The sequence below is a fragment of the Pseudoxanthomonas kaohsiungensis genome, from assembly GCF_010211765.1.
Lineage (GTDB): Bacteria > Pseudomonadota > Gammaproteobacteria > Xanthomonadales > Xanthomonadaceae > Pseudoxanthomonas > Pseudoxanthomonas kaohsiungensis.
This window is the reverse complement of record NZ_PDWO01000004.1, coordinates 112,202-167,474: the sequence shown is the minus strand read 5'-3', so window position 1 is coordinate 167,474 and position 55,273 is coordinate 112,202. Positions and strand designations below refer to the sequence as shown.

General features: G+C 68.3%; 59 protein-coding genes (2 of these 59 cut by a window edge). 10 read left to right on the top strand and 49 right to left on the bottom strand.

From position 1 onward, the window contains the following. The 3 genes from CSC66_RS06450 to CSC66_RS06440 all read left to right on the top strand — a co-directional run. Positions 1-1,672, top strand: the 3' portion of a protein-coding gene (locus tag CSC66_RS06450) for an NADPH-dependent 2,4-dienoyl-CoA reductase (protein WP_162376565.1). 377 nt of this gene lie to the left of the window's left edge; 1,672 of the gene's 2,049 nt are visible here — the last part of the coding sequence; its start codon lies off the left edge, out of view; its stop codon occupies positions 1,670-1,672. Between the two features lie 536 nt (positions 1,673-2,208). Continuing rightward, a complete protein-coding gene (locus tag CSC66_RS06445; RefSeq protein ID WP_162376564.1) occupies positions 2,209-2,682 on the top strand; it encodes a cell wall hydrolase in 474 nt (157 codons plus the stop codon). A gap of 112 nt (positions 2,683-2,794) precedes the next feature. Next, positions 2,795-3,406: a glutathione S-transferase family protein gene (locus tag CSC66_RS06440; protein ID WP_162376563.1), complete on the top strand. Its 612-nt coding sequence runs from the start codon at positions 2,795-2,797 to the stop codon at positions 3,404-3,406. Between the two features lie 112 nt (positions 3,407-3,518). Here CSC66_RS06440 and CSC66_RS06435 read toward each other — a convergent pair whose 3' ends face one another. The 4 genes from CSC66_RS06435 to prpB are packed head-to-tail and all read right to left on the bottom strand — an operon-like array spanning position 3,519 to position 6,867. Beyond that, a complete protein-coding gene (locus CSC66_RS06435; protein ID WP_162376562.1) occupies positions 3,519-4,085 on the bottom strand; it encodes a hypothetical protein in 567 nt (188 codons plus the stop codon). A 38-nt stretch (positions 4,086-4,123) separates the two neighbouring features. Then, on the bottom strand, positions 4,124-5,275 hold the full coding sequence (prpC, locus tag CSC66_RS06430; protein WP_162376561.1) for a bifunctional 2-methylcitrate synthase/citrate synthase: 1,152 nt from the start codon (positions 5,273-5,275) through the stop codon (positions 4,124-4,126). A gap of 37 nt (positions 5,276-5,312) precedes the next feature. Beyond that, a complete protein-coding gene (locus CSC66_RS06425; RefSeq protein WP_162376560.1) occupies positions 5,313-5,912 on the bottom strand; it encodes a DUF1003 domain-containing protein in 600 nt (199 codons plus the stop codon). Between the two features lie 40 nt (positions 5,913-5,952). Then, a complete protein-coding gene (prpB, locus tag CSC66_RS06420; protein ID WP_162376559.1) occupies positions 5,953-6,867 on the bottom strand; it encodes a methylisocitrate lyase in 915 nt (304 codons plus the stop codon). Positions 6,868-6,978: 111 nt separating this feature from the next. Between prpB and CSC66_RS06415 the strand changes: the two genes are divergently transcribed. Further along, positions 6,979-8,205, top strand: coding sequence for a citrate synthase family protein (locus CSC66_RS06415; protein ID WP_162376558.1), 1,227 nt, complete (start codon positions 6,979-6,981; stop codon positions 8,203-8,205). Between the two features lie 99 nt (positions 8,206-8,304). On the opposite strand, the gene CSC66_RS06410 is transcribed toward CSC66_RS06415, so the two are convergent. Then, a complete protein-coding gene (locus tag CSC66_RS06410) occupies positions 8,305-11,343 on the bottom strand; it encodes a sensor histidine kinase (protein WP_162376557.1) in 3,039 nt (1,012 codons plus the stop codon). Between the two features lie 135 nt (positions 11,344-11,478). Between CSC66_RS06410 and CSC66_RS06405 the strand changes: the two genes are divergently transcribed. Both CSC66_RS06405 and CSC66_RS06400 read left to right on the top strand, forming a co-directional pair. After that, positions 11,479-11,850: a hypothetical protein gene (locus CSC66_RS06405; protein ID WP_238394307.1), complete on the top strand. Its 372-nt coding sequence runs from the start codon at positions 11,479-11,481 to the stop codon at positions 11,848-11,850. Positions 11,851-12,018: 168 nt separating this feature from the next. Next, positions 12,019-12,297, top strand: a complete 279-nt coding sequence (locus CSC66_RS06400) for a hypothetical protein (RefSeq protein ID WP_162376556.1) — start codon at positions 12,019-12,021, stop codon at positions 12,295-12,297. Positions 12,298-12,454: 157 nt separating this feature from the next. On the opposite strand, the gene CSC66_RS06395 is transcribed toward CSC66_RS06400, so the two are convergent. Then, entirely contained in the window at positions 12,455-12,778 is a 324-nt protein-coding gene (locus CSC66_RS06395) for a hypothetical protein (protein ID WP_162376555.1), read from the bottom strand. A 2-nt stretch (positions 12,779-12,780) separates the two neighbouring features. Further along, positions 12,781-14,229 (bottom strand): amidohydrolase family protein, encoded by a 1,449-nt coding sequence (locus tag CSC66_RS06390; RefSeq protein ID WP_162376554.1) that lies wholly within the window; start codon positions 14,227-14,229, stop codon positions 12,781-12,783. Positions 14,230-14,397: 168 nt separating this feature from the next. Here CSC66_RS06390 and CSC66_RS06385 point away from each other — a divergent pair, with 168 nt between their 5' ends. Further along, on the top strand, positions 14,398-14,889 hold the full coding sequence (locus CSC66_RS06385) for an RNA polymerase sigma factor (protein WP_162376553.1): 492 nt from the start codon (positions 14,398-14,400) through the stop codon (positions 14,887-14,889). Next, entirely contained in the window at positions 14,879-15,442 is a 564-nt protein-coding gene (locus tag CSC66_RS06380) for a hypothetical protein (RefSeq protein ID WP_162376552.1), read from the top strand. The genes CSC66_RS06385 and CSC66_RS06380 overlap by 11 nt, the downstream gene beginning before the upstream one ends. A gap of 33 nt (positions 15,443-15,475) precedes the next feature. Here CSC66_RS06380 and prpE read toward each other — a convergent pair whose 3' ends face one another. From prpE to CSC66_RS06360, 4 genes are all read right to left on the bottom strand, one after another. After that, positions 15,476-17,368 (bottom strand): propionate--CoA ligase, encoded by a 1,893-nt coding sequence (gene prpE / locus CSC66_RS06375; protein WP_162376551.1) that lies wholly within the window; start codon positions 17,366-17,368, stop codon positions 15,476-15,478. 179 nt (positions 17,369-17,547) lie between these two features. After that, positions 17,548-18,534: a malate dehydrogenase gene (locus CSC66_RS06370; protein ID WP_162376550.1), complete on the bottom strand. Its 987-nt coding sequence runs from the start codon at positions 18,532-18,534 to the stop codon at positions 17,548-17,550. 75 nt (positions 18,535-18,609) lie between these two features. Further along, positions 18,610-18,969 carry a glutaredoxin family protein gene (locus CSC66_RS06365; protein ID WP_162376549.1) on the bottom strand — a complete coding sequence of 120 codons (360 nt, stop codon included), beginning with the start codon at positions 18,967-18,969 and terminating at the stop codon, positions 18,610-18,612. A gap of 128 nt (positions 18,970-19,097) precedes the next feature. Continuing rightward, the gene (locus tag CSC66_RS06360; RefSeq protein ID WP_162376548.1) at positions 19,098-19,592 is read right to left on the bottom strand and encodes a peptidylprolyl isomerase; all 495 of its coding nucleotides are present in this window, start codon (positions 19,590-19,592) and stop codon (positions 19,098-19,100) included. Between the two features lie 142 nt (positions 19,593-19,734). On the opposite strand from CSC66_RS06360, the gene typA reads away from it, so the two are divergent. Both typA and CSC66_RS06350 read left to right on the top strand, forming a co-directional pair. Continuing rightward, a complete protein-coding gene (typA, locus tag CSC66_RS06355) occupies positions 19,735-21,564 on the top strand; it encodes a translational GTPase TypA (protein ID WP_162376547.1) in 1,830 nt (609 codons plus the stop codon). 137 nt (positions 21,565-21,701) lie between these two features. Next, positions 21,702-23,327, top strand: coding sequence for an amidase (locus CSC66_RS06350; RefSeq protein ID WP_162376546.1), 1,626 nt, complete (start codon positions 21,702-21,704; stop codon positions 23,325-23,327). A 9-nt stretch (positions 23,328-23,336) separates the two neighbouring features. Here the strand turns inward: CSC66_RS06350 and CSC66_RS06345 are convergent, their stop codons facing one another. The 38 genes from CSC66_RS06345 to rplJ all read right to left on the bottom strand — a co-directional run. Further along, positions 23,337-24,473 (bottom strand): mechanosensitive ion channel family protein, encoded by a 1,137-nt coding sequence (locus CSC66_RS06345; RefSeq protein WP_162376545.1) that lies wholly within the window; start codon positions 24,471-24,473, stop codon positions 23,337-23,339. 259 nt (positions 24,474-24,732) lie between these two features. Next, positions 24,733-26,127, bottom strand: a complete 1,395-nt coding sequence (locus CSC66_RS06340) for a class II 3-deoxy-7-phosphoheptulonate synthase (RefSeq protein ID WP_162376544.1) — start codon at positions 26,125-26,127, stop codon at positions 24,733-24,735. Positions 26,128-26,152: 25 nt separating this feature from the next. Beyond that, positions 26,153-26,671, bottom strand: coding sequence for a disulfide bond formation protein B (locus CSC66_RS06335; protein WP_162376543.1), 519 nt, complete (start codon positions 26,669-26,671; stop codon positions 26,153-26,155). A gap of 160 nt (positions 26,672-26,831) precedes the next feature. Further along, positions 26,832-27,203, bottom strand: coding sequence for a 50S ribosomal protein L17 (rplQ, locus tag CSC66_RS06330; RefSeq protein ID WP_162376542.1), 372 nt, complete (start codon positions 27,201-27,203; stop codon positions 26,832-26,834). Positions 27,204-27,384: 181 nt separating this feature from the next. Beyond that, a complete protein-coding gene (locus tag CSC66_RS06325; RefSeq protein ID WP_162376541.1) occupies positions 27,385-28,383 on the bottom strand; it encodes a DNA-directed RNA polymerase subunit alpha in 999 nt (332 codons plus the stop codon). A gap of 156 nt (positions 28,384-28,539) precedes the next feature. Next, complete coding sequence (rpsD, locus tag CSC66_RS06320; RefSeq protein WP_162376540.1) at positions 28,540-29,169, bottom strand: 30S ribosomal protein S4; 630 nt, start codon at positions 29,167-29,169, stop codon at positions 28,540-28,542. A gap of 14 nt (positions 29,170-29,183) precedes the next feature. Then, a complete protein-coding gene (gene rpsK, locus CSC66_RS06315) occupies positions 29,184-29,576 on the bottom strand; it encodes a 30S ribosomal protein S11 (protein WP_013535974.1) in 393 nt (130 codons plus the stop codon). Positions 29,577-29,588: 12 nt separating this feature from the next. Beyond that, entirely contained in the window at positions 29,589-29,945 is a 357-nt protein-coding gene (gene rpsM, locus CSC66_RS06310; protein WP_162376539.1) for a 30S ribosomal protein S13, read from the bottom strand. Between the two features lie 323 nt (positions 29,946-30,268). Further along, on the bottom strand, positions 30,269-31,624 hold the full coding sequence (gene secY, locus CSC66_RS06305) for a preprotein translocase subunit SecY (protein WP_162376538.1): 1,356 nt from the start codon (positions 31,622-31,624) through the stop codon (positions 30,269-30,271). Positions 31,625-31,631: 7 nt separating this feature from the next. Then, positions 31,632-32,069 (bottom strand): 50S ribosomal protein L15, encoded by a 438-nt coding sequence (gene rplO / locus CSC66_RS06300; protein ID WP_162376537.1) that lies wholly within the window; start codon positions 32,067-32,069, stop codon positions 31,632-31,634. A 10-nt stretch (positions 32,070-32,079) separates the two neighbouring features. Further along, positions 32,080-32,271, bottom strand: coding sequence for a 50S ribosomal protein L30 (rpmD, locus tag CSC66_RS06295; protein ID WP_162311770.1), 192 nt, complete (start codon positions 32,269-32,271; stop codon positions 32,080-32,082). After that, positions 32,264-32,806: a 30S ribosomal protein S5 gene (gene rpsE / locus CSC66_RS06290; RefSeq protein ID WP_162376536.1), complete on the bottom strand. Its 543-nt coding sequence runs from the start codon at positions 32,804-32,806 to the stop codon at positions 32,264-32,266. Before rpsE ends, rpmD begins: the two co-directional genes overlap by 8 nt. A 154-nt stretch (positions 32,807-32,960) precedes the next feature. Next, on the bottom strand, positions 32,961-33,317 hold the full coding sequence (rplR, locus tag CSC66_RS06285) for a 50S ribosomal protein L18 (RefSeq protein WP_162376535.1): 357 nt from the start codon (positions 33,315-33,317) through the stop codon (positions 32,961-32,963). Positions 33,318-33,409: 92 nt separating this feature from the next. Continuing rightward, complete coding sequence (rplF, locus tag CSC66_RS06280; protein WP_162376534.1) at positions 33,410-33,937, bottom strand: 50S ribosomal protein L6; 528 nt, start codon at positions 33,935-33,937, stop codon at positions 33,410-33,412. A gap of 19 nt (positions 33,938-33,956) precedes the next feature. Then, positions 33,957-34,355 carry a 30S ribosomal protein S8 gene (gene rpsH / locus CSC66_RS06275; protein ID WP_162376533.1) on the bottom strand — a complete coding sequence of 133 codons (399 nt, stop codon included), beginning with the start codon at positions 34,353-34,355 and terminating at the stop codon, positions 33,957-33,959. A gap of 186 nt (positions 34,356-34,541) precedes the next feature. Further along, entirely contained in the window at positions 34,542-34,847 is a 306-nt protein-coding gene (gene rpsN / locus CSC66_RS06270; RefSeq protein WP_162376532.1) for a 30S ribosomal protein S14, read from the bottom strand. Between the two features lie 11 nt (positions 34,848-34,858). After that, on the bottom strand, positions 34,859-35,401 hold the full coding sequence (gene rplE / locus CSC66_RS06265) for a 50S ribosomal protein L5 (RefSeq protein WP_162376531.1): 543 nt from the start codon (positions 35,399-35,401) through the stop codon (positions 34,859-34,861). A gap of 11 nt (positions 35,402-35,412) precedes the next feature. Then, positions 35,413-35,730: a 50S ribosomal protein L24 gene (gene rplX / locus CSC66_RS06260; protein ID WP_162376530.1), complete on the bottom strand. Its 318-nt coding sequence runs from the start codon at positions 35,728-35,730 to the stop codon at positions 35,413-35,415. Between the two features lie 15 nt (positions 35,731-35,745). Continuing rightward, positions 35,746-36,114 (bottom strand): 50S ribosomal protein L14, encoded by a 369-nt coding sequence (rplN, locus tag CSC66_RS06255; protein ID WP_052630536.1) that lies wholly within the window; start codon positions 36,112-36,114, stop codon positions 35,746-35,748. 14 nt (positions 36,115-36,128) lie between these two features. Further along, positions 36,129-36,395, bottom strand: coding sequence for a 30S ribosomal protein S17 (rpsQ, locus tag CSC66_RS06250; RefSeq protein WP_162376529.1), 267 nt, complete (start codon positions 36,393-36,395; stop codon positions 36,129-36,131). A gap of 12 nt (positions 36,396-36,407) precedes the next feature. After that, complete coding sequence (gene rpmC, locus CSC66_RS06245; RefSeq protein ID WP_162376528.1) at positions 36,408-36,596, bottom strand: 50S ribosomal protein L29; 189 nt, start codon at positions 36,594-36,596, stop codon at positions 36,408-36,410. Continuing rightward, positions 36,596-37,009 carry a 50S ribosomal protein L16 gene (gene rplP / locus CSC66_RS06240; protein WP_162376527.1) on the bottom strand — a complete coding sequence of 138 codons (414 nt, stop codon included), beginning with the start codon at positions 37,007-37,009 and terminating at the stop codon, positions 36,596-36,598. Before rplP ends, rpmC begins: the two co-directional genes overlap by 1 nt. 5 nt (positions 37,010-37,014) lie before the next feature. Continuing rightward, positions 37,015-37,743, bottom strand: coding sequence for a 30S ribosomal protein S3 (rpsC, locus tag CSC66_RS06235; RefSeq protein ID WP_162376526.1), 729 nt, complete (start codon positions 37,741-37,743; stop codon positions 37,015-37,017). A gap of 1 nt (position 37,744) precedes the next feature. Further along, positions 37,745-38,080, bottom strand: coding sequence for a 50S ribosomal protein L22 (gene rplV / locus CSC66_RS06230; RefSeq protein ID WP_028918209.1), 336 nt, complete (start codon positions 38,078-38,080; stop codon positions 37,745-37,747). Between the two features lie 12 nt (positions 38,081-38,092). Next, positions 38,093-38,359 carry a 30S ribosomal protein S19 gene (gene rpsS / locus CSC66_RS06225; protein WP_052630548.1) on the bottom strand — a complete coding sequence of 89 codons (267 nt, stop codon included), beginning with the start codon at positions 38,357-38,359 and terminating at the stop codon, positions 38,093-38,095. A 6-nt stretch (positions 38,360-38,365) separates the two neighbouring features. Next, positions 38,366-39,193 carry a 50S ribosomal protein L2 gene (gene rplB, locus CSC66_RS06220; protein ID WP_162376525.1) on the bottom strand — a complete coding sequence of 276 codons (828 nt, stop codon included), beginning with the start codon at positions 39,191-39,193 and terminating at the stop codon, positions 38,366-38,368. Positions 39,194-39,203: 10 nt separating this feature from the next. Then, positions 39,204-39,503: a 50S ribosomal protein L23 gene (rplW, locus tag CSC66_RS06215; protein ID WP_162376524.1), complete on the bottom strand. Its 300-nt coding sequence runs from the start codon at positions 39,501-39,503 to the stop codon at positions 39,204-39,206. After that, positions 39,500-40,105 carry a 50S ribosomal protein L4 gene (gene rplD, locus CSC66_RS06210; RefSeq protein ID WP_162376523.1) on the bottom strand — a complete coding sequence of 202 codons (606 nt, stop codon included), beginning with the start codon at positions 40,103-40,105 and terminating at the stop codon, positions 39,500-39,502. The genes rplW and rplD overlap by 4 nt, the downstream gene beginning before the upstream one ends. 11 nt (positions 40,106-40,116) lie before the next feature. Then, positions 40,117-40,767, bottom strand: a complete 651-nt coding sequence (rplC, locus tag CSC66_RS06205) for a 50S ribosomal protein L3 (protein WP_162376522.1) — start codon at positions 40,765-40,767, stop codon at positions 40,117-40,119. 11 nt (positions 40,768-40,778) lie between these two features. Beyond that, the gene (rpsJ, locus tag CSC66_RS06200) at positions 40,779-41,090 is read right to left on the bottom strand and encodes a 30S ribosomal protein S10 (RefSeq protein ID WP_052630556.1); all 312 of its coding nucleotides are present in this window, start codon (positions 41,088-41,090) and stop codon (positions 40,779-40,781) included. A gap of 322 nt (positions 41,091-41,412) precedes the next feature. Next, positions 41,413-42,603: an elongation factor Tu gene (gene tuf, locus CSC66_RS06195; protein WP_162376521.1), complete on the bottom strand. Its 1,191-nt coding sequence runs from the start codon at positions 42,601-42,603 to the stop codon at positions 41,413-41,415. Between the two features lie 89 nt (positions 42,604-42,692). Beyond that, the gene (fusA, locus tag CSC66_RS06190) at positions 42,693-44,822 is read right to left on the bottom strand and encodes an elongation factor G (protein ID WP_162376520.1); all 2,130 of its coding nucleotides are present in this window, start codon (positions 44,820-44,822) and stop codon (positions 42,693-42,695) included. Between the two features lie 131 nt (positions 44,823-44,953). Then, complete coding sequence (gene rpsG / locus CSC66_RS06185; protein ID WP_052630561.1) at positions 44,954-45,421, bottom strand: 30S ribosomal protein S7; 468 nt, start codon at positions 45,419-45,421, stop codon at positions 44,954-44,956. Between the two features lie 16 nt (positions 45,422-45,437). Continuing rightward, positions 45,438-45,812, bottom strand: coding sequence for a 30S ribosomal protein S12 (gene rpsL, locus CSC66_RS06180; protein WP_013536001.1), 375 nt, complete (start codon positions 45,810-45,812; stop codon positions 45,438-45,440). 232 nt (positions 45,813-46,044) lie between these two features. Beyond that, a complete protein-coding gene (rpoC, locus tag CSC66_RS06175; RefSeq protein ID WP_162376519.1) occupies positions 46,045-50,277 on the bottom strand; it encodes a DNA-directed RNA polymerase subunit beta' in 4,233 nt (1,410 codons plus the stop codon). An 86-nt stretch (positions 50,278-50,363) separates the two neighbouring features. Then, entirely contained in the window at positions 50,364-54,554 is a 4,191-nt protein-coding gene (rpoB, locus tag CSC66_RS06170; RefSeq protein WP_162376518.1) for a DNA-directed RNA polymerase subunit beta, read from the bottom strand. Between the two features lie 264 nt (positions 54,555-54,818). Further along, positions 54,819-55,193: a 50S ribosomal protein L7/L12 gene (rplL, locus tag CSC66_RS06165; protein WP_162376517.1), complete on the bottom strand. Its 375-nt coding sequence runs from the start codon at positions 55,191-55,193 to the stop codon at positions 54,819-54,821. Between the two features lie 56 nt (positions 55,194-55,249). After that, a protein-coding gene (rplJ, locus tag CSC66_RS06160) for a 50S ribosomal protein L10 (protein WP_162376516.1) crosses the window boundary here: on the bottom strand, positions 55,250-55,273 show its 3' portion. 510 nt of this gene lie beyond the right edge of the window; 24 of the gene's 534 nt are visible here — the last part of the coding sequence; its start codon lies off the right edge, out of view; its stop codon occupies positions 55,250-55,252.

Genomic DNA, 55,273 nt, shown 5'->3' with positions numbered 1-55,273 from the left:
GCCCTCGAAGCTGAAGGCGCCGATCAATCCCTTCACCCCGCGCGCCCTGTCCGCGCGCGGCGTCGAGCGCCAGGTGGCGGCCTTCGCCAGCGCCGCCGCGCGGGCGCGCGAGGCCGGCTACGACGGCGTGGAGGTGATGGGTTCGGAGGGCTACCTGATCAACCAGTTCACCGCGCCGCGCACCAACCGCCGCGAGGACGCCTGGGGCGGAGACGCGGAGCGGCGCATGCGCTTCGCGGTGGAGATCGTGCGCCGGGTCCGCGAGGCCTGCGGCCCGGACTTCATCCTCGTCTACCGGCTTTCGCTGCTGGACCTGGTCGAGGACGGCAACGCCTGGGACGAGATCGTGGCCCAGGCCCGGGCGGTCGAGGCGGCCGGCGCGACGATCATCAACTCGGGCATCGGCTGGCACGAGGCGCGGGTGCCGACCATCGCCACCTCGGTGCCCCGCGGCGCCTTCGCCGGGATCACCGCGCGCCTGAAGCCGCACGTGTCGCTGCCGCTGGTGGCGGTCAACCGGATCAACATGCCGCAGGTGGCCGAGGACATCCTTGCCGCCGGCCAGACCGACATGGTGTCGCTGGCCCGGCCGTTGCTGGCCGACCCGCAGTGGCCGGAGAAGGCACGCACCGGCCGCGCCCATGCGATCAATACCTGCATCGCCTGCAACCAGGCCTGTCTGGACCACGTGTTCGAGAACAAGGTCGCCAGTTGCCTGGTCAACCCGCGCGCCGGCCACGAGACCGAGCTCAACTACCTGCCGGCCACGCTGAAGAAGCGCATCGCCGTGGTCGGCGCCGGCCCGGCCGGGCTGGCCTGCTCGACCGTGGCCGCCCAGCGCGGCCACGCGGTCACCCTGTTCGACGCGGCCGGCGAGACCGGCGGCCAGTTCAACCTGGCCAAGCGCATCCCGGGCAAGGAAGAGTTCCATGAGACGCTGCGCTACTTCCGCCACCGGCTCGAGGAGACCGGAGTCGACGTCCGCCTCGGCACCCGCGTCGCCGCCGCCGACCTGGCCGGCTTCGACGAGATCGTGCTGGCCACCGGCATCGTCCCGCGCCGGGTGGACTTCCCCGGCGCCGACCATCCGATGGTGGTCAGCTACGTCGACGTGCTCGCCGGCCGGGTGGCGGTCGCCGGCCGGGTGGCGATCATCGGCGCCGGCGGCATCGGCTTCGACGTCGGCGAGTTCCTGGTCCAGGAAGGTCCCTCCCCGAGCCTGGACCCGGCACGCTGGCGGGCCGAATGGGGCGTGGACCTCGACAGCGATGGCCGCGGCGGCCTGACGCGACCGCATCCGGAACCCCCCGCGCGCGAAGTGTGGCTGCTGCAGCGCAGTCCCGGCCGCCCGGGCGCCCGCCTGGGCAAGACCACCGGCTGGATCCATCGCGCCACGCTCAAGGCCAAGGGCGTGAAGATGCTCGGCGGGGTCGAGTACCTGGGCGTGGACGACGAGGGCCTGCATGTCCGCATCGACGGCAGCGAGCAGCTGCTGCCGGTCGGCAACGTGGTGGTCTGCGCCGGCCAGGAGCCGCAGCGCGATCTGCAGACGGCCCTGCAGGCGGCCGGCGTGGCCACGCCGGTGCACCTGATCGGCGGCGCCGACGTGGCTGCCGAACTGGATGCCAAGCGCGCGATCGACCAGGGCAGCCGGCTGGCAGCCCGCCTCTGACGTCGGCGGCGTCGGGAGACCGTGGAGCCGTCGCTGGTGTAGATGGCATAGGGTCGCCGATGAATCGGCTGCTGCAACCGCGGCGGGCCCGGACCCTTGTAGGAGCCCATCCTTATGGGCGACACGGGCGTCGGACCGATGGGAGCGTCGCCTGTGCCGACGGCGTCGGGTCGCCGATGAATCGGCTCCTACAAAGAACGCGCATGCCGCTGTTTCAACCGGTCCGGCGGCAGGAACCATCCGCGCAACCGCCTGAATAGGCGAGTGAAACCGGCCGTCGATCACGCTTTCACACCCCGTGCCAAGCCCGCCTGTCAAGCGGGGCCGTTCAGTTTCGGTTGGCAAACCGCCACCTATCTTGCGCGCCACTTCCCCCAGCCCGCCCTCTTCGGCGAGCCCGCCGGCCTCCAGATTCGCCGGCAACCCGGGCGGCCCGTGGTCACCAAGGCCGCCTCCCCATGACGCCCCGCGGCGCAGCGCCCGTCCGTACCCACGGTCGCGGCACGACCCCGCGCAGACGGAGCAAGGAGAAACAGATGAAACTGGCATGGATCCTCTGGCTGTCGCAGCTGATGCCGCAGCCGGCCGCCGATTCGCTCTGCCTCAGCACCACCGTGTACCTGGAAGCCCGCGACCAGAGCCTGCGCGGCCAGGAGGCGGTCGCCGAGGTGGCCCTGCGCCGGCTGGACAGCGGGCTGTGGGGCGACTCGATGTGCGACGTGGTCACCGCGCGCAAGCAGTTCGCCCCGACCATCGTCTCGCCCAACACCCAGCTGGCCAACATGAAGGCCTGGGACCGCTCGATCGACGTGGCCCTGCGCGCCGAGCGCAACTGGGCCCTGCCGGTGGGCCAGCGCCGGGAGATCGTGCCGGGGGCCAGCCACTTCGCCGCCCACGCCATCACCAGCCCGAGCTGGAGCAACTCCTACCAGGTGGCCACCATCGGCGACCACACCTTCTACCGGGTGCAGAAGCTCAAGCCGCGCGCGCTGGCCGCCACCGGCACCTGACCCGGCAAGCCCGGCTGCCACGACGGTCCGTTGCGGGACCGGCACGCACCAGCAACGGAAGGCCCGCGATAATCGCGGGCCTTTCCTTTTCCGCCGCCCCCAAGGAACCCGCATGAAGCTCTATACCAAGCCCGGCGCCTGCTCCACCGCGGTCCACATCGACCTGGCCTGGACCGGCCAGCCGTTCGAAGTCGAAGTGATGGACGCCGAGTCGATGAAGGCGCCCGCCTTCCGCGCCCTGAACCCGGCCGGCTCGGTGCCGGTGCTGGTGGACGGCGACTTCGTGCTGACCCAGAACGCAGCCATCGTCGGCTACATCGCCGACACCTTCCCGCAGGCCGGCCTGGGTGGCGACGGCAGCGCGCGCCAGCGCGCCGAAGCGACCCGCTGGCTGGCCTTCGTCAATTCCGACCTGCACCCGGCATTCAAGCCGTTGTTCGGCCCGGCCGCCTTCATCGAAGACCCGGCGCAGTTCGATTCGGTCAAGGCCGCCGCGCGGCGGCGCGTGCGCGGGCTGTTCGAGAGCGCCGACCGGCAGTTGACGGGCCGGCAATGGCTGGCCGGCTTCCGCAGCTTCGCCGACCCCTATCTGTACGTGACCCTGCGCTGGGCCGGGCGCTGCGGCATCGACCTGTCCGACCTGCAGGCGCTGGCCGCGTTCCAGGCGCGCATGGAGGCCGATCCGGGCGTGCGGCACGTGCTCAAGGCCGAAGGCCTGGCCTGACACAAGGCCCGGCGCGGCCACAGGACCGCGCCCGGACCTGCAACCGGGTCGCCATGAAGGATGGCGGGCGCGCAGCGTTCCCGGCCGACCGGCCGGGCCCCGCGCATGCCGGTCAGGCCGGCACCTCCAGGGTGCGTTCCCAGTCGCTGGCGAAGCTCTCGCCCTTGGCCTTGGCCACGGCGGCGCGCAGCTCGGGCAGCAGGGCCTGCAGGCTCGCGATGTCGGTGCAACGCTCGACCTTGAGCTGCAGGAAGTAGCCGCGAAGCCCCAGGTGGGCGCGCACGGCCTCGCTCATGCGCTCGTAGAGGTACAGGTAGGCACCCGAGCCCGTGTCCGCCGCGGCGGCCGACCCGGCCACCGGCGCCGGCGCCGCGGCATTGGCGGCTGCCTCGGCCAGCACCACGCTCGGCGGCCGGCTGGCCGCCCGCGGCCCGATCGCGCCCATCAGGCCGGCCGGGTCGAAGCCACTGGGCACCGCTTCGATCAGCCCGTCGGCCAGCAGCGCCTCGAGCGCGTCGGCGGGGGCCTTCATGCCGGCCATCACCTCGCGCAGCTGGGCCAGCGTGCGCTGGCCGTCCACCATCAGCAGGACCGTGCGCAGCGGCGGCGACAGCCGCCGGCCGCGATCACGTATCTCGTCCCGTCCCGCATCGGTCTTGCGGTAGATCCCCTCGCGCATCGCTCCCCCCGAGCATCAGCGTGGCCTGGTTGTATCCCCTACCCGCGCCGGTCGATCGGGACGAACTCCAGGTTCTCCGGACCGGTGTAATTGGCGCTGGGACGGATGATCTTGCCATCGATCCGCTGCTCGATCACGTGGGCGCTCCAGCCGGACGTGCGCGCGATCACGAAAAGCGGGGTGAACATGGCCGTGGGCACCCCCATCATGTGGTAGCTGACCGCGCTGAACCAGTCCAGGTTGGGGAACATCTTCTTGATGTCCCACATCACCGCCTCCAGCCGCTCGGCGATGGCGTACATCTTCATGCTCGACTGCTCGGCCGACAGGTCGCGGGCCACCTGCTTGATCACCTGGTTGCGCGGGTCGCCGACGGTGTAGACCGGGTGGCCGAAGCCGATCACCACCTCCTTGCGCTCGACCCGGGCCCGGATGTCGGCCTCGGCGTCCTCGGGGCTGTCGTAGCGCTTCTGCACCTCGAACGCGACCTCGTTGGCGCCGCCGTGCTTGGGCCCGCGCAGCGCGCCGATCGCCCCGGCGATGCACGAGTGCATGTCGCTGCCGGTGCCGGCGATCACGCGCGCGGTGAAGGTCGAGGCGTTGAACTCGTGCTCGGCGTACAGGATCAGCGAGGTGTGCATCGCCCGCACCCACGACGCGCGCGGCGGCACGCCGTGCAGCAGGTGCAGGAAGTGGCCGCCGATGGAGTCGTCGTCGGTTTCCACATCGATCGCGCGGCCGTTGTGCGACCAGTGGTACCAGTACAGCAGCATCGAACCCAGGCAGGCCATCAGCTTGTCGGCGATGTCGCGCGCGCCGGGGTGGTTGTGGTCGTCCTTCTCGGGCGACACGCAGCCGAGCACCGACACGCCGGTGCGCATCACGTCCATCGGGTGGGCCGAAGGAGGCAGCTCCTCCAGCGCGGCCTTGACCGCGGCCGGGATGCCGCGCAGCGACTTCAGCTTGGCCTTGTAGCCGGCCAGCTCGGCCGCGTTGGGTAGCTTGCCGTGGACCAGCAGGTGGGCGATCTCCTCGAACTCGCTGGTGGTGGCCAGGTCGAGGATGTCGTAGCCGCGGTAGTGCAGGTCGTTGCCGCTGCGGCCGACCGTGCACAGGGCGGTGTTGCCGGCGGCAGTACCGCTGAGGGCGACCGATTTCTTCGGCTTGAAGGTGGTGGCGGTGTCGTTCATGCGATGCCTCCCGGCGTCTCGGTGTCGGTATTCGGTATCACGGCTGGGCCGGGCGGGGGCCGGCGTCCGCGGCGCGCTGCAGCAGCTGCTGCAGCATCTCGATCTGGCGGTTCTGCAGGTCGACCAGGGTCGCCCAGTCGCGCTCGCGCAGCTCGTTGAGCTTCTCGTGCACCTGGAGGATCTCCAGTTCGGACTTGATGTTGACCTCGTAGTCGTTCTGCGCCTGCATGCGATCGGCTTCGGCCTGGCGGTTCTGGCTCATCATGATCACCGGCGCCTGCAGCGCGGCCAGGCTCGACAGCACCAGGTTGAGCAGGATGAACGGATAGGGGTCGAATGCGCTGCCCGTCGCGCTGTTCAACGCCATCCACGCCGCCAGGAACACGCAGAACGCGATGATGAAGCGCCAGCTGCCGCCGATCCGGGCCACGCGATCGGCCACGCGCTGGCCCAGGGTGAGCGAGGCCGGGAACTCCCGGCCGATGTTGCGCGCCACCCGGCGCCTGGCGATGAAGCGCTCGACCACCTCGCGCTCGTCCGGCGGCAGTTTCTCGATCTCCGCCTGCAACAACAGGCGCGCGGTGTCGCGGCGGTCGAGGGGGCGGCGCGCATGCGGATGGGCGGCGGTCGTGCTCATGGCTCGGGTCCGGGCAGGAGGTCTCCCCAGTGTGCGCCGCTCAGCCGCCCTTGCGCGCGAACAACGCGTCGAGCTTCTGCTCGAAGGCGTGGTAGCCGATGCGGTCGTACAGCTCCTCGCGGGTCTGCATCGTGTCGAGCACGGCCTGCTGGCCGCCGTCGCGGCGGATGGCCTGGTAGACGTTCTCGGCGGCCTTGTTGGCGGCCCGGAACGCCGACAGCGGGAACAGCTGGATCGCCACGCCCACCGAGGCCAGCTCCTGGCGGGTGAACAGCGGGGTCTTGCCGAACTCGGTGATGTTGGCCAGCACCGGCACCTTCACCGCCTCGACGAAGCGCCGGTAGGTCGGCAGGTCGTAGGCGGCCTCGGCGAAGATGCCGTCGGCGCCGGCCTCCACGCAGGCGATGGCACGCTCGATCGCCGCATCCACGCCGTCCACGGCGATGGCGTCGGTACGCGCGATCAGGAAGAACGCTGCATCGGTCTTCGCATCGGCGGCGGCCTTGACCCGGTCGGCCATCTCGCCGGCGGAAACGATCTCCTTGCCCGGGCGGTGGCCGCAGCGCTTGGCGCCGACCTGGTCCTCGATGTGGCACGCCGCCGCGCCGGCCTTGATCAGCGATTTGATCGTGCGCTCGATGTTGAACGCGCTCGGGCCGAAGCCGGTGTCGATGTCCACCAGCAGCGGCAGGTCGCACACGTCGGTGATGCGGCGGGTGTCGACCAGCACGTCGTCGAGCGTGTTGATGCCCAGGTCCGGCAGGCCCAGCGAGCCGGCCGCCACGCCGCCGCCGGACAAGTAGATCGCCCGGTAGCCGGCGCGCTGCGCGAGCAGGGCGTGGTTGGCGTTGATCGCGCCGATCACCTGCAAGGGCGATTCGGCGGCCAGGGCGGCGCGGAACTTTGCACCGGCCGAGTGGCCGGCGGCAGCGCCTGCGTTGGCGGGAGTGGACATGGTTCGGTTCCTCGGCCTGGCGATGGTGTGCGCGGGCAGCCCCGCGGCAGCGGCAATGTGTCACCCTGCCACCAGTTGATCAATCTTGATCGTATCGATCAATATTTCCCGATGGATCGCGACCTCATCCCCGCGGCGGAAGCCTGCCGGATCCTCGGCATCAGCGCCGCCACCCTGTACGCCTACGTCAGCCGCGGCCTGCTCGAGTCGCGTCCGGGCGCGGACCACCGCAGCCGCGTCTACCGCCGCCAGGACGTGGAGCGGCTGGCGCAGCGCAAGCGCCTGGGACGCGGCCCGGCCCGCGGCGCCGCGCAGAGCCTGGACCGCGGCCTGCCGGTGCTGGAGACCCGGATCTCGCTGATCCGCCCCGATGGCCCCTACTACCGGGGCCGCTCGGCGGTCGCCGCCGCCGAGGCCGGCGCCACCCTGGAGGACATCGCCCGGCTGTTGTGGGATTGCGGCAGCCAGGATCCGTTCGCCGACCCGCCCGGCGACTGGCCGGCTCGGATCGCGCCGCTGGCCACGGATGCCGCCCTGCCGCCGCTGAGCCGGGCGATGGCGGCAATCCCGCTACTGGCCCTGCACGTTCCGCACTCGTTCCAGGCCGACCAGCCCACCCGCCGCGCGGTAGCCGCCACCCTCCTGCGCCAGAACGCCGCGCTGCTGGTCGCCCGGCGGCCGGCCGGGCCGGTCCACCGCCTGCTCGCCGACGCCTGGCGTCCCGGCGATGCGGACTTCGCCGGGCTGGTCCGCGCCGCGCTGGTGTTGTGCGCCGACCACGAACTCAACGTGTCCGCGTTCGCGGCGCGCGTGGTGGCCTCGACCGGCGCGCACCTGCATGCGACCGTCTGCGCCGGCCTTGCGGCGTTGTCCGGCCCGCGCCATGGCGGCGCCACGGCCCGCGCCTACGCGCTGGTCGAAAGCGCGCGCGACTCGACCGACATCGCCCGTTTCATCGCCAAGCGCTGGCAGCGCGGCGAAGACCTGCCCGGTTTCGGCCACGCGCTTTACCCCGACGGCGACCCGCGCGCGGCCACGCTGCTGGCGATGCTGCGCGCCACCCCGGTCGACGCCGATGCCATGCGCACGCTGGAAGCGGTGATCACCGCCGCCGAAGCGGCCAGCGGCCGCCGCCCGAACGTCGACTTCACCCTGGCCGCGATCTGCCTGGCGCACGATCTTCCGGCTGCGCCAGCGCTGTCGATGTTCGCCGCCGGACGGCTCGCCGGGTGGCTGGCGCATGCGCTGGAACAGCAAGCCCAGGGCCAGCTGATCCGGCCGCGCGCCAGCTATACCGGCCTGCAGCCCGAAGCCGACGCGGATGTGGCGCACGACTAGCGCCGCTTTGCCGGCATTGTCGGCATCGCCGTGGCGCAGGCACGAACACGACCGTACGGCGGCCCGGGGCCACCGGCGCGCAGGCATCCCGCCGGCGCGCTAGGGGCGGTCCCCGGCCGTCCTGCCGCCGAACGCGCGCCTGCTGCGCCGCATGCGCGCGCTCGCGCCGCGCGGGACCATCAGCTCCACTTCCGTGCCGTTGCCCGGCTCGCTCCAGATGCGCAGCTCCGCGCCGATGCCCGCCGCGCGCTCGCGCATGCCGGACAGCCCCCAGTGGCCGGCGCGGGCGCCCTGGCGCTGCACGTCATTGCCGATGCCGCAACCGTCGTCGCGGAAGCGCAGCACGAGGTTGCCGCCGGAACCGGATATCACCACTTCGATCCTGCGCGCGTCCGCGTGCCGGAACGCGTTTGCCAATGTTTCGCGGCCGATCCAGTAGACCTCGTCGCGCACCAATGCATCCAGTGGTGGCAACCGGCCTTCGACCACCACGTCGAACGCCGCCGGGTAAAGCTGTGCCAGCTCGCCACCGATGCGGGCGAAGGCCTCGGGCAGCGCCTGCCGCACCGAGGCTTCGGCCAGGCGCAGGGAGAGCACGCGCTCGCGGCCCTCGTCGATCGCCTCCTCGCCGCGGTCCAGCGCCTGCTCCAGCGCGGTGCGCACCGGGTCGGCTTCCGGCAGGCGGTTGGCGACGGCCTGGAACCGCAGCAGCAGGCCCTGGAAACTCTGCAGCAGGGTGTCGTGCAGTTCGCGCGCGATGCGTTCGCGCTCGCGATGGCGCTCGTCGAAGCGCATGCGCATGTGCTGCGAAATCCGGCGAAGACGCAACAGGTAGGCGGCGTAGGCCAGCGCCCCGGCTCCGACCGCGCAGAGGGCGAGGAACCACCCGGTCTGGGTGAAGCGCGGTGCGACCGAGAACGCCAACGTCGCGCTCTCGGCGCTCCATACGCCGCTCTCGTTCGCGGCCTGCACCTGGAAGCGGTAGTCGCCCGGACCGAGGTTGGTGTAGTAGGCGACCCGGCGGTTGCCGGCGTCCTGCCAGGCATCGTCGAAACCCTCCAGCCGGTAGCGGAACCGCAACCGCTCCGGAAAGGCGAGGCTGCTGGCCGCGTACCGGATCCGGATGTCGCGCGTACCCGGCGCGAACTGCCGTCCATCGGCCGGCGCATGCTCGACCGCCCCGACCGCCAGGCCCTGGATCCTGACCGTGGGCACCACCGGATTGTGGGACGACGTGCCTGGATCGATCATCGCCAGGCCCTGGTTGGTGGCGAACCAGAGCCGGCCCTGGCCATCGGCCGCGATCGTGGACGTCAGCGCCGATTGCTGGGCGATGCCGAGCATGCCATCGGCGGTGTCGTACAGCCGGCCGTCGACGTACCCGCTCCGCGCGGCCCGTGCCATCACCTGGCCCGGAATGTGGAGCGCGCCGTTGATGCCGTTCATCCACACATCACCATCGGCCGCCAGGTGGATGCCGGTGATGCCGTTGAGGCGATTCCTGTCCGCCGCGCGCAGCGGCTGCACCTGGCCACCGCGCAGCAGCGCGGCGCCGCTCTCTCCACCGGCGAGCACGCCATCGCCCACCCGCGCCAGCGCCGACACCGTACCGATGTCCAGTCCGTCGCGCGTTCCGTAGCTGCGCAGCACGCCATCGCGCCAGTGCACGAGGCGGCTGCCGTTGTAGCCGATCCACAGCGATCCGTCGGCATCGCGCAGCAGCGCAGTCGCGCCGTGCGCGGGTATCACCCCCTCCCCCACGCGGCTCCACTCCTGGCCGTCGTAGCGGAACAGGCCCTCGTCCGAGCGCATCACCAGCAGCCCCGAGGCGCCGTCCCCGGCGACCGCGCCCAGCGTGCCCGCACCCGGCAACTCCAGCCTGCGCAGGCCGCCGGCCGAATAGCGGTAAACGCCGTCCCACGCGACCAGGTAGGTCGCGGCCCCGGCCGGATGGATCGCGTAGATCCGCCTGCCCGGGGTTTCGGCGAGCAGGGCCAGGCCATCGTCGCCCACCCGGTACAGCCGGCGTTCGCTCGAAACCAGCAGGCCATGGGCGGCGGAGAACGCCATGCCGTAGACATCGTTCTGGCTCAGGCGCTCGTCCTGCAGCACCTGCACGCTGCTCGTGCGGAAACGGTGCAGGCCCATGTTGGTGCCCACCCAGATGTTGCCTTCGCGATCGGCCAGAACGGGAATGGTGCGGTCCGACGCCAGGCCGTCGCGCTTGCGGATGATCGCGGCGGCATCCTGTTCGCGCAGCACGTGGCCGGGCGGGAAGGCATCCAGTGCCGGCACCCGGACCACCCCTCCCTGGCGCCGGTCGGTCCCCCACAGGGCACCGTTGCGATCCAGCCGCATGCTCGCGAAATGGCCGAAGCCGGATGCGCTCGCCGCTTCCGTCGCCTGCTGCGACAGCGAGCGCGTGCCATAGGTGCCATCGGAAACCCACAGCGCGCCGGCCGGCGTTTCCAGCAGCGAGGCGTACAGGCCGGTCGCGATGCCGGTCTGCTCGAAGCGCCGTCCGCCGGGCGGCAACTTGAGCAACGTCTTGCCCGCCGCCACCCACACGTTGCCCTGCGAATCCACCATCACGTCATCGGCCGACTCCGATGGATAGCCCATTTCGGCACCGATGCGCCGCCAGCCATCGCCATCGAAGCGGTAGAGCCCGCTGAACGACGCCACCCAGACCTGGCCGAGGCGGTCTTCGACGATCCGCATCACCAGGGAGGTCGGCAACTGCGGGGATGGCGGGTAATGCCGCAGCCGGCCTTCGTCCAGCACGCTGATGCCGCCGGGATAGAAGCCGATCCAGAGCCGTCCACGCGCATCCGCGTGCAGCGCGGTGATGTTGCTGGAGGCGAAGCCCTGGCCCTGCGGCGGGTCGAAGTGCTCGAACTGGATCCCGTCGAACCGGTACAGGCCCACCCCCGTGCCCAGCCACAGGGTGCCGGCGCGGTCCTGGGCCAGTGCCCAGATATCCGGCGGGGCACCGTCGAGCTGGGTCCACGAACTGCGGTGGTAGCCGGACGCTTCCGTCGGTGCAGCGATGCCGGCCGCGGCCTGCAGCCACAGCAGCGCGCACAGCGGGAACAGCCAGTACCGCCTCCCACGCGCACTAACGGACCCGGTCGACACGCCGCTTCTTCTCCCCGCTTTCCGCCAGAGTCTATCCATCCGGCCGGCGCGATGGCCCCGCCTCCCCAAATTGGGGGAGGCGCCCGCGCGCCGTCTTCGGCTGGGATGGCGTCACGCTCCGCCTGGCTCTTGCCGATGACCCAACCGTTGATGCCGTTGTTTCCCAGGGGCTCGCCCGGCGCCGGGCTGCTGGCCCTGCGGCTGGGCGTGCTGGCGGGAATGCTGGCGTGCAATCCGTTGGCCGGCCTGCCACTGCCCTCGCCGGTGTCCGGTTTCCTCACCGGCATTGCCGCGCTGGGGCTGGTACTGGGCCTGTTCACTTCGTGGATCGCCTGGCTGGCCGGCGCCTGCGCCCTGCTCGGCCTGGTCCAGGCCATGCCGGATGCGCGCGCGATCGCACTCGCCGCCCAGGGCCTGTCGGTCGTCGCCCTGGCGCTGCTGGGCCCCGGCGCGTACTCGATGGATGCGCTGTTCTTCGGCCGACGCATCGTGCGCATCGACGAGTGAATCCAGGGCGCCCCGCCACGCCAACCCGGCAGGAGGCGGAAGTGGACGTGGTGTACGCAGGACGCACCGCACCCGGACTATGCGCGTGGGGCCAAGGGCCCATTCCCCGTGGCCAGTCCTGCGCCTACCCTGCCTGCGCGATTGCGCGACCGCCAGCGGAGGGCCCGCATGTCCGACGTGAACGACGACGCCGTCCTGAAGACGCTGCTGGACCGCTTGCTGCGGTTCCGCCTGCCCCGTGCGCTCGACCTGAAGCAACGCGTCGACGCCGGCGAACGCCTGGGTGACGCCGACATCGACTTTCTCAAGCGGGCACTGGAGGACGCGAAGCAGGGGCAGAGGTTCGTGGCCCGGAACCCGCAGTTCCACGCCCTGGGAGCGCAGATCGTCCAGCTGTACGACGCCATCGTCTCCCGTGCGATGAAGAACGAGGCCGGGCGCGGATAGCGCCGACATCGGGCCGGCGCCGTGCCCAGGCCGGATGCGCCATCGCTGGCGGCGCGCGGGGCCGGTAGGAGCACCCGCCCCAGGACCTCGACCTCGAAGCGCCGAATGATGCGTCCGGCGAGCCGTGCCACCCGGGCCGCGATCGGCCCAATGCCGCTCAGGAGAAGCGGCGACGGAGCGCTCCCAGCCACCTGCGCCGCCCCTGCAGGGCACGGACTCCCAGTACCGCCGCCGCCACCCAGATCGTCCCTTCGGTGGTGACGGCGGCGATGCTGGCCAGCACGACCATCGTGCCGGTCCCCGCTTCCAGCACGATGCCTGCGCCCAGGGCGATCCAGGCCGACAGGCACAGGGCGGCAGCAACTCCCATCCAGCGCACCTTGGCGCGTGCCTGGCGAGGGGTGTCGCCGGCTTGCGCCCGCGCGCGGGACATCGCCTGCACCTGCGGCGTGTGGTGGCAGTTCATGCGTGCATGCTTCATTTTCATTCTCCAGTGAATCGATCGAGGGTGGCGCGGTCGAGGTACCGGCCGTCCAGGACGACGGCGTGGATGCCCCGGGTACGGGTGATGTCGTCCAGCGGATTGGCATCGAGCACCAGCAGGTCGGCCTCGTAGCCCTCGGCGATGCGGCCAAGGCGCGTGCCGGCGCCCAGCGCCTCGGCACCATTGCGGGTGGCCGCGAGCAGCACCTGCGGTGCCGACACGCCGGCCTCGGCCAGCAGCTGCATCTCGCGGTGCAGGCTGATGCCGGGGGCGACCCACGGGTTGCCCATGTCGGTGCCCACGGTCATGCGCGCACCGGTGGCGTGCAGCCGCACCGCCATGCGCTGGACCTTCGTCCAGATCGCACGGGCGCGGACGAAATCCCCCGGCTCCCAGCCCATGGCGAAGGTGAAGCCGCCGTTCCAGCTCGCCAGCAGCCGCGCCGGCGCCAGCTCGCGCGCGTCGGTCCGGTAGGGGTTGTCCGGGTCGTCCTGCACGAACGCCGCATGGAACGCCACCAGGGTGGCGTCGAACACCGGCCGGTGCCGCTCGAACGCGGCCACCAGCGCGTCGCCACCCGGCCCATCAGGATCGAAGTGTTCCCACCACTCGAAGAACGACCAGGTGGCGCCGCGCGAGCCGGCCTGCCACGCGGCACGTTGCGGCGCATCGAGCAGGTCCGGGCTGAGCGGCATCAGGTGGACGATGCCATCCAGGCCCATCGCCAGCGCGTCGGGCCAGGCGACGCCATCCAGGTGCGCCACCGCCGGGCGCCCGTGCCGGTGCGCCGCATCGATGCCGGCCTGCAGCAGCGCCGGCGACAGGCCCGTGTAGAGCTTGATCCAGTCGGCACCGGCCTCGACCTGCGCTTCGACCACGCGCTCCATCTCCTGCGCATCGTGCACGGCCACGGCCAGGCCCGGCAGCTCGGCATTGTTGATCACCGGGCCGGCGTCGAAGGCCTCTGGCCCGGTCAGCGCGCCGAGTGCGAGCGCGTCCCGGTAGCGCGCGGCGGCCGCCAGGTCGCCGCCGGGATTGCGTATGGTGGTGACACCGAAAGCGACCAGTCGGCGGGCGTTGTGCGCGGCGATGGCATCGTCGGGCAGCGCCTGCACGACCATGTCCGCACCCTCGCCCACGATTTCCAGCGGCCCGAGCGTGTGGTGGGCGTGCATGTCGACCAGGCCCGGCAGCAGGTAGCGGCCACCGAGGTCGATGCGGCGCGCCGCCCGCAGGCAGGCCGGGTCGCCGGCGTCGTCGATCCGCGCCAGGCGCCCGTATTCGATCCGCACGCAGCGCGGCGGGCTGGTGCGCGCCTGTTCGACATCGACCAGGTGGACCTGGTCCAGCGCCAAGGGCCCGGTGTCCGCCCGCGCATCCGGGGAGGCGTGTGCCATCGCCGCGGGCACGATGGTCGACAGCAGGGTGGCAAGCATGAGGTGTCGCATGATGAAGTGGCTTCCGGTCGGTGGGTTCCACCTCCGTAGTCGCCGGCGACGAAGCAAACCTTACGAAAAAAATTTCCCGCACCGGCTGTAAGAAACCGCCTGCCCGCGGCGACTGGCAATACCGGGCGGACCTCCGCCCACCCCGCCACTCCACGGATCCGCTCCCGCATGCATGCCCTCTGGCCCCGAGTCCAGGCCTTCCATCCGCAGCTGTGGCGCGCGGTGTGCGGCTATGAGCTCAACCATGCCGTGCGCGAGGAACTGCTGCAGGAGGTGCTGCTGGCGATCTGGGAGAGCCTGCCAGGCCTGCGCGAGCCGGACCGCCTGCTGCCGTTCGTGCTGCGCATCGCCCACAACCTGGGCGCCAGCCACGCGCGCTCGGAAACCCGCACGCCCACGCCGGTGCCGTTCGACGAGGAGGTGCACGACGTACCCGCGCCGGCGGACGGTGGCTGCGCGCGCACGCAGTGGCTGTTCCAGGCGCTGGCGACGCTGCCGCTCAACCTGCGCCAGGTACAGATGCTGCAGCTGGAGGGCTTCGACTACCAGGAGATCGCGCAGATGCTGGGGATCAGCCAGGAGAACGTGGGCGTACGCCTGCACCGCGCCCGCGAACGGTTGAAGGCGCTGTCGCGCCGGGAGGACAACGATGGACTTTGACGACATGCTGAAGGACGCCTGGCAGGCCCAGGCCGTGCCAGCCGCGCAGGCCCTCCTCCACCGGCGCGTACAGCGCCAGCGTTGGCGGCACCGGCTGCTGCGCGCGCTGGAGGTGGCGCTGACCGTGGTCGCAGTGCTGGTGTTCGGTCAGGCGCTGGCGACTGGCCGCCTGTCGCCTTCGCACTGGCTGCTGCTACCGTTCTACCTGGTGTTCCTGCCGGGCGCCTGGCTGTTCATTCTCCGCGGGCCGCGGCGCGCGGCCAGTGGCCTGGCGGAAAGCGCGCACGACTACGCTCGCTTGCGCATGGCGCAGCTGCGCACCGGCCTGCGCGACCTGTGGCTGGCGCGGGTCGCGGCCTGGTCGCTGCTGGGGTATTCGGTCGCCGCCAACGTGGGTGCGTGGCTGCATGGCGATGCCGACTGGCAGTCCGCCGCGCTGGTGCTGTTCGGGCTTTCGCTGGCCTGGGCGCTGGGCATCGCCGGGTACGGCAGCCACCGCCGCCGCGCCCTGCTCCGGGAGTACCGCGCCCTGCGGAGCCTGGGCGGCGATTGACGGACACCCGGCACGGGCCGCGCCACCGCCGCGTCAGCTGCCCGCGTCGGCGCCCCGCTCCAGCGCGCGCTTCACTTCCTCCAGCGCGTTGGGATCGTCGAGCGTGGAGAGGTCGCCCGGGTCGCGGTGCTCGGCCAAGGCCTGCAGGGAGCGGCGCAGCAGCTTGCCCGAGCGGGTCTTGGGCAGGGCATTGACCACGTAAACGCGCGAGGGCCGCGCGACCGCGCCCAGCTGCTCGGTGACGGTGCGCATCATCTGCGCGGCCGCTTCCGCCGATCCGGCATCGCTGCGCTTGAGCGTGGCGAACACCACGGGAACCTGGCCCTTCAGCTCGTCGTGCACGCCGATCACCGCCGCCTCGGCCACAGCCGGATGGCTCGATACCGACTCTTCGATCTCGCGCGTGCCGAGCCGGTGGCCGGCGACATTGATCACGTCATCGGCGCGACCCAGGATGAAGGTGTAGCCGTCCTTGTCGCGGATGGCCCAGTCCAGCGAGCTGTAGAGCAGCTGGCGGAAGTGGCCGAAGTAGCTGGAGAGGAAGCGCGCGTCGTCGTTCCACACCGTGGTCATGCAGCCGGGCGGCAGCGGTGGTTCGATCACGAGCACGCCCTTCTCGCCCACCGCCGCCTCGTTGCCGGTGGTCTCGTCGATGACCCGCAGCCTGTAGCCCAGGTTGGGCAGGCCCGGCGAGCCGAACTTCACCGGCTTCATGTCCACGCCCGGCAGCAGGCACAGCACCGGCCAACCGGTCTCGGTCTGCCAGTAGTTGTCGATGACCGGCTTGCCCAGCGCATTGGTGATCCATTGCGCCGTCGGTTCGTCCAGCGGCTCGCCGGCCAGGAACAGGTAGTGCAGCTTCGACAGGTCGTGGTCGCGGATGTATGCCACGTCGTGCTTCTTCAGCACCCGGACCGCCGTGGGCGAGGAGAACATGGTGCGCACGCCGTACTTCTCGCACAGCGACCACCAGATGCCCGGATCGGGGTTCACCGGCAGGCCTTCGTAGAGCAGCGAGGTGGCACCGACCAGCAGCGGGCCGTACACGTTGTACGAATGCCCCACGGCCCAGCCCACGTCGGAGGTGGAGAACATCACCTGGCCGGGACCGACGTCGTAGACCGTGCGCATCGACAGCGCCAACGCGACCGCATGGCCACCGACATCGCGCTGCACGCCCTTGGGCTTGCCGGTGGTACCGGAGGTGTAGAGCAGGTAGCTGGGCTCGTTGGATTCCAGCCACTCCACCGGAACTTCCTGGTCGCCGACCTGCGCGCGCAGCGCCGCGTAATCCTCGTCGCGACCTTCCACGCGCGGCTGTGCGGCGTCCAGTCCACGCGAGACGATCAGCACCTTCGACGGCGGGAACTTCGCCTCCGCGCAGGCCTGGTCCACCAGCGGCTTGTACGGGATCACCTTGCCGCCGCGGCTGCCGGCGTCGGCGGCGATCAGCAGCCTGGGCCGCGCGTCGTCGATGCGCAGGGCCAGGTTGTGCGCGGCGAATCCGCCGAACACCACCGAGTGGATCGCGCCGATGCGCGCGCATGCCAGCATCGCGAACACCGCCTCGGCCATGTTCGGCATGTAGATCACCACCCGCTCGCCGCGTCCCACGCCCAGCCGCTTGAGCACCGCGGCGAACGCGTTCACCTCGCGGTGCAGCTCGCGGTAGGTGATCTCGCGGGTGACCCCGGTCTCGGTGGATACCGCCACCAGCGCCAGCTGGTCGGCACGCTGCGCCAGGTGCCGGTCGACGGCGTTGTGGCACAGGTTGGTGGTGCCGCCGGCGAACCACTTGCGGAACGGGGGCTGCGTGTACTCGAGGATCTTCCGGGGCGGCTCGTTCCAGTCGATGGCGGTGGCCGCCTCGGCCCAGAACGCCTCGGGCTGCTCGATCGAACGCCGGTACAGGTCTTCGTAGCGCATGGCGGCTTCCCCTCCCGGGGGCGGCGGGCTGGCGATGGGCGGAGCTTAGTCCCGCCCCCCGCTCCCGGCCTTGCGACCTTGGTCGAAAATCCGCCCCGGAAACGGAAAAGGCCGGGAATTCCCGGCCTTTCCCCTGGCAACAGGTTGACCGGTCCGGTCAACCCGTTCCGACCCGCGCCTCAGCCCAGCAGGTGGGCGACGCCGGCGCGCTCTTCTTCCAGCTCGCCCAGGGTCTTGTCGATCGCCTTCTGGCTGAACTCGTCGATCGGCAGGTCGCGGACCATCGTGTACTTGCCGTTCTCGGTGGTGACGGCGAAGCCGAAGATCACGCCTTCGGGGATGCCGTAGGAGCCGTCCGACGGAATGCCCATCGTCACCCACTTGCCGTTGCTGCCCAGCACCCAGTCGCGGACGTGGTCGATGGCGGCATTGGCGGCCGAGGCGGCCGAGGACAGGCCGCGGGCCTCGATGATCGCCGCACCGCGCTTGCCCACCTTCGGGATGAACTCGTTGGCGTTCCAGTCGGCGTCGTTGATCTTGTCCTTCAGCGATACGCCCTTGGCGGTGGCGAAGCGGTAGTCCGGGTACATGGTCGGGCTGTGGTTGCCCCACACCACCAGCTTCTCGATGTCGCCCACGGCCACGCCGGCCTTGGCGGCCAGCTGGCTCAGCGCACGATTGTGGTCCAGGCGCAACATGGCGGTGAAGTTCTCCGGCTTCAGGTCCGGCGCCGACTTCATCGCGATGTAGGCGTTGGTGTTGGCCGGGTTGCCGACCACCAGCACCTTGACGTCGCGGCTGGCGACCTTGTTCAGCGCCGCGCCCTGGGCGGTGAAGATCTTCGCGTTCTCCAGCAGCAGGTCCTTGCGCTCCATGCCCGGGCCGCGCGGACGCGCGCCGACCAGCAGGGCCACGTCGGCGTCCTTGAACGCCACTTCCGGATCGTCCGTGCCGACCACGCCGGCCAGCAGCGGGAAGGCGCAGTCCTCCAGCTCCATGATCACGCCCTTCAGCGCCGCCTGGGCCTTCTCCATCGGCAGCTCCAGCAACTGCAGGATCACGGGCTGGTCCTTGCCGAGCATTTCGCCGGAGGCGATGCGGAACAGCAGGGCGTAGCCGATCTGGCCGGCGGCGCCGGTGACGGCAACTCGAACGGGGGTCTTCATCGGGTGGGAGGTCCTTCGTTGGATGCGGTGGTTCGCGTGGGAGTGGAGCGGACCGCGTGCGCGGCACCGCGCAGGTTAGTAGACGTCGTAGCCCAGGGGCGTCAGACCTTCGTCAAGGGCGCCGGTGTCGTAGCCGCGGACCACGGCCTGCCCGATCACGGTCACCGGCACGCCGCGGGCGCCGAGCGCGCGCATGGCGCGCCCGCCGTCCTCGTCGTCGATGTCCAGCACCCGGTAGCGCACCCCGGCCCGCTCGAAATCGCCCTGCTGCTTGCGGCAGTAACCGCACCACTCGGCCGCCAGCATGACGATGCCCGCCTCGCCGGTGGCCACCCGCGGGTCGTCCGGATGCAGGTCGGGCTGGCGGTCGTGGGACCACCAGGCATAGAGCCCGCCGGCGAGGCCGGCGATCAGCAGGAGACCGAGGATGCGCATGGGGTCGGGTCAGGGCCGGCGCGTGGCGGGCCGGTCAGGAGGGTGGGTCCGGGGCCGGTGATTTTATCACGCGGCCCCCGGGCGGCCGGGCCCGCGGGTACGGGCGGGCCGGCCAGGTCGGATGCCGGTCAGGCGCTCAGGTAACGGTTCCACTCGGCGACGCGGTCGGCCTTGGCCGCCAGCACCGCGGCGGCGTCGCCCTCGATCTTCACCGAGTTGATCTTGTCGCCCTGGGCGACGGCGTCGACCACGTCCAGTCCCTCGACCACCTTGCCGAACACGGTGTGGCGGCCGTCCAGCCACGGGGTGGCCACGTGGGTGATGAAGAACTGGCTGCCGTTGGTGTTCGGACCGGCGTTGGCCATGGACAGGACGCCGCGCTCGTGGGCCACGCCATTGCTGGTCTCGTCCTCGAAGCGGTAGCCCGGGCCGCCGCGGCCGGAGCCCTCCGGGCAGCCGCCCTGGATCATGAAGTCGGCGATGACCCGATGGAAGCTCAGGCCGTCGTAGAAGCCGCGCTGGGCCAGGTTGACGAAATTGGCCACGGTCAGCGGCGCCTTCTCGGGCAGCAGGTCGACCTTGATGACGCCCTTGGCGGTGTCGAAGGTGGCGGTCAGGCTCATGTGTTCAGCTCCAGATGCCCGGTGGGGGCGGTTGACCGGTTATAATAGCGCGCTTCCTTTCGCCCCCTCCCCGCGCCTTGCCCCTTCGAAGGGGGTACCTGGGTGCGCGTTCCCGATCCCACGCGTCACGATCCCAGAATCCATGTCCATCGAAAACCTGCGCAACATCGCCATCGTCGCCCACGTCGACCACGGCAAGACCACCCTCGTCGACCAGCTGCTCAAGCAGTCGGGCACGCTGTCCGAACGCACCGTGCTGGCCGAGCGCGTGATGGACAGCAACGACCAGGAAAAGGAACGCGGCATCACCATCCTGGCCAAGAACACCGCCATCACCTGGCAGGGCAACCGGATCAACATCGTCGACACCCCCGGCCACGCCGACTTCGGCGGCGAGGTCGAGCGCGTGCTGTCGATGGTGGACACCGTGCTGATCCTGGTCGACGCGATGGACGGCCCGATGCCGCAGACGCGCTTCGTCACCCAGAAGGCGTTCGCGATGGGCTTCAAGCCGATTGTGGTCGTCAACAAGATCGACCGCCCCGGCTCGCGCCCGGACTGGGTCGTGGAACAGGTCTGGGACCTGTTCGACCGCCTCGGCGCCACGGCCGAGCAGATGGACTTCCCGATCGTCTACGCCTCGGCGCTCAACGGCTACGCCTCGCTGGATCCGGAAGCGCGCTCGGGCGACATGACCCCGCTGTACGAAGCGATCATGCAGCACGCGCCGCGGCCCGAGGTCGACCTCGAAGGCCCCTTCCAGATGCGCATCAGCCAGCTGGACTACAACAGCTTCGTCGGCGTCATCGGCATCGGCCGCATCCAGCGCGGCACGCTGAAGAAGAACATGCCGGTGGCGGTGATCGACCGCGAGGGCAAGAAGCGCCAGGGCAAGGTGCTGCAGGTACTGGGCTTCATGGGCCTGGAGCGGATCGAACAGGAGTCGGCCGAGGCCGGCGACATCGTCGCCATTTCCGGCATCGCCGAGCTGACCATCTCCGACACCGTCTGCGCACTCGAGGCGCCCGAGGCGCTGCCGGCCCTGACCGTCGACGAGCCGACCATCTCGATGACCTTCCAGGTCAACAACTCGCCGTTCGCCGGCAACAAGGACCTGTCCGGCGGCAAGTTCCTGACCAGCCGCCAGCTGAAGGACCGGCTTGACCGCGAGAAGGTGCACAACGTAGCGCTGAAGGTCGAGCAGCTGGAGGACGCGGACAAGTTCCTGGTCTCCGGCCGCGGCGAGCTGCACCTGTCGGTGCTGATCGAGAACATGCGTCGCGAAGGCTACGAGCTGGCCGTGTCGCGCCCCGAGGTCATCATCAAGGAGATCGATGGCCAGCTGATGGAGCCGATCGAGCAGCTCGTCGTCGACGTGGAGGAGATCCACCAGGGCGGCGTGATGGAGAAGCTGGGCACCCGCAAGGCGCAGCTGAAGAACATGGAATCCGACGGCAAGGGCCGCGTGCGCCTGGACTATGAAATCCCGGCACGTGGCCTGATCGGCTTCCAGAACGAGTTCAAGACCCTGACCCAGGGCTCGGGCCTGCTGTTCCATGTGTTCGACCACTACGGCCCGAAGGAACAGGGCGCGATCGCCAAGCGCATCAACGGCGTGATGATCGCCAATGCGCCGGGCGCCACCCCGGCCTACGCGCTGGGCCCGCTGGAGGAGCGCGGCCGCCTGTTCGCCGCCGAAGGCGACATGGTGTACGAGGGCCAGCTGGTCGGCATCCACTCCAAGGACAACGACCTGACCGTCAACGCGATCAAGACCAAGCCGCTGACCAACATGCGCGCTTCGGGCAAGGACGACGCGATCAAGCTGACCCCGGCGATCAAGTTCTCGCTGGAGCAGGCGCTGGATTTCATCGAGGACGACGAGCTGGTCGAAGTCACCCCGAAGGAGATCCGCCTGCGCAAGAAGCTGCTGACCGAAAGCGACCGCAAGCGGGCGTCGCGGGCGGCCTGACGCCCGCAGCAGCCTGCTGCGGCTGCGTGCCTGCCCCTCCAGGACGCCGGCTCCCACGCCGGCGTTCTGCGTTTCGCAGGTTTGCCAAGGCCGCGAAGCGGTCGTAGGCTCTTTCCGGAGGCTCCGGGGAGAGTTCGATGCGCCCGACCACATGGCTGGTCACCGCCGTCCTGTGCTGCCTGGCATCGGCCTGTCGGCCCGATCCGGAGCCAGCGCAGGACGCCGCACGACCGACGCCATCCACCACCGGCTTCGCCTATGCCGAAGCCGGCATCGCCGACCTGCAGGCGGCAATGGCCCGCGGCGAAACCAGCAGCCACGCGCTGGTGCAGGCCTACCTGGCGCGGATCATCGAGCTCGACCGCAATGGCCCGCGCCTCAATGCGATCATCAGCCTCAATCCACGCGCACGCGCCGACGCCGCTGCGCTCGACGCCGAGCGCGCCGCGGGGCGCGTGCGCGGCCCCCTGCATGGCATCCCGGTCCTGCTCAAGGACAACATCGACGCCACGCCCATGGCCACCACCGCCGGGTCGCTTGCCCTGGCCGAGCTGCGGCCGGCGCACGACGCATTCTTGGTGGCGCGGCTGCGCGAGGCCGGCGCGGTGGTCCTGGGCAAGGCCAACCTCAGCGAATGGGCCAATTTCCGCTCCAGCCGCTCGCTGTCCGGCTGGAGTTCGATCGGTGGGCAGACGCGCAATCCCTACGCGCTGGACCGCTCCCCTTGTGGTTCGAGCTCGGGCACGGCGGTGGCGGTGGCGGCGAACATGACCGCGGTCGGCATCGGCACGGAGACCGACGGCAGCATCCTCTGCCCCGCCGCGGTCAATGGCGTGGTGGGGCTGAAGCCGACCGTCGGCCTGGTCAGCCGCAACGGCATCGTGCCGATAGCACCCAGCCAGGACACCGCCGGGCCGATGGCGCGCAGCGTGGAGGATGCCGCGATCCTGCTGGCGGCGATCGCCGGTCGCGATCCAGCCGATCCGGCCACCGCCGACAACAGCGTGCTGGCCAGTTTCGACTACGCGCAGCAGCTGCGCGGCGCCAGCCTGCGCGGTGTGCGCATCGGGCTGCTCCGCGACCGCCTGTCGATCTCGCCCGAGGCGGCCACGGCGACCGAGCGCGCGGTGGCGGCGATGCGCGATGCCGGCGCGGTCGTGGTCGACGCACGCATTCCCACCCAGGACCAGTGGCGGGACGACGAGCGCGAAGTACTGCTGTCCGAATTCAAGCCGGCGCTGGAGCAGTACCTGCGCCAGCGGCAGGCGCCGGTGCAGAGCCTGCGGGCACTGATCGACTACAACCGCGCGCATGCGTCCCAGGTGATGCCCCTGTTCGGCCAGGACCTGTTCGAGCAGGCCGACGCCCGCACCGGCCTGGCTTCACCCGACTACATCTCCGCGCGCACGCGGGCCCGTCGCCTGGCGGGACCGGAAGGCATCGATGCCGCGCTGGAGGCGCAGCAGCTGGATGTCCTCGTAGCGCCGACCACGGGGGTGGCCTGGCCGGTCGATCCGGCGCAGGGCGACCACTTCCCCGGCAGCGGCTACGGCGCCGCCGCGGTCGCCGGCTATCCCGCGCTGACCGTGCCGATGGGCCACAGCGATGGCCTGCCGCTGGGCCTGACCTTCATCGGCCCGGCATGGAGCGAGGCGCGGTTGCTGCGCATCGGTCATGCCTACGAACAACTCACCCGTGCGCGCCATCCGCCGGGGTTTGCCGCGGGCAGCCCGCAATCCATTGCGCCGGGCAACGCCCGCTGAAGCCTCGTCTCATGGCGTTCCGGGCAGGTCGTCGACGTCTTCGGCACGCGGGGAACTCGGAATGCCGGCCGCCGGCAGCTGCGTCGGCGAGGCACCGGCAGCCTCTGCGTGCCGTTCGACCTGCGCACGCAACCTCGGCAACGCCTGCGGGTGGTGCTCGGCCAGGAAGGCGATCATCCGCTCCCGCACCGCGCAGCGCAGGTCGAACGCCTCGCCCGAATCCCTGGCACTGACGAGCAACCGCACCTGCATGACGTGCTCGCTGGTTTCGGTGACCTGGGCGATGCAGACGCGGCCATCCCAGCGCGGATCGTCGTGGCAGATGCGCTCAAGCTCCGCGCGGACCTGGTCCATCGGCGTGCGGTAGTCGAGCCACAGGAACGCCGTACCCAGCATCTGCGCCGTGCTGCGCGTCCAGTTCTGGAACGGGTTCTCGATGAACCAGGACAACGGCACCACCATCCTGCGCTCGTCCCAGATGCGCACCACGACGTACGTGCTGGAGATCTCCTCGATCCGCCCCCACTCGCCCTCCACGATCACCACGTCGTCCAGGCGGATCGGCTGCGCCAGCGCGATCTGCAGGCCGGCGATCAGGTTGCCGAACACCGGCCGTGCGGCGATGCCGGCCACCAGGCCCATGATGCCGGCCGAGGCCAGTAGCGTGGTGCCAATCTGGCGCACCGCGGGAAACGTCATCAGCGCCAGGGAGACGCCGAGCAGGATGATGGTGCCCATGGCGATGCGGCTGAGCACCCGCGCCTGGGTCTGGATCCGCCGCGCATGCAGGTTGTCGGCGACCTCCATCGGATTGCGGCGCAGGATCGAGGACTCGATCGCCCCGACGATGCGCACCAGCAGCCAGGTGACGCAGGCGAGCAGCGCCAGGCGCAGCACGTGGATCCACAGCTCCAGCTGCGATTCGGGCATCGGCACCGTGCGCACCGCCACGCTCACGAACAGCAGCGGCAGCGCGAATGCCATCGGCACGGTCACCACCCGCACCCAGCGCGCCCGGCTTGAGTCGCGCTGGGCGGCTCGGCGCGCAAGCAGGCGCAATCCGAAATGGACGAGCAGGCCGAGCAGCAACGCCCCGCCCAATGGGACCACGTAGTCTCCCCAGTGGCTCCAACTCCATGCGTCCATCGTTCTCCTCCTGTGGGGGGCTCGGGAAGGTGCGCGTGGCACGCGTGTGGCTCCAGGCAGGAGCCACGCGATGGAACGCGCGATGGCTTCCCATCCTGCAGGATGCGGGGTGATGGTGGCGTCGGCTGGCGGCGGCACGCCACGGAAGGTCGCAGCGCGCGTTGAGTGCCCTTCGAGGATGAGCGAGACGCGGCGATACGCGGGGCGCCCCGCTGCTGCAGCGCCAAGCCCTATCCTTGCGTGCCCTGGCGCGCGTGGCTCAGGTCGATGCGTCGCCGCTGCGCTGGCCCTGCTTGCGCACGATCGCCATCGCGATCTCCAGCGACTGCTCGTAGTTGAGCCGCGGGTCCACGGAGGAGCGGTAGGCGCGCTCGAGGTCGACCTCGGTCAGTTCGCGCGCCCCACCGGTGCATTCGGTCACGTCTTCCCCGGTGAGCTCCAGGTGCACGCCACCCAGACGCGTCCCGGCGGCTGCATGCAGGTCGAAGGACTGCTCCACCTCGGACAGGATGTTGGCGAAGCGGCGGGTCTTATAGCCGTTGGCAGTGCTCTCGGTGTTGCCGTGCATCGCATCGCAGACCCACAGCACGCGCCGGCCGTCGCGGCGGACGGCATCGAGCAGCGGTGGCAGCCGGTCCGCGATCTGGGCGGCCCCCATGCGGTGGATGAAGGTCAGCCGCCCGGGCTCGTCATCCGGGTTGAGCACGTCGACCAGGCGCAGCAGCTGGTCCGGCTGCACCGACGGGCCCACCTTGATCGCGATCGGATTGCGGATGCCGCGGAAGTACTCCACGTGGGCGCCGTCCAGCGCGGCGGTGCGCATGCCGATCCACGGATAGTGCGTGGACAGGTTGAACCAGCCCCACTGCCGCGGTACCTGCCGTGTCAGCGCCTCCTCGTACGGCAGCAACAGGGCTTCGTGCGAGGTGTAGAAATCGATCCGGTTGAGGTTGTGCACCTCCACGCCGGCCAGCGTCTCCATGAACCGCACGGCGTCGCCGATCGAGTTCACCATCTTCTGGTAGTCCTCGGCCAGCGGCGAGCAGCCGACCCAGCTCAGGCTCCAGTACTCGGGATGGTGCAGGTCGGCGAAACCGCCGTCGATCAGCGCGCGCACGAAGTTCATCGTCATCGCCGAGCGCGCATGCGCGGTGATCATGCGCCGGGGATCGGGCACGCGCGCTTCCGCCGTGAACGCCGGGCCGTTGACCACGTCGCCGCGATAACTCGGAAGGCTGACCTCGCCACGGGTTTCCAGGTCGGCCGATCGCGGCTTGGCGTACTGGCCGGCGAAGCGGCCGACGCGGACCACCGGCAGCCGCAGGCCATGGACCAGCACCAGGCTCATCTGCAGCAGCACCTTGAGCCGGTTGGAAATGGTGCCGGACTCGCAGTCGCTGAAGTTCTCGGCGCAGTCGCCGCCCTGCAGCAGGAAACGCTTGCCTTCCTGCGCTTCGGCGAGCTGCTTCTTCAGCGCGAAGATCTCCCACGAGGTCACCAGTGGCGGCAGCTGCCGCAGCTCGGCCAGCGCCGCCTCCAGCGCGGCTGCATCGGGGTATTGCGGCATCTGCAGCGCCGGACGGGCGCGCCAGCTGGAAGGCGACCAGCTCTGCGCCAGGTCGACGGCGTGCAGGGTGCGCTCGGGCGTGCTCATGGGCGGGTTCGCGTCGGAAGGAGGATCACAGGCGGTTGCGTCCCTTGCGGCGCCGGAAGGCGGCGAACAGGCCCCACAGCGCCAGCAGGACGAAGCCGGCCAGGCTCCAGGCCGGCATGCTGAGGCCGAACAGGGTCCAGTCGACATCGCCGCAGTTGCCGGTGCCCGTGAGCACCTTGCGCACCAGCTCGAGCGGGCCGTGTGTCTCCTGCAGGAACGACAGGGGCGGACCGCACGACGGCGCCAGCTCCTTGGGCAGGGATTGCAGCCACACATGGCGGCCGGCGATGCCGATGCCGACGGCCGACGCCAGCAGCACCAGCACGCCGTAGAAGCCGCGGCCGCCCGGGGAACGCGGCGCATGCAGGCCACCGAGCAGGAACACCAGTCCCAGCGCCGCGTAGGCGATGCGCTGGAAGATGCACAGCGGGCAGGGTTCCAGGCCCTGGTAGAGCTGGGTATAGATCGCGTAGCCGACAAGCGCGACGCAACCGAGGAAGCCGGCGAGGAACTGCGCGCGGAAACTCCAGCGGAAAGGATTCATTGGCAGGATCGGGGCCGCCGCCCGCAGGGAAGATGCAGCGATTATTCCGCATCCGGGGCCGCAACGGTAATCGTCGCGCCTGAAACGAAAAAGCCCCGGCCGTGCCGGGGCTTTCGATCCCGTCGCCACGGGGGCGGCGGACGGAATGTGTCGTGCCGGATTACTCGGCGGCCTGCGGGCGATCGACCAGCTCGACATACGCCATCGGCGCGTTGTCGCCGGCGCGGAAGCCGCACTTGAGGATGCGCAGGTAGCCGCCCGGGCGGCCCTGGTAGCGCGGGCCCAGCATGGTGAACAGGTTGCCGACGGCTTCCTTGTCACGCAGGCGGGCGAACGCCAGGCGGCGGTTGGCGACGCTGTCGACCTTGGCCAGGGTGATCAGCGGCTCGGCGACGCGGCGCAGTTCCTTGGCCTTGGGCAGGGTGGTCTTGATCAGTTCGTGCTTGAACAGCGAGGCGGCCATGTTCTTGAACATCGCTTCGCGGTGGGCGCTGGTGCGGCTGAACTTGCGGCCGGCTTTCTGGTGGCGCATGGTCGTGGTTCCTGTGGAATGTTGTGGCGGTTGTGGTTCGCTGTCGCCATCCAGGCGTTGCTGCTGTGGACTGCGCTGGCCCGAACCGGCACTCCTTGGCCGGTGAGTCGCCGCGGGCCTTCAGGCCCGTCGGCGCCGAAACGTTCCCGCATCGCGATGGATGCGGGAACGGTGTTGCTTCTTAGCCGAGCATGCCGTGGGCGGCGACGCCCGCCGGCGGCCAGTTCTCGAGCTTCATGCCGAGCGAAAGGCCACGCTGGGCGAGGACTTCCTTGATCTCGGTCAGCGACTTCTTGCCCAGGTTCGGGGTCTTGAGCAGCTCGACCTCGGTCTTCTGGATCAGGTCGCCGATGTAGTAGATGCTCTCGGCCTTGAGGCAGTTGGCCGAACGCACGGTCAGCTCGAGGTCGTCGATCGGGCGCAGCAGCACCGGATCCACGCCGGTCGGGGTGGCCTTGGCGGCGCCACGGTCGCGGTGGGTGAAGTCGCCGAACACCGACAGCTGGTCGCTGAGGATGTCGGCGGCGGTGCGCACGGCTTCCTCGGCGTCGATCGTGCCGTTGGTCTCGATGTCCAGGACCAGCTTGTCCAGGTCGGTGCGCTGCTCCACGCGCGCGGCTTCCACGGCGTAGGCGACGCGGCGGACCGGCGAGAACGAGGCGTCCAGGACCAGGCGGCCGATCGTGCGGGTTTCCTCGTCCGGACGGCGACGGGCGGTCGCCGGCTGGTAGCCGAAGCCGCGCTCGATCTTCAGGCGCATGTTCAGCGCCGTGTCCTTGGTGAGGTGGCAGATCACGTGGTCGACGTTGAGGATCTCGACGTTGTGGTCGGTCTTGATGTCACCGGCGGTGACCACGCCCGGACCCTGCTTGGACAGGCTCAGGGTGGCGCTCTCGCCGTTGTGCATGCGGATGGCGACGTCCTTCAGGTTCAGCAGGACTTCCAGCACGTCCTCCTGCAGGCCTTCGACCGTGGTGTACTCGTGCAGCACGCCGTCGATCTCGACCTCGGTGATCGCGAAGCCGGGGATCGAGGACAGCAGGACGCGGCGCAGCGCGTTGCCCAGCGTGTGGCCGTAACCGCGCTCGAGCGGTTCGATCACGATCTTGGCGCGATTGTCGGTGAGGCGTTCGATCTGCGGTCCGCGGGGACGCAGGACCTGGTTGGCGGTAACCGTCATGTTGCGGATTCTCCTGCAATGAGCCGACGATCTGGGAACCGCCGGCTCTGGCTTGTGGCCCCGTCATCCGGGGGCGGCCGGAAGGCGGGGCGACGCGATCCGGCCGGGGTGTGGGATGCGGCGCCGCGCCCGGGAGGGCGCGGCGGCCAGCCACTGTTACTTCGAGTACAGCTCGACGATCAGCGCTTCGTTGATGTCGGCCGGCAGGTCGGCCCGGTCCGGGACGGCCTTGAACACGCCGGCGAACTTCTTGGCGTCGACCTCGATCCACGACGGGGTCATGTCGTGCTGCTCGGCCACGGTCAGGGCTTCCTGGACGCGCAGCTGCTTCTGCGCCTTCTCGGACAGGGCGATCGCGTCGCCGGCCTTGACCTGGTACGACGGCAGGTTCACCGGCTTGCCGTTGACCAGCACGCCGCGGTGGCTGACCAGCTGGCGCGCCGACGGACGCGTGACCGCGAAACCCATGCGGTAGATCACGTTGTCCAGGCGGGTTTCCAGCAGCTGCAGCAGGTTCTCGCCGGTGTTGCCCTTCTTGGTCGAGGCCTTCTTGTAGTAGTTGCGGAACTGGCGCTCCAGCAGGCCGTAGATGCGCTTGACCTTCTGCTTCTCGCGCAGCTGGGTGGCGTAGTCGGACAGCTTGCCCTTGCGCGCGGTCGCGCCGTGCTGGCCGGGCTTCTGCTCCAGCTTGCACTTGGAGTCCAGCGCACGGGCCGGGCTCTTGAGGGAAAGATCGGCGCCTTCGCGGCGCGCGAGCTTACAGGTAGGACCGATATAACGAGCCATTTCTTATCGCCCCCTTAGACGCGACGCTTCTTCGGCGGACGGCACCCGTTGTGCGGGATTGGCGTCACGTCGATGATGTTGGTGATCTTGTAGCCCACGTTGTTGAGCGAGCGGACGGCCGATTCACGACCCGGGCCCGGCCCCTTGATGCGGACTTCAAGCGACTTCACACCGTAGTCGAGCGCGGCCTTGCCGGCCTTCTCGGCGGCGACCTGCGCGGCGAACGGGGTCGACTTGCGCGAGCCGCGGAAACCCGCGCCGCCCGAAGTCGCCCACGAGAGCGCGTTGCCCTGGCGGTCGGTGATCGTCACGATGGTGTTGTTGAAAGAAGCGTGGACATGCGCGATGCCGTCGGTGACGACGCGCTTGATCTTCTTCTTGGTCTTGGCTGCTGCCGGCTTTGCCATGGTCGGTATCCCTTACTTCCTGATCGCCTTGCGCGGACCCTTGCGGGTGCGGGCGTTGGTGCGGGTGCGCTGGCCGCGCAGGGGCAGGCCACGACGGTGACGCAGGCCGCGGTAGCAGCCCAGGTCCATCAGTCGCTTGATGGCGATGCCGATTTCGCGACGCAGGTCGCCTTCGACCACGTACTTGCCGACTTCGGCGCGCAGGCGCTCGACTTCGGGCTCGGACAGGTCACGGATCTTGGTGTTGGAAGCCACACCCGCGGCTTCGCACACCTTCTTCGACCGGGTCCGGCCGATGCCAAAGATGCTCTGCAATCCCACCCAGACGTGCTTCTGAGTCGGCAGGTTGACGCCTGCAATACGCGCCATGACGCGATCTCCAAACTTGAGGGTCGGCACGCGCCCAGGGCACGCCCGACAGGATGGTTCAAAAGTGAACTGCGAATTCTATCAATGTCCCGGATTACTTGGAAGCCCGGGGCCCGAAGGCCCTGGACCCGGCATGGGGAGTGTGCCCATGCTCCGGCGCCGGATCCCGCTGACCGCCCGGTTGCCCGGTGGCCGGCCGCGCTACTCCAGCGCGGCACCGCAGAATCTCACCCTCGCGCGAGACGTCGCGAGGGCCGCCCATTTGGTTGATCCGGTCATGTCCGGATGCCGGCGGAATGGGTCCGCCGGGATGGAATCTGGGGTCAGCCCCGGGCGAGACCGCCGCGGGAGCCACCCTTGAGGTTGGCCTTCTTCAGAAGGCTCTCGTACTGGTGCGACATCAGGTGGGCCTGGATCTGGGCGATGAAGTCCATCACCACGACCACCACGATCAGCAGCGAGGTGCCGCCGAAGTAGAACGACGTGTTGAGCTGGGTGCGCATCACCTCCGGCAGGAGGCAGACGATCACCAGGTAGGCGGCGCCGGCGGCGGTCAGGCGGGTCAGCACGCCGTCGATGTAGTCGGCGGTGGCCTTGCCCGGCCGGATGCCCGGGATCAGCGCGCCGGACTTCTTCAGGTTGTCCGCGGTTTCCTGCGAGTTGAACACCAGCGCGGTATAGAAGAACGCGAAGCCGGTGATCAGCGCGGCGAACACGATCATGTGCAGGGGCTCGCCCGGGGCCAGCGCATTGGACACGCGCTGCAGCCAGGTCGCCTGCGTGGCCTGGCCGGACCACATGCTCAGCGTCGCCGGGAACGCCAGGATGCTGGAGGCGAAGATCGCCGGGATCACGCCCGACATGTTGAGCTTGAGCGGCAGGAACGAGGTCTGGTTCATGTACGCGTTGCGGCCACCCTGGCGCCGCGCGTAGTTGACCGTGATCCGGCGCTGGCCGCGCTCGACGAACACCACGAACCAGGTGAAGCCCAGCACCACCACCACGATCAGCAGCAGCGACAGGAAGTTGAGGCTGCCGTTCTGGTAGGCCTGCACGGTCTGGATCACGGCCGACGGCAGGCCGGCGACGATACCCGCGAAGATGATCAGCGACACGCCGTTGCCGATGCCGCGCTCGGTGACCTGCTCGCCAAGCCACATCAGGAAGATGGTGCCGGCGGTCAGCGCCACCACTGCGGTCAGGACGAAGCCGATGCCCGGGGTATAGACGACCGGCACGCCGCCCGGCGCGGTCTGGTTCTGCAGCGCCATGGCGATGCTTCCGCCCTGCACCACCGCCAGCAGCACCGCGCCGACGCGCGAGTACTGGGTGATCTTGCGGCGGCCGGACTCGCCCTCCTTCTGCAGCGCCTTCAGCGCCGGGAAGATATGGACGGCCAGCTGCATCACGATCGACGCCGAGATGTACGGCATCACGTTGAGCGCGAAAATGCTGAAGCGGTGCAGGGCGCCGCCCGAGAACATGTTGAACATGTCCACGATGCCGCCGCCCTGCGCCTGCATCATGGCGAGCATGGCATCGGGGTTGACGCCCGGGACCGGCACGAAACAGCCGATCCGGTAGACGACCAACGCACCCAGCACGAACAGCAGGCGCTGGCGAAGTTCGGTGAACTTGCCCAGGCCGCTGCCGAGATTGCCGATGCCAGCTTGCGCCATGTGCTTCTTACTCCTCGATGCTGCCGCCGGCGGCTTCGATCGCGGTCTTGGCACCCGCGGTCACCTGCACGCCCTTGATGGTCAGCTTGCGCGACAGTTCGCCCTTCTTGACGATCTTGGCGCGCTTGGCCGTCGACGGAACCAGCTTGGCCGCCTTCAGCGTGGCGAAGTCGACGGTGTCGCCTTCGACCAGGTCGAGCTTGTACAGCAGCACTTCGGCGGTGTCCTTGGCGGTCACCGAGCGGAAGCCGACCTTCGGCAGGCGACGCTGCATCGGGGTCTGGCCGCCTTCGAAGCCTGCCTTGATCTTGCCCTTGCCGGAGCGGGCGAACGAGCCCTTGTGGCCGCGGCCGGCGGTCTTGCCCAGGCCGGAACCGATGCCGCGACCGACGCGGGTCCGCTCCTGGCGGGCGCCCTCTGCGGGCTTGAGAGTGTTGAGACGCATGGTGTTCTCCTTAGTCCTCGACCCGCACCAGGTAGTGCAGCTGGTTGATCAGACCGCGGACCTGCGGGCTGTCCTTCAGCTCGCGCACGTCGTTGAGCTTGTTCAGGCCCAGGGCCTTGACCGACAGGCGGTGGCGGGCCTGGGTGCCGCGCAGGCCGCGCACCAGGCGCACCTTGACGGTCTTGTTGGACTCGTTAGCCATTGAGGAGTTCCTCCGCCTTCTTGCCGCGCTTGGCCGCGATGCGGGTCGGCGACTGCATGGCTTCCAGGCCGGCCAGGGTGGCGCGGACCAGGTTGATCGGGTTGCGCGAACCGACGGCCTTGGCCAGCACGTTCTTCACGCCGACCGCTTCCAGGACGGCGCGCATGGCGCCGCCGGCGATCACGCCGGTACCTTCGGAGGCCGGCTGCATGAACACGCGCGCGGCGCCGTGGCCGGCCTTCACCGGGTGCCACAGGGTGCCGTTGTTCAGGTCGACGGTCAGCATGCCCTTGCGCGCATACTCCATCGACTTCTGGATGGCGACCGGGACCTCGCGGGCCTTGCCGTAGCCGAAACCGACCTTGCCGTCGCCGTCGCCGACCACGGTCAGCGCGGTGAAGGTGAACTGGCGGCCGCCCTTGACGGTCTTGCTGACGCGGTTGACCGCGACCAGCTTCTCGATCATGCCGTCGTCGACTTTCTCTTCGCGGTTGCGGTCGCGATCGCGGCCCCGCGGCTGACGCTCTTCTGCCATTGCTGTGATTCCTTGGTTGTCTGGATATGTACGGCTCGTGGCCGCTTATGGTTGTGGGCTGTCGCGGTGCAACGTCACGCCCCCGCAGAAGGAGGACGGCGTCCGGCGCACCCTGCGCCGGCAGGTCGGGACCCGCCGCAGCGGGCCCGCTGGATCAGAACTGCAGGCCACCCTCGCGGGCGGCGTCGGCCAGGGCCTTGATGCGGCCGTGGTAACGGTAGCCCGAGCGGTCGAAGGCGACCTTCTCGATGCCCGCGGCCTTGGCGCGCTCGGCGATCAGCTTGCCGACCTTGGCGGCGGCGTCGCTGTTCTTGCCGTTCTTCAGGCCTTCCTTGACGTCGGCCTGCAGGGTGTTGGCGGCCGCGATGACCTTGGCGCCATCGGCGGTGAACAGCTGGGCATACAGGTGCTGGCCGGTGCGCAGCACCGACAGGCGCGGCACGCCGAGCTTGCGGATGTGGGCCCGGGTGGACTTGGCGCGGCGCAGGCGGGCGTCGTTCTTGATGCTCATGTGTATTTACCTCGTGGAAGCTGAAGGATGGTGCGGGGCGCTGCCGGGACGTCCGGCCGACGGCCGGGCTCCAGTGGACGACCCGCGAACACTTACGCCTTCTTGGCTTCCTTACGGATGATGACTTCGTCGGAGTACTTCACGCCCTTGCCCTTGTACGGCTCGGGCTTGCGGTAAGCGCGGATCTTGGCGGCGACTTCGCCCACCAGCTGCTTGTCCGCGCCCTGGACCAGGATTTCGGTCTGGGTCGGCGTGGTGATGGTGATGCCTTCCGGCGCCGCGTACACGACCGGATGCGAGAAACCGAGCGACAGGCTCAGGTCCTTGCCCTGCATCGCGGCGCGGTAACCGACGCCGACCAGCTCGAGCTTGCGCTCGAAGCCTTCCGAGACGCCCTTGACCATGTTGGCCAGGATCGCGCGCACGGTGCCGGTCAGCGGGACCAGCGAGGCATCGTTGGCCGACAGCACGGCGTTGCCGTCCTCGACGGCGATCTGCACGCCGGCCGGCTTGGCCAGCGACAGCGTGCCCTTCGGACCCTTGGCGCTGACGCTGGTGTCCTGGATGTTCAGTTCGACGCCCTTCGGGAGGGCGATCGGCTTCTTGGCTACGCGGGACATGCTCGTCGTACTCCTTCGATTAGGCCACGTAGCACAGGACTTCGCCGCCCACGCCGGCGTTGCGCGCCTGCTTGTCGGTCATGATGCCCTGGGAGGTGGAAATGATGGCCACGCCGAGGCCGCCGAGGACCTTCGGCAGGTCGCTCTTGCCGCGGTACAGGCGCAGGCCCGAGCGCGAGGCGCGCTTGAGCTGGTCGATGACCGGGCGGCCTTCGAAGTACTTCAGCACGATCTCGAGTTCGGCCTTGTTGTTCTCGCCCTGGGTAACGCGCAGGTCCGAGATGTAGCCTTCGTCCTTGAGGACGTTGGCGATGGCGACCTTGATCTTCGAGGACGGCAGCTTCACCGTCGGCTTGCCCACAGCGGCCGCATTCTTGATGCGGACCAGCATGTCGGCGATGGGATCAGTCATGCTCATGAATGGTTCCTTGAGTGCACCGATATCCGCTTTCGCGAAATCTGGATTGTTCCTGGAAGGGGCCAGGGCCCTTGGCCATCCCGGGCTGGCCGGGGGAAGCGCGGAATAATAGCAGGAAAACCGGCCCTTGGGCCGGCTCGCCGGTTACAGCATCCGGTCGGGCGACCCGGGGTCGCCCCGCCCGTCTTACCAGCTGGCCTTGCGCAGGCCGGGCACGTCGCCGCGCATGGTGGCTTCGCGCAGCTTGTTCCGGCCCAGGCCGAATTTGCTGTAGACGCCACGCGGGCGGCCGGACAGCTCGCAGCGGTTGCGCTGGCGGCTCGGCGAGGAGTCACGCGGCAGCTTCTGCAGCTTGACCACCGCCTCGGCCTTCTCGTCGTACGAAGCGGTCTGGCTCGCGATGACCGCCTTCAGCGCGTCACGCTTGGCCGCGTACTTCTTGGCCAGCTTTTCCCGCTTCACGTCGCGGTTGACCATCGAGGTCTTTGCCATGTGTCTAACCCTTAATTGCGGAACGGGAACTTGAACGCTTCGAGCAGCGCCTTCGCTTCGGCGTCGGTCTTGGCGGTCGTGGTGATGGCGATATCCATGCCGCGGATCGCGTCGACGGCGTCGAAGTCGATTTCCGGGAAGATGATCTGTTCCTTCACGCCCATGTTGAAGTTGCCACGGCCGTCGAACGAGCGGCCCGACACGCCGCGGAAGTCGCGGACGCGCGGCAGCGAGACGCTGATCAGGCGGTCCAGGAACTCGAACATCTGGTGGCGCCGCAGGGTGACCTTGCAGCCGATCGGCCAGCCGTCACGGATCTTGAACGAGGCCACCGAGACGCGCGACTTGGTCGTCACCGGCTTCTGGCCGGTGATCTTGGCCAGGTCGGCGACGGCGTTCTCGAGCACCTTCTTGTTGGCAGCCGCTTCGCCCACGCCCATGTTCAGCGTGATCTTGACGAGCTTGGGGACTTCCATGGGGTTGGTGTAGCCGAACTTCTCCATGAGAGCCGGCACAACCTGTTCCTTGTAGATCTTTTCGAGCCGCGTGGTCATTGCTTCATTCCTCAGGCGTCGAGCGCCTCACCACTGGAGCGGAACACACGCAGTTTGCGTCCATCCTCCAGGACCTTGAATCCGATCCGCTCGCCCTTGCCAGTGGCAGGGTTGACCGGCATCACGTTGGAAATGTGGATCGAGCTCTCGCGCTCGACCACGCCGCCGGCGACGCCCGCCTGCGGGTTCGGCTTGGTGTGCCGCTTGACCAGGTTGACGTTGGAAACGACCACGCGGTCGCCATCCACACGCACCACCTCGCCCTGCTTGCCCTTGTCCTTGCCGGTCGTGACGACCACCTGGTCGCCCTTCTTGATACGGTTAGCCATGTCTGCTTCCTCCGCTCAGAGCACTTCAGGCGCGAGCGAGACGATCTTCATGAACTTCTCGGAACGCAGCTCACGGGTCACCGGTCCGAAGATGCGGGTACCGATCGGCTCCTGCTTGTTGTTCAGCAGGACGGCAGCGTTGCCATCGAAGCGGATGAGCGAGCCGTCGGCACGACGGACGCCCTTGCGGGTACGGACCACGACGGCGTCGTAGACTTCACCCTTCTTGACCTTGCCGCGCGGGATCGCGTCCTTGACGGTCACCTTGATGATGTCGCCGATGCCCGCGTAGCGGCGCTTGGAGCCGCCGAGCACCTTGATGCACATCAGTTCCTTGGCACCCGAGTTGTCGGCCACGTCGAGGTAGCTCTGCATCTGGATCATGATTCAGATCTCCCTTATTCGACCGCGCGGGTGACGATTTCCACCACGCGCCAGTTCTTGGTCTTGGACATCGGCGCGATCTCGGTCACGCGCACCACGTCACCTTCGTTGCAGCTATTGTCCGCATCGTGGGCGTGGAGCTTGGTCGAGCGCTTGATGTACTTGCCGTACAGGGCGTGCTTGACCTGGCGCTCGACGAGGATGGTTACCGTCTTGTCCATCTTGTTGCTGATCACGCGGCCTTCGACCGTGCGCAGCGCCTTGTTGTTGTTGTCGCTCATCGCTGCGATCCCTTACTGGTTGCTGCCGAGCAGGGTCTTCACGCGCGCGATCTCGCGGCGCACCCGGCTGGTTTCGTGGGTCTTCGACAGCTGGCCGGTCGCCTTCTGCATGCGCAGGGAAAACTGCTCCTTGCGCAGATCCAGCAGGTGGGCCTTCAGCTGGTCAGCCGACTTTTCGCGGAGTTCGTTGATCGTAGCCATTAGCGCACCGTGCGGGTCACGAAGGTGGTGGTGACCGAGAGCTTGGCGGCCGCCAGGCGGAACGCCTCGCGCGCCTGGTCTTCCGGCACTCCCTCGATTTCATAGATCATGCGGCCGGGCTGGATCTGGGCCACCCAGTACTCGACGTTACCCTTGCCCGAGCCCATGCGGACTTCGATCGGCTTCTGGGTGATCGGCTTGTCCGGGAACACGCGGATCCACATCTTGCCGCCGCGCTTGACGTAGCGGCTGATCGTGCGGCGAGCCGCCTCGATCTGGCGCGCGGTCAGGCGGCCGTGGGCGGTGGCCTTCAGGCCGTACTCGCCGAAGGAAACGGCGTTGGCGCTCCAGCTCAGGCCCTCGTTACGGCCCTTGAACTGCTTGCGGAACTTGGTTCGCTTGGGTTGCAACATCGCCGTTACCTCGCTTCACGTGCGGGACGGGAGGGACGCTCGCGGTCGCCGCGCTCGCCGCGCGGGCTGCTGGCTTCTTCCTGCTTCTCCTGTCCGACCTGGGCGAAGTCGAAGATCTCGCCCTTGTAGACCCATACCTTGATGCCGATCACGCCATAGGTGGTGTGAGCCTCGGCAAACCCGTAGTCGATGTCCGCGCGCAGGGTATGCAGCGGCACGCGGCCTTCGCGGTACCACTCCGAACGCGCGATCTCGGCGCCGTTCAGGCGGCCGGCGACGTTGACCTTGATGCCCAGGGCGCCCAGGCGCATCGCGTTGCCGACGGCGCGCTTCATCGCGCGGCGGAACATGATGCGGCGCTCGAGCTGCTGGGCGATCGACTCGGCGACCAGCTGCGCATCGAGTTCCGGCTTGCGGACCTCGGTCACGTTGATGTGCGCCGGGACGCCCATCAACTCGCTGACTTCCTTGCGCAGCTTCTCGATGTCCTCGCCACGCTTGCCGATCACCACGCCCGGGCGGGCGGTGTGGATCGTGACGCGCGCGGTCTTGGCCGGGCGCTCGATCAGGATCTTGCTGATCCCGGCCTGCGCCAGCTTCTTGCGCAGCATCTCGCGCACCTTCAGGTCGGCCGCCAGGTACTGGGCGTACTCGCCCTTGTCGGCGTACCACTTCGAATTCCAGTCCTTGGCGATGCCAAGACGGATGCCGGTGGGGTGAACTTTGTGACCCATATTACTTGCCCTCTCCGACGACGACGGTGATGTGGCTGGTCCGCTTCAGGATGCGGGTGCCGCGACCCTTCGCACGCGCCATGAAGCGCTTCAGCGTCGGACCTTCGTCGACCATGATGGTCTTGACCTTCAGCGCGTCGACGTCCGCGCCCTGGTTGTTCTCGGCGTTGGCGATCGCAGACTCCACCACCTTCTTGATCAGGGCGGCGGCCTTCTTGTCGGAGAACTTCAGCAGGTTGACGGCACGTTCGGCCGGCAGGCCGCGCACCTGGTCGGCGACCAGGCGGGCCTTCTGCGGGGAGATGCGCGCGGTGCGCAGGATGGCTTTCGCTTCCATGGTCATCTCTCCTTACTTCGACTTCTTGTCGCCGCCGTGACCCTTGAAGGTCCGGGTGACGGCAAACTCGCCGAGCTTGTGGCCGACCATGTTCTCGTTCACGAGGACCGGAACATGGTTCTTGCCGTTATGCACAGCGATCGTGAACCCCACCATTTCCGGCAGGATCATGGAACGGCGCGACCAGGTCTTGATCGGCTTCTTGGTGCCGCCCGCGGCTTCCACCTTCTTGACGAGGTGGTGATCGACGAACGGGCCTTTCTTGAGGGAACGTGGCATGGCCGATTAGCTCCTGCGATCGCGCACGATGAACTGCTGGGTGCGCTTGTTCTTGCGCGTCTTGTAACCCTTGGTCGGCACGCCCCACGGGGTGACCGGGTGCGGGTTGCCCTGGCCGGCCTTGGCCTCACCACCGCCGTGCGGGTGGTCGACCGGGTTCATGGCCGCGCCGCGAACGGTCGGGCGCACGCCACGCCAGCGCTTGGCGCCAGCCTTGCCCAGCTTCTCCAGATTGTGCTCGTCGTTGCCGACTTCGCCGATGGTGGCGCGGCACTCGACCGGCACCTTGCGCATCTCGCCCGAACGCAGGCGGAGCAGCGCGTAACCGGCCTCGCGGGCCACCAGCTGCACGCCGGCACCGGCGGCGCGGGCGATCTGGGCGCCCTTGCCCGGCTTCAGCTCGATGCAATGCACCGTCGTACCGACCGGGACGTTGCGCAGCGGCAGGGTGTTGCCGGCCTTGATCGGGGCGTCGGAACCGGCGATCACCTGGTCGCCAGCCTTCAGGCCCTTCGGCGCGATGATGTAGCGGCGCTCGCCGTCGGCGTAGCACAGCAGGGCGATGTGCGCGGTGCGGTTCGGGTCGTACTCGATCCGCTCGACGCGCGCGACGATGCCTTCCTTGTTGCGCTTGAAGTCGATCAGGCGGTAGTGCTGCTTGTGGCCGCCGCCGACGTGGCGGGTCGTGATGCGGCCGTGGTGGTTGCGGCCACCGGACTTGCTCTGCTTCTCGACCAGCGCGGCGTGCGGAGCACCCTTGTGCAGGTCGGGCGTGACCACGCGGACCGCGGAGCGGCGGCCGGCAGAGGTGGGCTTGAATTTCATCAATGGCATGGGTTTACCCTCAGGCCTTGGCGGACACGTCGATGCTCTGGCCATCGGCCAGGCGCACGTACGCCTTACGCCAGTCGCCGCGGCGACCGGAACGGAAGCGGAAGGACTTGTTCTTGCCCTTCACGTTGACGACGTTGACCGACTCGACCTTCACGTCGAACAGCTTCTCCACGGCGGCCTTGACGTCGGCCTTGGTGGCGTCGCTCGAAACCTCGAACACGTACTGGTTGCTGACCTCCTGCAAGCGCGCGGTCTTTTCGGACACGCGCGGCGCGAGCAGCACGCTGAAAACTTTCTCGTTGGCGCTCATGCCAGCCACTCCTCGACCTTCTTGACCGCATCGGCGGTGATCAGCACGGAATCGGCGCCGACCAGTGCGACCGGATCGAGCCCCTGCACGTCGCGGACCTGCACGTACGGCAGGTTGCGGGCCGACAGGAACAGGTTCTCGGAGGCATCCTCGGTGACGATCAGCGGGCGCTTGCCCAGGTCGAAACCGGCCAGCTTCTCGATCAGGCCCTTGGTCTTCACGGTCTCGACGTCGAACGACTCGACGACCTTCAGACGGCCCTGGCGGTTCAGCTCGGACAGGATCGCGGCCATCGCGGCGCGGTACTGCTTGCGGTTGACCTTCTGCGCGAAGCTGCGCGGCTTGGCCGCGAAGGTCACGCCGCCGCCGACGAAGATCGGGGCCGTCAGGGCGCCGTGACGCGCGCCGCCGCCCTTCTGCTTCTTGGACTTCTTGGTGGTGCCGTTGACCTCGGCGCGGGTCTTCTGCGCCTTGGTGCCGGAACGGCCGGCGTTGCGGTAGGCGACGACGACCTGGTGGACCAGGTCCTCGCTGAAATCGCGGCCGAACACTTCGTCGGAGACCGACAGCTTGTTGGCGCTACCCGTAATGGTGAGTTCCATCGTGATTCTCCTTACGCCTTGCTCGCCGGGCGCACGACCACGTCGCCACCCGGGGCACCCGGGACGGCGCCGCGAACGGCGATCAGGCCGCGCTCGGCATCGACGCGCACCACTTCGAGGTTCTGCGCACTCTGGGTTTCGGCACCCATGTGACCGGACATCTTCTTGCCCGGGAACACGCGACCCGGCGTCTGGCGCTGGCCGATCGAACCCGGCGACCGATGCGACAGCGAGTTACCGTGGGTGGCGTCGCCCATGGTGAAGTTGTGGCGCTTGATCGTGCCCTGGAAGCCCTTGCCCTTGGTCACGCCCTGGACGTCGACGATCTGGCCGACTTCGAAGATGTCGGCCTTGATCTCGCCTCCGATGGCGAAGTCACCGAGCTTGTCGTCGGCGACGCGGAACTCCCACAGGCCACGGCCGGCTTCGACCTTGGCCTTGGCGTAATGGCCGGCCAGCGGCTTGTTGACCAGCGCGGCGCGGCGCGAGCCGGTCGTCACCTGGACGGCGCTGTAACCATCGGCTTCGACGGTCTTGATCTGGGTGATGCGGTTCGGGGTGGCCTCGATCAGCGTCACCGGGATGGAACGACCATCGTCGGTGAACACGCGGCTCATGCCGGCCTTGCGGCCGACCAGACCCAACGAATACTTCTTCGTCATGTCGGCATTCCTCAGGCGAGCTTGATCTGGACGTCGACGCCAGCCGCGAGCTCGAGCTTCATCAGCGCGTCCACGGTCTTGTCGTTGGGGTCGACGATGTCGAGCACGCGCTTGTGCGTGCGGGTCTCGTACTGGTCACGCGCATCCTTGTCGGCATGCGGGGAGACGAGAACGGTGTAACGTTCGATCTTGGTCGGCAGCGGGATCGGGCCACGCACCTGCGCGCCGGTCCTCTTGGCCGTCTCGACGATCTCGCTGGCCGAACGGTCGATCAGACGATGATCGAACGCCTTGAGCCGAATCCGGATCTTTTGGTCCGCCATGACGGAGTTCCTTCGTTAAAAGAGCGACGGGCTAGGCCTCTGGGATGCCTGCCCCGATATGGTTCGTAAGACTTCGGCCGCGCATCGGCGACGATTCCGGCCAGGGCCATCCGGCCCCAAAAGCGCGGGCAGACCAGCAAGCCGGCCTGCCCAGACGGAAAAGTATAGAACGCGTAAACATGCGCGTCAACAGCCTGTGAGGCTGCTACGCGCGTAACGTCACGCGACCCTTCCCTGTCCGGCGAACACGAGGCACTTCCTGTGCCTCTTTTCGCTGTAAGGCGGCCGCCCACCCAGGGGGCGGCGCCTGTAACTTGCTGAATTACTTGATGATCTTGGCCACGACGCCGGCGCCGACGGTGCGGCCGCCCTCGCGGATCGCGAAGCGCAGGCCTTCGTCCATCGCCACCGGGTTGATCAGCGTGACCACCATCTTCACGTTGTCGCCCGGCATCACCATCTCCACACCCTCCGGCAGCTGAACCGCGCCGGTGATGTCGGTGGTGCGGAAGTAGAACTGCGGGCGGTAGCCCTTGAAGAACGGGGTGTGGCGGCCGCCCTCGTCCTTCGACAGCACGTACACCTCGGCCTCGAACTCGGTGTGCGGGGTGATCGAACCCGGCTTGGCCAGCACCTGGCCACGCTCCACGTCGTCACGCTTGGTGCCGCGCAGCAGCAGGCCCGCGTTGTCGCCCGCCTGGCCCTGGTCCAGCAGCTTGCGGAACATCTCCACGCCGGTGACCGTGGTCTTCTGCGTCGGACGGATGCCCACGATCTCGATTTCGTCGCCCACCTTGATGATGCCGCGCTCGATGCGGCCGGTCACCACGGTGCCGCGGCCCGAAATCGAGAACACGTCTTCCACCGGCATCAGGAACGGCTTGTCGATGTCGCGCTCCGGCAGCGGAATCCAGCTGTCCAGCGCGTCCACCAGCTTCAGGATCGCCGGCACGCCGATCTCGCTCTGGTCGCCTTCCAGCGCCAGGCGCGCCGAACCCGAGATGATCGGGGTGTCGTCGCCCGGGAACTCGTACTTGCTCAGCAGCTCGCGGACTTCCATCTCCACCAGCTCCAGCAGCTCGGCGTCGTCCACCATGTCCGCCTTGTTCAGGAAGACCACGATGTACGGCACGCCCACCTGGCGCGACAGCAGGATGTGCTCGCGCGTCTGCGGCATCGGGCCGTCGGCGGCCGAGCACACCAGGATCGCACCGTCCATCTGCGCCGCACCGGTGATCATGTTCTTCACGTAGTCGGCGTGGCCCGGGCAGTCCACGTGCGCGTAGTGGCGCGTGGCCGATTCGTATTCCACGTGCGCCGTCGAAATCGTGATGCCGCGCGCCTTCTCTTCCGGCGCCGCGTCGATCGCGTCGTACGCCTTGAACTCGCCGCCAAAACGCTCCGCGCCGATCTTCGTCAGCGCCGCCGTCAGCGTCGTCTTGCCATGGTCAACGTGACCGATCGTGCCCACGTTCACGTGGGGCTTGGTGCGCTCGAACTTACCCTTGGCCATTGTCTATGCCTCTTGAACTGGATTTTCTTGAGAAGTGCGGCCACGGATGGCCGCTTCCTGATATTCGCGCCCATGGAGGGGCGCACACGTCATGCCTTCTTGATAACCGTCTCGGCGATGTTGTTCGGCGCTTCTTCGTAATGGTCGAACTCCATCGAGAAGGTCGCGCGGCCCTGGCTCATGGAACGCAGGGTGGTCGCGTAGCCGAACATCTCGCCCAGCGGGATCATCGCGTTGATGATCTTGCCCGACGGGCTTTCGTCCTGGCCCTGCAGCACGCCGCGGCGGCGGCTCACGTCGCCCATCACGTCGCCCAGGTAATCCTCCGGGCTGACGATTTCGACCTTCATGATCGGCTCCAGCAGCACCGGCTTGGCCTTGGCGAAGCCCTGCTTGAACGCCATCGAGGCGGCCAGCTTGAATGCCATTTCCGACGAGTCGACGTCGTGGTACGAACCGAACACGAGCTTGGCCTTCACGCCCACGACCGGGAAGCCGGCCAGCGGACCGCTGGTGATGGTCTCGCGCATGCCCTTCTCGACCGAGGGAATGAACTCCTTCGGAATGACGCCGCCGGTGATCTCGTTGAGGAACAGGAAATCGTCCTTGATGTCGGCCGCGTACTTCTCGCGATCCTCGGCGGTCAGCGGCGACAGCTCGATGACGACGTGGCCGTACTGGCCCTTGCCGCCCGACTGCTTGGCGTGCTTGTAGTCCGACTTGACGTCGCTCAGGCGGATCGTTTCGCGATACGCCACCTGCGGCTTGCCGACGTTGGCCTCGACGTTGAACTCGCGCTTCATGCGGTCAACGATGATGTCCAGGTGCAGCTCGCCCATGCCCGAGATGATGGTCTGGCCGGACTCTTCGTCGGTGCGCACGCGGAACGACGGGTCTTCCTGGGCCAGGCGGCCCAGGGCGATGCCCATCTTTTCCTGGTCGGACTTGGTCTTCGGCTCGACCGCCATGGAAATCACCGGCTCCGGGAACGCCATGCGCTCCAGCACGATCGGCGCGTCCTGCGAGCACAGGGTGTCGCCGGTGGTGACGTCCTTCAGGCCGACGGCCGCGGCGATGTCGCCGGCCAGCACTTCCTTGATCTCGTCGCGATTGTTGGAGTGCATCTGCAGCAGTCGGCCGATACGCTCCTTCTTGCCCTTGACCGAATTCAGCACGGCGTCGCCGGCGTTCAGCGTGCCGGAATAGACGCGGAAGAAGGTCAGCGAGCCGACGAACGGGTCGGTCATGATCTTGAACGCGAGCGCCGAGAACGGAGCCTTGTCGCTGGACTCGCGGGTCAGCTCCTTGGTCTCGTCGTCGACGTCGACGCCCTTCACCGGCGGCACGTCGACCGGCGACGGCAGCAGGCTGACCACGCCGTCCAGCATGGCCTGAACGCCCTTGTTCTTGAACGCCGAGCCGCAGAACATCGGCACGATCTCGGTCTTCAGCGTGCGCTCGCGCAGGCCGCCGATGATCTCTTCCTCGGTCAGGTCTCCGCCCTCGAGGTACTTGTTCATCAGCTCTTCGCTGGCTTCGGCCGCGGACTCGACCATGAAGGCGCGCTCTTCCTCGGCCTTCGCAACCAGGTCGGCCGGGATGTCGCGATACTCGAAGTTCAGGCCCTGCGAGGCTGCATCCCAGTGGATGGCCTTCATCTTGAGCAGGTCGACCACGCCCTCGAAGCCGTCCTCGGCACCGATCGGCACCTGCATGGGCACGGCAACGGCGCCCAGGCGCGACTTCAGCTGGTCGCGGACCTTGTAGAAGTTGGCGCCGGTGCGGTCCATCTTGTTGACGAACGCGATGCGCGGCACGTGGTACTTGTTGGCCTGGCGCCACACGGTTTCCGACTGCGGCTGCACGCCGCCCACGGCGCACAGCACGAACACCGCGCCGTCGAGCACGCGCAGCGAACGCTCGACTTCGATGGTGAAGTCGACGTGCCCGGGGGTGTCGATGATGTTGAAGCGGTGCTCGGGCAGGGACTTGTCCATGCCCTTCCAGAACGCGGTCGTGGCGGCGGACTGGATCGTGATGCCACGCTCCTGCTCCTGCTCCATCCAGTCCATGGTCGCGGCGCCATCGTGCACTTCACCGATCTTGTGGCTCTTGCCGGTGTAGAACAGGATGCGCTCGGACGTCGTGGTCTTGCCGGCATCGATGTGGGCCATGATGCCGAAGTTGCGGTAACGCTCGATGGGAGTGGTGCGAGCCACGGGAGTCTCTCGTTTGCTTGGGGCTTTCGATGGCGGAGCGGCGCTCGGCGCCGGCTTCCGGGATACGGGGGCGCGGAGCCTGCCGCGCCGCCCGGGCTGGTCGCTCGGGCCCGATCACGGGCCCGGCGGCATTACCAGCGGTAGTGCGCGAAGGCCTTGTTGGCCTCGGCCATGCGGTGGGTTTCTTCGCGCTTCTTGATCGCGCCACCGCGGTTTTCCGACGCGTCGATCAGCTCGGCGGCCAGCTTGCGGGCCATCGTGTTCTCGCCGCGCTTGCGGGCGGAATCGATCAGCCAGCGCATGGACAGGGCCAGGCGGCGGGACGAACGTACTTCGACCGGCACCTGGTAGGTAGCGCCGCCAACACGACGCGACTTCACCTCGACCGACGGCGAAACGTTGTCCAGCGCCTTCTGCACCAGCTCGATGGCGTTGGGATTCTTCTCGCCGATCACGTCCATCGCGTCGTACACGATGTTCTCGGCGATCGACTTCTTGCCGCTCTTCATCACCATGTTGATGAAGCGGGCGATGGTCTCGCTCCCGTGCTTCGGATCGGGAAGGACGGCGCGCTGGGGGGTGGAACCTTTACGGGACATTGTCGGGCTTCCTCAATCAGCTCTTCGGGCGCTTGGCGCCGTACTTCGAACGGCCCTGGCGACGCTTGGTCACGCCAGCGGCGTCAAGCGAACCGCGGACGGTGTGGTAACGGACACCGGGAAGGTCCTTGACGCGGCCACCGCGGATCAGGACGACCGAGTGCTCCTGCAGGTTGTGGCCTTCGCCGCCGATGTACGAGATGACCTCGTAGCCATTGGTCAGGCGGACCTTGGCGACCTTGCGCAGGGCCGAGTTCGGCTTCTTCGGGGTGGTGGTGTACACGCGCGTGCAAACGCCACGACGCTGCGGGCACTTCTCGAGCGCCGGCGAGGCACTCTTGTAGGTTTCCGCCTGCCGCGGCTTGCGGACCAGCTGGTTGATTGTCGCCATTGGTAAGGTTCTTCTGCTTGGGGCTCCGCAAGCCGGAGCCGGTACGTGAAAACGACGGCAGGCCGAAGGACGGCCTGCCGAGACAGGAGAGTATAGCGGCCGGCCGGAAACTGCGTCAACCGACCCCATCCCTGGCCCGCCGCCCGCGGCCCCGGTCGACCCGGTGCGCGTAGGCGGATCGGCGGGGGTCCTTCCCCGCCTCTTGTTAGCCGGGATTAGGCCCGGCCGGTGATCACGCCTCGGACGCGTCCTCGCCGTCGACGGCCTCGACCACCGCCGCGACCGGAGCCGGGGCCGGCTCGGAAGCGCCGGACAGCGCATTCATCTCAGCCTCGGTGAGACCCGTTGCGCTGCGGCGGCGCTGGCTGTGGTACGCCAGGCCGGTACCGGCCGGGATCAGGCGGCCGACGATCACGTTTTCCTTCAGGCCACGCAGGCTGTCGCGGGTGCCGCGGACGGCGGCCTCGGTCAGCACGCGGGTGGTTTCCTGGAAGGACGCCGCGGAGATGAACGACTCGGTCGCCAGCGAGGCCTTGGTGATGCCCAGCAGCACCGGGTCGAACTTGGCCGGCAGCTCGTTGCGGCCTGCCAGGCGTACGTTCTCCTCGATGACGCGCTGGCGCTCCACCTGCTCGCCGTTGAGGAACTTGCTGTCGCCCTGGTCGGTGATCTCGACCTTGCGCAGCATCTGCCGGGTGATGACCTCGATGTGCTTGTCGTTGATCTTGACGCCCTGCAGGCGGTAGACGTCCTGGATTTCCTTCACCAGGTACGCGGCCAGCGGCTCGATGCCCAGCAGGCGCAGGATGTCCTGCGGGCTCGGCTCGCCGTCCACCACGGTCTCGCCCTTGGTCACGTGCTCGCCTTCGAACACGATGATCTGGCGGTACTTCGGGATCAGCTCCTCGTGCTCGCCGCCCTCGTTGTCCTTGATGATCAGGCGCTGCTTGCCCTTGGTGTCCTTGCCGAAGCTGACCACGCCCGAACGCTCGGCCAGGATCGCCGGATCCTTCGGCTTGCGCGCCTCGAACAGGTCGGCCACGCGCGGCAGACCGCCGGTGATGTCGCGGGTCTTGGAGGCTTCCTGCGGGATCTTGGCGACCACGTCGCCCACGCCGACCGGCGCGCCGTCCTGCAGGTTCACCAGCGAGCGCGGCGGCAGCAGGTACTGCGCCGGCAGGTCGGTGCCCGGGATGGTCAGGTCCTTGCCGTCCTTGTCGATGATGCGGACCAGCGGGCGCAGGTCCTTGCCCTGCGAGCCGCGGCGCTTCGGATCGGTGATCTCGCGCGAGGCCAGGCCGGTCAGCTCGTCGGTCTTCTCGATGACGGTGACGCCATCGATGAAGTCGACGAAGCGGATGAAACCGGCCACTTCCGAGACGATCGGGTGGTTGTGCGGATCCCAGTTGGCGACCGACTGCCCGGCCTTGACCTCGGCACCGTCCTTGACGGTGATGGTCGCGCCGTAGGGCAGCTTGTAACGCTCGCGCTCGCGGCCGTGCGGGTCAAGCACGGAAATCTCGCCCGAACGCGACACCGCGACCAGGTGGCCTGCCGAATGCGCGACGGACTTGAGGTTGTTGAACTTGACCGAACCGGTGGTCTTGACCGTGATGTTGTCGACCGCCGCCGCACGCGAAGCCGCGCCACCGATGTGGAACGTACGCATGGTCAGCTGGGTGCCCGGCTCGCCGATCGACTGGGCAGCGATGACGCCGACCGCTTCGCCGATGTTGACGATGTGGCCACGCGCCAGGTCACGGCCGTAGCACTGGGCGCAGACGCCGAAGCCCGATTCGCAGGTGATCGTCGAGCGCACCTTGATCGACTGCACGCCGGCGTCTTCCAGCTTCTGCACCCACGCCTCGTCAAGCAGGGTGTTGCGCGTGACGATCGGATCCTCGTCGTTGCCCGGCAGAAACACGTCCTCGGCCACGACGCGACCGAGCACGCGATCGCGCAGCGGCTCGACCACGTCGCCGCCTTCCACGATCGGGGTCATGGTCAGGCCGTGCGAAGTGCCGCAGTCGACCTCGGTGATGACCACGTCCTGGGCCACGTCGACCAGTCGACGGGTCAGGTAACCGGAGTTGGCGGTCTTCAGCGCGGTGTCAGCCAGACCCTTGCGGGCACCGTGGGTGGAGTTGAAGTACTCCTGCACGTTGAGGCCTTCGCGGAAGTTCGCCTTGATGGGCGTCTCGATGATCGAGCCGTCCGGACGGGCCATCAGGCCGCGCATGCCGGCCAGCTGGCGGATCTGCGCCTGCGAACCGCGGGCGCCGGAGTCGGCCATGATGTAGAGCGAGTTCATCGACTTCTCGCCGATCTCCTCGCCCTTGGCGTTGATCACCCGGTCGGTGCCGATGGTGTCCATCATCGCCTTGGCGATGCGCTCGTTGGTGCGCGACCAGATGTCGACCACCTTGTTGTAGCGCTCGCCGGCGGTGACCAGGCCGCTCTGGTACTGCTCCTGGATCTCCAGCACCTCGGCCTCGGCCTCGGTCAGGATGCCCTTCTTCTCGTCGGGAATCAGCATGTCGTCGATGCCGATCGACACGCCGGCGCGGGTCGCGAAGGCGAAACCCGTGTACATCAGCTGGTCGGCGAACACGACCGTGTCCTTCAGGCCGAGCTGGCGGTAGCACGAGTTGATCAGGCGCGAGATCGCCTTCTTGTTCAACTCGGTGTTGGCCAGGGCGAACGGCAGGCCCTCCGGCAGGATGTCGGCCAGCAGCGCGCGCCCGACCGTGGTCTCCACGATCGACGTCGACTTCTGCTTGTTGCCGGCCTCGTCGGTGGCCACCTCGGCGATGCGGACCTTGACCTTGGCGTGCAGCTCGACCACGCGGTTGTCGTAGGCGCGCTTGACCTCGGCGACGCTGGCGAACGCCATGCCTTCGCCCTTCTTGTTCTCCAGGGCGCGGGTCATGTAGTACAGGCCGAGCACCACGTCCTGCGACGGCACGATGATCGGCTCGCCGTTGGCGGGCGACAGGATGTTGTTGGTGGACATCATCAGCGCGCGCGCTTCCAGCTGGGCCTCCAGGCTCAGCGGGACGTGCACGGCCATCTGGTCACCGTCGAAGTCGGCGTTGAACGCGGTGCAGACCAGCGGGTGCAGCTGGATGGCCTTGCCCTCGATCAGCACCGGCTCGAACGCCTGGATGCCCAGGCGGTGCAGGGTCGGGGCGCGGTTCAGCAGCACCGGGTGCTCGCGGATCACCTCTTCGAGGATGTCCCACACCTCGGCCTCTTCGCGCTCGACCAGCTTCTTGGCGGCCTTGATCGTGGTGGCCAGGCCGCGACGCTGCAGCTTGGCGAAAACGAACGGCTTGAACAGCTCCAGCGCCATCTTCTTCGGCAGACCGCACTGGTGCAGCCGCAGGTACGGACCGACCACGATGACCGAACGGCCCGAGTAGTCGACGCGCTTGCCGAGCAGGTTCTGGCGGAAGCGGCCCTGCTTGCCCTTGATCATGTCGGCCAGCGACTTGAGCGGGCGCTTGTTGGTGCCGGTGATGGCGCGGCCGCGGCGGCCGTTGTCCATCAGCGCGTCCACCGACTCCTGCAGCATGCGCTTCTCGTTGCGCACGATGATGTCGGGCGCGTTGAGCTCCAGCAGGCGGCGCAGGCGGTTGTTACGGTTGATGACGCGGCGGTACAGGTCGTTCAGGTCGGAGGTCGCGAAGCGGCCGCCATCCAGCGGGACCAGCGGGCGCAGGTCCGGCGGCAGCACCGGCAGCACGGTCATGACCATCCACTCCGGGCGGTTGCCGGAGTCGATGAACGCCTCGATCAGCTTGATCCGCTTGGTCAGGCGCTTGAGCTTGGTTTCCGAGCCGGTGGCCGCGATCTCCTCGCGCAGGCGGGCCATCTCGGCCTGCAGGTCGATGGTGCGCAGCAGCTCGTAGATCGCCTCGGCGCCCATCGCGGCGTCGAAGTCATCGCCGTGCTCCTGGCGCGCGGTGAGGTACTGCTCTTCGGTGAGCAGCTGGCGGCGCTCGAGCGGGGTCAGGCCCGGCTCGGTGACCACGAACGCCTCGAAGTACAGGATCCGCTCGATGTCGCGCAGGGTCATGTCCAGCATCAGGCCGATGCGCGAGGGCAGCGACTTGAGGAACCAGATGTGCGCGACGGGCGAGGCCAGGTCGATGTGGCCCATGCGCTCGCGGCGCACCTTGGCCAGGGTCACTTCCGTGCCGCACTTCTCGCAGACCACGCCGCGGTGCTTCATGCGCTTGTACTTGCCGCACAGGCACTCGTAGTCCTTGATCGGGCCGAAGATGGCGGCGCAGAACAGGCCGTCGCGCTCCGGCTTGAAGGTGCGGTAGTTGATCGTCTCCGGCTTCTTCACCTCGCCGAAGGACCACGAACGGATCAGGTCGGGCGAGGCCAGCGCGATCTTGATCGCGTCGAAGTCCAGCGTCTGGCGCTGCTGGTTGAAGAGGTTGAGCAGGTCTTTCATTTCGTGTCTCCGTCAGGAGTAAAGGCAGGTCGAGGGGTCGATGGGGATCGCGACGCCCCATCCCGGGGGATGGGGCGCCTGGCGCCTTACTCGTCCTCCAACTCCATGTTGATGGCCAGCGAGCGGATTTCCTTCACGAGTACGTTGAAGGATTCCGGCATGCCGGCGACCATCTCGTGGTTGCCGTCGACGATGTTCTTGTACATCTGGTTGCGGCCCTGCACGTCGTCGGACTTCACCGTCAGCATTTCCTGCAGGGTGTAGGCCGCGCCGTACGCCTCGAGCGCCCAGACTTCCATCTCGCCGAAGCGCTGGCCGCCGAACTGCGCCTTGCCGCCCAGCGGCTGCTGGGTGACGAGCGAGTACGGGCCGGTGGAGCGGGCGTGCATCTTGTCGTCGACCAGGTGGTTCAGCTTCAGGTAGTGCATGTAGCCGACCGTGGTCTTGCGGTCGAAGGGCTCGCCGGTGCGGCCGTCGTGCAGCTGCATCTGGGTCTTGCTGGCATTGAAGCCGAGCAGCGCCGTTTCGGGATCCTCGTCCGGATAAGCCAGCTCCAGCATGCTGCGGATCTCGTCCTCGTGCGCACCGTCGAACACCGGGGTGGCCATCGGCACGCCGCCGGTCAGGTTCTGCGCCAGGTTCAGCAGCTCCTCGTCGCTGAACTGGCCAAGGTCCACGCGTGCACCGGCCAGGGCCGAGTCGTGGTTGTAGACCTTGCCCAGGAACTCGCGCAGCTCGGACACCGCGCGCTGCTGGTCCAGCATCTTCTGGATGCGCTTGCCCAGGCCCTTCGCGGCCCAGCCCAGGTGCACCTCGAGGATCTGGCCGATGTTCATGCGCGACGGCACGCCCAGCGGGTTGAGGCAGATGTCGACCGAGTTGCCGTCGGCCATGTACGGCATGTCCTCGACCGGGACGACGTTGGAAACGACGCCCTTGTTGCCGTGGCGGCCGGCCATCTTGTCGCCCGGCTGGATGCGGCGCTTCACGGCCAGGAACACCTTGACCATCTTCAGCACGCCCGGGGCGAGGTCGTCGCCCTGGGTAATCTTGCCGCGCTTGTCGTCGAAGCGGCGCTCGAACTCCTTCTCGTGCGCAGCAATCTGCTTCTGCGCGCGCTCGATGGCCTCGGAGGCATCCTCGTCCTTCATCCGCAGCGCGAACCAGTCGGCCTTCTTCAGGCCGTCCAGGTACGCGTCGGTCAGGGTGTCGCCCTTCTTCAGGCCCGGGCCGCCGTTGGCGACCTTGCCGACGATCTGCGAACGCAGGCGCGCGTAGATGGCCGCTTCCAGGATCCGGAACTGGTCGTCGAAGTCCTTCTTGACGCGCTTGATCTCGCTTTCCTCGATCTGCTTGGCGCGCTTGTCCTTCTCGATGCCGTCGCGGGTGAAGACCTGCACGTCGATGACCGTGCCGTCCATGCCCGGGGGCACGCGCAGCGAGCTGTCCTTAACGTCCGAAGCCTTCTCGCCGAAGATCGCGCGCAGCAGCTTCTCTTCCGGGGTCAGCTGGCTCTCGCCCTTGGGCGTGACCTTGCCGACCAGGATGTCGCCGGCGCGCACTTCGGCACCGATGTACACCACGCCGGATTCGTCCAGGCGGTTGAGCGCCTGCTCGGACACGTTCGGGATGTCGGCGGTGATCTCCTCCGGGCCCAGCTTGGTGTCGCGGGCCGCGCAGGTCAGCTCCTCGATGTGGATCGTGGTGTAGCGGTCTTCCTGGACCACGCGCTCCGACAACAGGATCGAGTCCTCGAAGTTGTAGCCGTTCCACGGCATGAAGGCGATCAGCATGTTCTGGCCCAGGGCCAGCTCGCCGATGTCGGTGGACGGACCGTCGGCCAGCACGTCGCCGCGCGCCACCACGTCACCCACGTGCACCAGCGGACGCTGGTTGATGCAGGTGTTCTGGTTGGAGCGGGTGTACTTGGTCAGGGTGTAGATGTCCACGCCCGCGTCATGCTCGCCGGAGATCTCCGACTCGTTGACCTTGACCACGATGCGGCCGGCGTCGACCTGTTCGATCACGCCGCCACGGCGCGCGTTCACGGTCACGCCCGAGTCACGCGCCACGGCGCGCTCGATGCCGGTACCGACCAGCGGGGTCTGCGCACGCAGCGTCGGCACGGCCTGGCGCTGCATGTTGGCGCCCATCAGCGCGCGGTTGGCGTCGTCGTGCTCCAGGAACGGAACCAGCGCCGCGGCGACCGACACGGTCTGCATCGGCGAGACGTCCATGTAGTGGATCTCGGACGGCGGCTTGAGCAGCGACTCGCCCTGGTGGCGGACCGGCACGAACGCCTCGGTCAGCTTGCCGCCCTTGTCGTGCGCGGCATTGACCTGGGCGATGACGTACTCGTTCTCCTCGATCGCCGACAGGTAGTCGACCTCGTCGGTGATGCGGCCGTCCACGACCTTGCGGTACGGCGTCTCGAGGAAGCCGTACTGGTTGGTGCGGGCGAACACCGCCAGCGAGTTGATCAGGCCGATGTTCGGGCCTTCCGGGGTCTCGATGGTGCAGACGCGACCGTAATGGGTCGGGTGCACGTCGCGCACTTCGAAGCCGGCGCGCTCGCGGGTCAGGCCGCCCGGGCCGAGAGCCGACACGCGGCGCTTGTGGGTGACTTCCGACAGCGGGTTGTTCTGGTCCATGAACTGCGACAGCTGCGAGGAGCCGAAGAACTCCTTGATCGCGGCCGCCACCGGCTTGGCGTTGATCAGCTCCTGCGGCGTCAGGCCCTCGGACTCGGCCATGGACAGCCTTTCCTTGACCGCGCGCTCGACGCGGACCAGGCCCACGCGGAACACGTTCTCGGCCATTTCGCCGACCGAACGCACGCGGCGGTTGCCCAGGTGGTCGATGTCGTCGACCACGCCGCGGCCGTTGCGGATCTCGGTCAGCACGCGCAGCACGTCGAGGATGTCGGAGGTCTCGCCCTGGGCGGCGACCAGGCGCTTGGATTCCTCGTCGTTGCGCTCGGCGAAGTACTTGTAGTCGTACAGCACGGCCGGGCCGAGCACGTCCTTGCGGCCGACGCGGCGGTTGAACTTCATCCGGCCCACGGCCGACAGGTCGTAGCGCTCGAAGGTGAAGAACAGGTTGTGGAACAGGTTCTGCGCCGCTTCCTTGGTCGGCGGCTCGCCCGGACGCATCATCCGGTAGATCTCGACCAGCGCTTCGAGCTGGGTGCGGCTGGGGTCAATGCGCAGGGTGTTGGACAGGTACGGGCCACGATCCAGGTCGTTGACCCACAGGGTGCCCACGCTGGCCACACCGGCCTTGCGGAAGGCGGCCAGCTGCTCGTCGGTGATCTCGTCGTTGGCGCTGGCCAGCAGCTCGCCGGTGTTCGCGTCGACGACGTCATGGGCCACGATGCGGCCGAGCAGGTACTCGTCCGGCACGGCCAGGGCGGTGATGCCCGACTGCTCCAGCTGGCGCACGTGGCGCGCGGTGATGCGCTTGCCGGCCTCGACGATCACCTTCTCGCCGTCGGCCAGGTCGAAGTTCAGCGTCTCGCCACGCAGGCGCTCGGGCACCAGCTCCAGCTGCACGCCCTCGCTCGGGTCGATGTGGAAGGTGTTGATCTCGAAGAACGCGCGCAGCATCTCTTCGTTGTTGTAGCCCAGCGCGCGCAGCAGGATCGTCACCGGCAGCTTGCGGCGACGGTCGATGCGGGTGTACAGCGCGTCCTTCGGGTCGAACTCGAAGTCCAGCCAGGAGCCGCGGTAGGGGATGATGCGGGCGCTGTACAGCAGCTTGCCCGAGCTGTGGGTCTTGCCACGGTCGTGGTCGAAGAACACGCCCGGCGAACGGTGCAGCTGCGAGACGATGACGCGCTCGGTGCCGTTCACGATGAAGGTGCCGTGCTCGGTCATCAGCGGGATCTCGCCGAGGTAGACCTCCTGCTCCTTGACGTACTTGATCGCCTTGGTCGACGACTCGCGGTCGTAGATCACCAGGCGCACGGTCACGCGCAGCGGCGCGCCGTAGCTCAGGCCGCGGTTGCGGCACTCGCGCTCGTCGAACACCGGCTCGCCGAGCTTGTAGCCGACGTATTCCAGCGCGGCATTGCCGCTGTAGCTGCTGATCGGGAACACCGACTTCAGGGCAGCGTGCAGGCCCTGGTCGCGGCGCTTGGCCGGATCGGTGTCGGCCTGCAGGAAGTCCCGGTAGGAATCGACCTGGATGGCCAGCAGGAAGGGCACCTCGAGGATCGAGCGCTGCTTGCCGAAATCCTTGCGGATGCGCTTCTTCTCGGTGAACGAATACGTCGTCATGGATGTACCACCTTTGGCAGTGCGGGCCGCGCGTCCGCGGACCGGGGGGAACATGAAGCTGTCAGTCGGTAGTCGCTGGTATTGCCGGCACCAGCACGCCCTATCCCGCTACTTCCGACTACCAGCTCCGCAATGTGCGTGAGGCTGGGTTTTCGAGGTGTTTCCGCCATTCCGCGGCATGGAGCCCCGGAACGACCAAAGGCCGGGGGCTTCCGCCCCCAGCCTCCGCGCATCACCGAGTATGCCGGCGATGCAAGATGCCGCTTACTTGAGCTCGACGGTCGCGCCGGCGGCTTCCAGGTCCTTCTTGAACTTGGCGGCGTCGTCCTTCGACACGCCTTCCTTGACGTCCTTCGGGGCGCCTTCGACCAGGTCCTTGGCTTCCTTCAGGCCCAGGCCGGTGATGGCACGGACGGCCTTGATGACCTCGACCTTCTTCTCGCCGGCGGCCTTCAGCACGACGGTGAACTCGGTCTGCTCCTCGACCGGGGCGGCGGCGGCGGCCGGGCCGGCGGCCACGGCGACCGGGGCGGCGGCGGAGACGCCGAACTTCTCTTCGATGGCCTTGACCAGCTCCATCACTTCCATCAGGGTCTTGCCGGCGATGGCTTCGACGATCTGCTCGTTGGAAAGGGACATTGTGATTACCTTCTGAATGTTTTCTGGAAAGGGATTTCGGGAATCGTCGACGCGGCTCAGGCCTCGGCCGGAGCCTCTTC

Coding starts and splice junctions, on each gene's coding strand:
- rpsS (WP_052630548.1), bottom strand. CDS start 38,359: ATGCCACGTTCCCTCAAGAAAGGCCCGTTCGTCGATCACCACCTCGTC.
- CSC66_RS06325 (WP_162376541.1), bottom strand. CDS start 28,383: ATGACGGTTACCGCCAACCAGGTCCTGCGTCCCCGCGGACCGCAGATC.
- rplO (WP_162376537.1), bottom strand. CDS start 32,069: ATGCGTCTCAACACTCTCAAGCCCGCAGAGGGCGCCCGCCAGGAGCGG.
- CSC66_RS06435 (WP_162376562.1), bottom strand. CDS start 4,085: ATGCGCGAGGGGATCTACCGCAAGACCGATGCGGGACGGGACGAGATA.
- rplQ (WP_162376542.1), bottom strand. CDS start 27,203: ATGCGCCACCAGAAAGCCGGCCGCAAGTTCAGCCGCACCAGCGCCCAC.
- rpsQ (WP_162376529.1), bottom strand. CDS start 36,395: ATGAGCGACAACAACAACAAGGCGCTGCGCACGGTCGAAGGCCGCGTG.
- secY (WP_162376538.1), bottom strand. CDS start 31,624: ATGGCGCAAGCTGGCATCGGCAATCTCGGCAGCGGCCTGGGCAAGTTC.
- CSC66_RS06380 (WP_162376552.1), top strand. CDS start 14,879: ATGGACTTTGACGACATGCTGAAGGACGCCTGGCAGGCCCAGGCCGTG.
- rpmD (WP_162311770.1), bottom strand. CDS start 32,271: ATGGCTAACGAGTCCAACAAGACCGTCAAGGTGCGCCTGGTGCGCGGC.
- rplF (WP_162376534.1), bottom strand. CDS start 33,937: ATGTCCCGCGTAGCCAAGAAGCCGATCGCCCTCCCGAAGGGCGTCGAA.
- rplX (WP_162376530.1), bottom strand. CDS start 35,730: ATGGCTAACCGTATCAAGAAGGGCGACCAGGTGGTCGTCACGACCGGC.
- CSC66_RS06415 (WP_162376558.1), top strand. CDS start 6,979: ATGGATCGCGACCTCATCCCCGCGGCGGAAGCCTGCCGGATCCTCGGC.
- CSC66_RS06395 (WP_162376555.1), bottom strand. CDS start 12,778: ATGAAGCATGCACGCATGAACTGCCACCACACGCCGCAGGTGCAGGCG.
- rplR (WP_162376535.1), bottom strand. CDS start 33,317: ATGAGCATCAAGAACGACGCCCGCCTGCGCCGCGCCAAGTCCACCCGG.
- CSC66_RS06365 (WP_162376549.1), bottom strand. CDS start 18,969: ATGCGCATCCTCGGTCTCCTGCTGATCGCCGGCCTCGCCGGCGGGCTC.
- prpB (WP_162376559.1), bottom strand. CDS start 6,867: ATGTCCACTCCCGCCAACGCAGGCGCTGCCGCCGGCCACTCGGCCGGT.
- rpsD (WP_162376540.1), bottom strand. CDS start 29,169: ATGGCTCGTTATATCGGTCCTACCTGTAAGCTCGCGCGCCGCGAAGGC.
- rplD (WP_162376523.1), bottom strand. CDS start 40,105: ATGGAACTCACCATTACGGGTAGCGCCAACAAGCTGTCGGTCTCCGAC.
- rpsH (WP_162376533.1), bottom strand. CDS start 34,355: ATGAGCATGACTGATCCCATCGCCGACATGCTGGTCCGCATCAAGAAT.
- rplW (WP_162376524.1), bottom strand. CDS start 39,503: ATGAGCGCCAACGAGAAAGTTTTCAGCGTGCTGCTCGCGCCGCGCGTG.
- CSC66_RS06400 (WP_162376556.1), top strand. CDS start 12,019: ATGTCCGACGTGAACGACGACGCCGTCCTGAAGACGCTGCTGGACCGC.
- rpsM (WP_162376539.1), bottom strand. CDS start 29,945: ATGGCGCGTATTGCAGGCGTCAACCTGCCGACTCAGAAGCACGTCTGG.
- CSC66_RS06340 (WP_162376544.1), bottom strand. CDS start 26,127: ATGAGCACGCCCGAGCGCACCCTGCACGCCGTCGACCTGGCGCAGAGC.
- rpsN (WP_162376532.1), bottom strand. CDS start 34,847: ATGGCAAAGACCTCGATGGTCAACCGCGACGTGAAGCGGGAAAAGCTG.
- CSC66_RS06350 (WP_162376546.1), top strand. CDS start 21,702: ATGCGCCCGACCACATGGCTGGTCACCGCCGTCCTGTGCTGCCTGGCA.
- CSC66_RS06390 (WP_162376554.1), bottom strand. CDS start 14,229: ATGCGACACCTCATGCTTGCCACCCTGCTGTCGACCATCGTGCCCGCG.
- rpsL (WP_013536001.1), bottom strand. CDS start 45,812: ATGGCGACAATCAACCAGCTGGTCCGCAAGCCGCGGCAGGCGGAAACC.
- rplE (WP_162376531.1), bottom strand. CDS start 35,401: ATGACCACGCGGCTCGAAAAGATCTACAAGGAACAGGTTGTGCCGGCT.
- rpsK (WP_013535974.1), bottom strand. CDS start 29,576: ATGGCAAAGCCGGCAGCAGCCAAGACCAAGAAGAAGATCAAGCGCGTC.
- rplL (WP_162376517.1), bottom strand. CDS start 55,193: ATGTCCCTTTCCAACGAGCAGATCGTCGAAGCCATCGCCGGCAAGACC.
- rplC (WP_162376522.1), bottom strand. CDS start 40,767: ATGACGAAGAAGTATTCGTTGGGTCTGGTCGGCCGCAAGGCCGGCATG.
- CSC66_RS06370 (WP_162376550.1), bottom strand. CDS start 18,534: ATGAAGACCCCCGTTCGAGTTGCCGTCACCGGCGCCGCCGGCCAGATC.
- rpsE (WP_162376536.1), bottom strand. CDS start 32,806: ATGGCAGAAGAGCGTCAGCCGCGGGGCCGCGATCGCGACCGCAACCGC.
- rpsJ (WP_052630556.1), bottom strand. CDS start 41,090: ATGGCGGACCAAAAGATCCGGATTCGGCTCAAGGCGTTCGATCATCGT.
- CSC66_RS06345 (WP_162376545.1), bottom strand. CDS start 24,473: ATGGACGCATGGAGTTGGAGCCACTGGGGAGACTACGTGGTCCCATTG.
- rplV (WP_028918209.1), bottom strand. CDS start 38,080: ATGGAAGCGAAAGCCATCCTGCGCACCGCGCGCATCTCCCCGCAGAAG.
- CSC66_RS06360 (WP_162376548.1), bottom strand. CDS start 19,592: ATGAGCCTGACCGCCACCTTCGACACCGCCAAGGGCGTCATCAAGGTC.
- rpmC (WP_162376528.1), bottom strand. CDS start 36,596: ATGGCTACGATCAACGAACTCCGCGAAAAGTCGGCTGACCAGCTGAAG.
- rplB (WP_162376525.1), bottom strand. CDS start 39,193: ATGCCATTGATGAAATTCAAGCCCACCTCTGCCGGCCGCCGCTCCGCG.
- CSC66_RS06445 (WP_162376564.1), top strand. CDS start 2,209: ATGAAACTGGCATGGATCCTCTGGCTGTCGCAGCTGATGCCGCAGCCG.
- rplP (WP_162376527.1), bottom strand. CDS start 37,009: ATGTTGCAACCCAAGCGAACCAAGTTCCGCAAGCAGTTCAAGGGCCGT.
- CSC66_RS06335 (WP_162376543.1), bottom strand. CDS start 26,671: ATGAATCCTTTCCGCTGGAGTTTCCGCGCGCAGTTCCTCGCCGGCTTC.
- prpC (WP_162376561.1), bottom strand. CDS start 5,275: ATGAACGACACCGCCACCACCTTCAAGCCGAAGAAATCGGTCGCCCTC.
- tuf (WP_162376521.1), bottom strand. CDS start 42,603: ATGGCCAAGGGTAAGTTCGAGCGCACCAAGCCCCACGTGAACGTGGGC.
- rpoB (WP_162376518.1), bottom strand. CDS start 54,554: ATGACGACGTATTCGTTCACCGAGAAGAAGCGCATCCGCAAGGATTTC.
- CSC66_RS06385 (WP_162376553.1), top strand. CDS start 14,398: ATGCATGCCCTCTGGCCCCGAGTCCAGGCCTTCCATCCGCAGCTGTGG.
- typA (WP_162376547.1), top strand. CDS start 19,735: ATGTCCATCGAAAACCTGCGCAACATCGCCATCGTCGCCCACGTCGAC.
- rpsG (WP_052630561.1), bottom strand. CDS start 45,421: ATGTCCCGTAAAGGTTCCACCCCCCAGCGCGCCGTCCTTCCCGATCCG.
- rplN (WP_052630536.1), bottom strand. CDS start 36,114: ATGATCCAGATGCAGAGCTACCTCGACGTGGCCGACAACTCGGGTGCC.
- CSC66_RS06405 (WP_238394307.1), top strand. CDS start 11,479: ATGACCCAACCGTTGATGCCGTTGTTTCCCAGGGGCTCGCCCGGCGCC.
- rpsC (WP_162376526.1), bottom strand. CDS start 37,743: ATGGGTCACAAAGTTCACCCCACCGGCATCCGTCTTGGCATCGCCAAG.
- CSC66_RS06425 (WP_162376560.1), bottom strand. CDS start 5,912: ATGAGCACGACCGCCGCCCATCCGCATGCGCGCCGCCCCCTCGACCGC.
- prpE (WP_162376551.1), bottom strand. CDS start 17,368: ATGCGCTACGAAGACCTGTACCGGCGTTCGATCGAGCAGCCCGAGGCG.
- rpoC (WP_162376519.1), bottom strand. CDS start 50,277: ATGAAAGACCTGCTCAACCTCTTCAACCAGCAGCGCCAGACGCTGGAC.
- CSC66_RS06440 (WP_162376563.1), top strand. CDS start 2,795: ATGAAGCTCTATACCAAGCCCGGCGCCTGCTCCACCGCGGTCCACATC.